This is a genomic window from Streptomyces sp. NPDC048248 (genome assembly GCF_043201875.1).
Lineage (GTDB): Bacteria > Actinomycetota > Actinomycetes > Streptomycetales > Streptomycetaceae > Streptomyces.
On the sequence record NZ_JBICZL010000026.1, the window covers coordinates 1 to 57495 of the forward strand.

Genomic DNA, 57495 nt, shown 5'->3' on the forward strand with positions numbered 1-57495 from the left:
CTGCGGACGTATCACCACCGTCGGCGGAACCACCCGACGAAACAACACCCACAACTCATCCGGAACCAACCGCTCAACCAGATCCGTCATGCACCACTCAACGAGCCAACGCGCCATAAGAAACGGCTTCTAAAGACGGGCGGCGAGGTCGGCGAGGTCGTCGGTGTACGCGTCGAACCGGTCCGAGTCCGGTTGGTGGGTCGCCGACGGGGCGTGTACGTAGCTGCACCGACCGTGGCGTGTGCTGCCCTGTGTGTGCCGGGGCGTTCACCTCGTCAGCAGGCCCAGCTCCCGCAGTCCGTAGTGACGGATGCCCTTGGTGCGCAGCCCGTCCGCGCCGCCGCGGAGCACCCAGTAGCCGCCGCGCCGGTAGGAGGATCCCGTGAAGGCGGAGCCGGCCAACAGGTCGTCGCAGCCGTCCTGTTCGGCGTCGAGGAGCCGCAGGGTGTCGCCGAACCCGGTCCTGGAGGCCGTGCCACGAAGGGCCTTGTCGTTGTGTGAGATGCGCTGCAGGGAGCGCATCCGGGCGCCGTCCTTCGTCGCCCTGTGCTCCGACACCAGGATCTTCTGCGTGGTGGCGTACTTCCCGGTCCCGATGGTGGACACGCTCTCGGCCCGCCCGTCCCCTGTGATGTCGCCCGTGACCAGCGGCCCGCCCAGACCGTCGGAACGCAGGCTCCGTACGCCGGGGCGGAATCCGTCCGGGCCGCCGCGCAGCATGGGCCGGCCGCTGACCTTGAGGCCGGGGCCGGTCAGCAGTGTGTCCGGGTAGCCGTCCGCGTCGAAGTCGGTGCCGGTCGTGATGTTCGCGCTGTACTTGCCCGGGGGCGACTCGGCTTCCACCATGCCGTCTTCGGCGGTGCCGCGGAACCAGCGGAGAGGGTGGTAGGTGCCGCCCTCGAAGTCGTCCTCGGGGTCGTCCGTCTCGACGGTGAGCAGCAGGTCGGTCCGGCCGTCGGCGTCGATGTCGGCGGACAGCAGCGAGGAGTAGTAGCCGAGGTCGGGGGCGGGGTCTCCTACGGTGAGGGTGCGGGTCGAGGCGGGGCGGCCGTCGGCGCCGAACGGCCCGTAGAGGATCTGGCCGATCGCACCCGGTGCCTTGCCCGGGACCGGGGCGAGCACATCGGCGCGGTCGTCCCCGTTGAAGTCACCGATCGCCGTGGGTGGGGACTGGGTGTGCGCCGGGCCCGACGGGTAGGGGACGACGACCGGTTCGGCGCCCAGGCCCTTCGGACCGCCACGGAAGAGCACCATCGATCTCGTGTACTTGTCGACATACTCGTTCTTGGGGATCAGCTGCGCGGCGAGCACGTCGGTGTAGCCGTCGGCGTCGAGATCGGCCGTGTAGGTGCGGGCGAAACCCTCCTTCCACTTCCCGCCGGAGCCCGGCGGGACCACGCCGTCGGTCAGCGGCCGACCGGTGGGACGCAGCCCGTCCTTGCCACCCATGAAGACCGCGAGCGGCCCGATCGCCCCCCGGCTCAGCACGACGGGCGGAGTGCCCTGGACGGTGGCCGGGTCGCCGGTCACCACATCCACAGCGTCGGGATAGCCGTCGTTGTCGAAGTCCGCCGGCCGGTCCCAACTCTGCGAGGGCTTGCGGGACTCGGCGCTCGCGGGACACCCGGCGCCGGAACTTCCGGAATCGCTGTCCGCTGCGCAGGAGGAAACGGTGAGCACGAGCGCGGCACCGATGGCGGCCGCTCTGATCGATCTCATCCGGCCGATTATGCGTCATGTCCCGGTCATCCGCCTGAGTTTCCATTGCGAGCAGGACGGTGCGGGAGTCACGGCCGCCCCTCGTGCTCGTCGCTTTGCCGAAGCGGCAACAGGACTCGCTCCGGGCCCACGCGCTCGCCGATGATCGGGGCATCGGTCGTCGCGTACGACAGGTCACGAGCCCTGGAGGATCCATGTCGCCGCAGTCCACGGACATCATTCACCGCACGGTCCCCGGGCCCGCAGGGCGGATCCACCTGGTCGAGAGCGGTACCGGTCCTCTGGTGCTGCTCGTGCACGGCTTTCCGGAGTCCTGGTACTCCTGGCGGCACCAGCTGTCGGCGTTGGCCGATGCCGGGTACCGCGCGGTCGCCATCGATGTTCGCGGCTACGGCCGTTCCTCGAAGCCCGGGGACGTCGCCGCGTACCGGATGCTCGACCTGGTCGAGGACAACGTCGCGGCGGTGGAGGCCCTGGGCGAGCGGGACGCAGTGATCGTCGGTCATGACTGGGGGGCCACCATCGCCGCCACTTCCGCCCTGATCAGGCCGGATGTCTTCCGCGCCGTGGGACTGATCGGCGTGCCCTACGCCCCGCCCGGCGGTCCGAGGCCCGGTCAGGTCTTCGCGCGGATGAGTGGGGAAGAGGAGTTCTACGTCTCGTACTTCCAGGAGCCCGGTCGCGCCGAGGCCGAGATCGAGCCCGACGTACGCGGCTGGCTCGCGGGCTTCTACGCCGCCCTGTCCGCCGACACCATGCTCCCCTCCGATGCGCCCGGCCCGCACTTCGTCAGCCGGGGCGGGACGCTGCGCGACCGGTTCCCGACCGGACCGCGGCCCGGCTGGCTCAGTGAGCACGATCTCGACGTCTACGCGGGGGAGTTCGAGCGGAGCGGCATGAGCGGGCCGCTCAACCGCTACCGCAACATGGACCGGGACTGGGAAGACCTCGGCGACTTCGAGGGCGCCCCGCTCACCCAGCCCTCCCTCTTCATCGGCGGCAGCCTGGACGCCTCCACGGCCTGGATGTCGGAGGCCATCGCGGCATACCCCACCACGCTCCCCGGTCTTGTCTCCTCCCACATCCTCGACTGTGGCCACTGGATCCAGCAGGAGCGCCCCGACGAGGTCAACCAGCTCCTGATCAACTGGCTTGCCTCCATGGCCACTTGAATGATCGGACCGCTCCGCCCGGTTCTCCCTCCCGCTGCGGGGCGCGGTCGCGCAGGGGGAGGAGGAGCGGGGCCGCCAGCATGAGGAGACCGGCGACCCCGATCGCGGTGCGGGGGCCGGTGACGCCGGCCAGCAGGCCCCACAGGGCGGTCAGGGCGGCGATGGTGGCGTTGCCGGTGACCGACCACGCGGAGAGGGTACGGGCGACCCGGTCCGTCGGGATGCGGTCGAGCCGATAGGTGGCGAACACCGGGTTGAACACGCCCATGCAGGTGATCAGCCCGAACTCGACGACGATGACGAGCACGAGCCCGGCAGCGCCGGGGCGGATGAAGGCCAACCCGGGCACCCAGCACGTACGCAGCGCACCAAAGGTGAGCAGCACCTTGTACTGCCCGAAACGCGCGACGAGCCGGGGAGCAAGGCGTGAGCCGAGCAGCCCCCCGAGGCAGGGCACGCCGAACGCCAGGCCGTACTGCCAGGGTGCGAACCCAAGGTGGTCGAGCATGAGGACGGCGAGCACCGGCGATGCGGCCATGATCAGGCTGTTGACCAGGAGCGTGTTGAAGAACAGCGGGCGAAGGGCGGGGTGGGCGAGGAGATAGCGCCACCCTTCGAGCAGGTCGCCCGCCCGGCGCCGTGGTGTCTCCGGGCGCGGGGGCTGCGGCTCCTTCCCGCCGATCGCGCCGATCCCCGCCGCGGACAGCAGGAAGCTGACCGCGTCGGCCAGCACGGTCGTCACCGGGCCGAACAGCCCGATCGCGGCACCGCCGAGCGGCGGGCCGAGCGCGGTGGCCGTCCAGGTGGTGGCCTCGAACCGTCCGTTCGCGACGAGCAGGTCCTCGCGTGGCACGAGCGCTTTGAGGTACGCGCCGCTCGCCGCCCGGAAGGTGATGTTGGCCGCGGCGACGACGACCGATACGGCCAGCAGCTGTGCGAATCCGAGCCGGCCGAGCACGAACGCGGCGGGGATGCTGAGCAGCGCGGTGAACCGGATCAGGTCCATCGCCATCATCACCGGCCGCTTGCGGCGGAACTCCACCCACGGGCCGAGCGGCACCGCGACCGCCGCCCCCACCGCCAGTCCCGCGGCCGCCATCACCGATACCTCGGTCGGCCCGGCATGCAGAACGACGAGGGCGATCAGGGGGAACGCGTCGAGCGCGAGCCAGGACCCGAACGTGCTGACCGCGAACGCCGCCCAGAGCCACTCGAACCGCCGCCCCAGCGATCTTCCACCCACCCCTGACCACCATGCCCGGCGCACCCGCGCCCTCGTCGTCCCACGTCACACTGACCCGCGAGATCAAAGCGCGCGACGCACCAGCGGGTCAAAAGCACCGCTCCCGCCGACGCCGGGCCCACCCGCCGCCCGGGCGTCAGCCGTCCTCGCGGTAGAGGTCGGAGAGAAGGGCGGCGACGGCGTGGGTGGCGGGGTGGGGGTCGTGTCGCCGCCATATGAGGTGGACGGGGACCGGGTCGGCGTCGCGCAGGGGGCGGTAGGTGATGCCGTCGCGGCGGTACTGGGCGGTGGTGGCCTGGGCCGTCATGCCGACGCAGCGGCCGGTGGCGATGGCGGCGAGCCAGTCGTCGATGTCGTGGGTGTACTCCACGGCCGGGCGGGCGTCCTCGGGCCACAGGTCCAGGGTGGTGGTGCCGGTGCGATGGTCCACGACCAGGGTGCGCGCGCGGATCTCCGCCAGGCGGATGGAGCGGCGCCTGGCCCACCGGTCGTCGGAGGCGAGCGCGAGGTAGCGGCGTTCGTGGCCGACGAGGGCGTGGGCGTAGCGGTGGGTGTCGACGGGGGTGCGGATGACGGCCAGGTCGCACAGGCCCTCGGCGAGACCTCCGGTGGGGGTGTTGTGACGGATCAGGTGCAGTGCGATGTCGGGGTAGCGGTCGTGCCAGCGGCGCTGGAACTCCGCGGTGTGGCGACCCATCGCCGACCAGGCGTGGCCGATGTGCAGCCGGGTGTGGCCGGTGGTGGCTTCACGGACCAGTTGATCGGCGTCGGTGAGCAGCTGTCGGGCGCGGGCGAGTACCTGTACGCCGGCGGTGGTGGGGGTGACGGTACGGCTGGTGCGATGCAGCAACCGCACGCCCAGGATCCGCTCCAGCGCGATCAGGGTGCGGGACACGGCCGCTTGGGAGGTGCCCAGCTCGATCGCGGCGTCGGTGAAGGTGCCCTCGTCGACGATCGCGACCAGGCAGCGCAGATGCCTCAGCTCCAGTCCGGTCCTGCCATCCATACGTCCATCGTATAGATGGCGCGTCGGATGCATTTTGGGCATGGATCGCTCCGGCGGAGTGTGGGTCCATGCCGACCGACGAGCGTGTACCGACGACGAAAGCCGCCTCGCAGCAGGCCGCCTCGCCCCGCTGGCCAGGGATGGCGCTGATGCTCGGCAGCGGCATGTCCAATCAGATCGGGGCCTCGGTTGCCGCCTTCGCCTTTCCGGTTCTGGGGCCGGTGGGCGTGGTCGCGGTACGCCAGTGGGTGGCCGCCGCGGTGCTGCTGGGCGCGGGCCGCCCCAAGCTGCGCGCGTTCACCGCGGCACAGTGGCGCCCGGTGCTGGGGCTTGCCGTGGTCTTCGCGACGATGAACCTGACGCTGTACACGGCGATCGACCGGATCGGGCTCGGCCTTGCGGTCACCCTGGAGTTTCTCGGCCCGCTGACCGTGGCGCTGGTGAGCTCCCGGCGCCGCGTCGATCTGCTGTGCGCGGTTGCTGCCGCGGTCGCCGTGGTGGTTCTCGTCCGACCCCGGCCCAGTACTGACTACCTGGGCATCGGCCTGGGGCTGACGGCCGCCGTCTGCTGGGGTTGCTACATCCTGCTGAACCGCACTGTGGGCGCGCGTCTGCCCGGCCTGGAGGGGTCGGCCGCCGCCGCTGCCGTCTCCGGACTGCTCTATTTGCCCGTCGGCGCCGTCGTCCTGTGGCTGCACCGGCCCACCTCCGGCGCCCTGCTGTGCGCGCTGGCCGCCGGCGTGCTGTCGTCCGCGGTGCCGTTCCTGGCCGATCTGCTCGCACTGCGCCGCGTCCCCGCCCACTTCTTCGGCACGTTCATGAGCGTCAATCCGGTGTTCGCCGCCCTGGCCGGCATGCTGGTCCTCGGCCAGCGCCTCGACCTCGCATCGTGGCTGGCCATCGCTGCGATCGTCACCGCGAACACCGTCGCCGTCGGCTTCGCCGCCCGTCATCCGAAGGAAGCGACGGCGGGGCGGGCAGGGCAGGAGCGAGCGGCGCAGACCGCGGATTTGACCCTTCCCGATCCGGTGAGCGACCCCGGAGCCGGGCCCCTCCGCACGGAAGCCGCCGAGCGGCCCACCCGACACCCGGCGGACTGCCTGACCTGACCCGACGTCAGGCTGCCTCCCTGGAGCGGCATCAGCAGCCGCCCCGGAGATGCCTCCGGCCTACGGCGGCGGCAGGGCTGGGTCACGTCACCCGTGAACGGCCGGCCGCCCCGGGATCCCCCTCACTACTTCGCGGCCGGCCGGTAGGTGCACACGTGGACGCCGGTGGGGCTGGTGGCCGTGGAGACGAGTTCGAGGGCGCGTCGTGCTCTGTCGTCGGGAAAGATCGTTTTTCCGCCGCCGAGGAGAACCGGCATGATCATGAGGCGGAGCTCGTCGACGAGTCCCTCGCGCAGGAGGGCGCGTACGAGGGTGGGGCTCCCCATGACCAGCAGGTCGCCCCCGGCGGTCCTGCGCAGCTGCCGGATGCGGGAGAGGGCGTTGTCGCCGGGGATGCGCGTGGTGTTCGCCCAGGTCAGTTCGTCATCGTGGAGGGTCCGGGAGACGACGTGCTTGGGGATGGCGTTCATTCTGTCGGCGAAGGGGTCACCGGCACGTTCGGGCCAGGCCGCGGCCATGGTCTGCCAGGTGCGGCGGCCGAACAGCAGCGCCTCCGCGTTGGACATGGCGTCGTCGAAGGCGCCGCCCACCACCTCCGGATCGAAGAAGGGGTGTGACCAGCCGCCGTGGGCGAAGCCGACGTCGGTGTCCTCGTCGGGCCCGCCCGGTGCCTGCACGATGCCATCGAGGCTCATGAACTCGCTGATCACGATGCGCATGGGAGTCGCTCCTGTTGTCAATTCGGGTGTACGGCAAAGGAGACTGCGGCGCCGTTGCGAAATCATCGCTCCTCGACGATCCGGTGGTTGCCATCTGCCCTGCTCGACGGCGCACTTGGTCAGCGTTCTCCGCTGCGGGCGTGGGAGGGCTGCACACCGAGGCATCGCACGGTCTGCCAAGCTCGGACGAGTACGGGGAGATGCATCTGCTGGGCAGCGTCGGAGGAGGTGACCTCCGGCCTCTGCGGAAAGGACTCATCTCGTGCGAATGCGGCGGAGGAGGGCACGTCCCTCGGGCCGGGGGCGTGCGCGCAGGGGGATCCGCTCCCCGGTGCGTGCCCTCCTCCGCGGCGTAACGTCATAGGTGTGGACTTGACTGCGGACGGTCTCGTGTCCCGTGGCGCGCGTGAACTCAGCCGGCGAGCGGATCAGCTGATCCATGACGTGGAACGGTCCTTGCGGCGTGACGTTCCCGAGGTGTGGGAAGACCCGGACATCGCCCGGATGACGGCGGAGAGCGTCGCCGAGCACGTACTCGCCGCCCTGGCCGGCCTGGAACACGGCATCGAGCCCAGCCGGATCGAGACATCGCCCGGCGACCTGGAGCGCGCGCGTCGACTCGCCCGGCACGGCACGCCGGTCAGCGTGATGCTGCGGGCCTTCCGGCTTGCGCAGGGGGTGATACTCGACCGGCTGCTCCAGGAGATGCCCCGGCTGACCGGCGATGCCGAACTGATCAGCGCCGCAGCGCGCAAGCTGATCGCGACGGCGACCGGGTACGTCGACCGCATGTCGGAGCACGGCGTGACGGCCTACCAGGAGGAGCGGGACCATCGCCTGCAAGGGCGGCTGTCGATCGTGAACGAGGCGAGCATGCGCATCGGCACCACCCTGGACATCTCGCGCACCACCCAGGAGCTCGCGGACGTCGCCACCGAGCGCTTCGCCGACCTTGTCACCGTCGATCTGTTCGACGCCGTGCTGCGAGGAGACGACCCTCCTGCTGAAGGGCCGTTCGTGCTGCGCCGGTTCGCTCAGCGGTCGGCGGGGGAGGACGCCGCTGAATCGCCGCCCCGTTCGGAGCGGGTCCACACTTTTCCGGCCGGTTCGCCACCGGACCGCGCTCTGGTCACCGGTCGGCCCTCACGGCATCACCTCGACGCCGGTGCGGCAGCGCCCCCTGATGTCCTCCGCACCGCCGGCGCCCAGCGCATCCACTCGACGCTGGTGGTGCCGCTGCGTGCCCGGGACCGCACCCTGGGCGTCGCGCACTTCCTCCGGCACCGTACTCCCGGCCCCTTCGACGACGAAGACCTGCTCCTCGCGCAGGAGATCGCCGCCCGAGCGGCGGTCGCCGTCGACCACGCCGGCCGCTACACACAGGCGCGCGCCACCGCCCTCACCCTTCAGCGCAGCCTCCTCCCGCGCCGCACTGCGCCGCAGTCCGCCGTGGAGGTCGCCGCCCGCTACCTGCCCGCAGGCGCCCGGGCGGGTGTGGGCGGCGACTGGTACGACGTCATCCCGCTGTCGGGAGCCCGGGTCGCCCTCGTGGTGGGTGACGTCGTCGGCCACGGCATCCACGCCGCCGCCACCATGGGCCGCCTGCGGACCGCCGTACGCACCCTGGCGGACATCGACCTGCCGCCCGACGAACTCCTCACGCACCTCGACGACGTCGTCATCCGCCTGTCCTCCGAAGTCCCGACCGGCCCGGACACCGCATCCGTCGGGGACATCGGCGCCACCTGCCTGTACGCGGTCTACGATCCCGTCACCGGCTGCTGCACCGTGGCGCGCGCCGGGCACGTGCTGCCTTCCGTGGTGGCCCCGGACGGCACCGTCGACCTCCTCGACCTGCCTGCCGGCGCGCCCTTGGGCCTGGGCGGCCTGCCCTTCGAAGCGGCCGAGATCGAACTGCCCGAAGGCAGCCTCCTCGTGCTCTACACAGACGGTCTGATCTCCGCCCGGGACCGCGACGTCGAGGCGGGCCTGACCCTGCTGCACCACGCCCTCGGGCAGTCCGCTCCCTCCTTGGACGCGGCCTGCGAGACCGTGCTGGAGACGCTGCTGCCCGCAGGCCGACCACGCGACGACGTCGCGCTCCTCCTGGCCCGCACCCGCATTCTCGGAGCCGGCCAGGTCGCCACCCGGGATCTGGACGCCGACCCGGCCGCCGTCGCCCGGACCCGGTCCTGGGCCTCCCGGCAGCTGACCACCTGGGGACTCGAAGAGCTCACCTTCACCACCGAGCTGGTGGTCAGTGAACTGGTCACCAATGCCCTCCGCTACGGCCGGCCCCCCATCCGCGTGCGCCTCATCCATGACCGGGCCCTCATGTGCGAGGTCTCCGACGGCGGCAGCACCTCCCCGCATCTGCGCCGGGCCCGCGTCTTCGACGAGGGAGGCCGCGGCCTGCTCCTGGTCGCCCAACTCGCGGAGCGGTGGGGAACGCGCCATGGCCGGGCGGGCAAGACGGTCTGGGCCGAGCTGTCCGAGTCGGCCGCGTTGCCGGTAGCGGGACTGCCGGTAGCGGGCTCCGCATAGCCCTCGGCGGGGCCCACGGTCCGGCCGGTACGGATGGCCTGCGTGTCAGAATGGCTGCGCCGTTCGTCCTGCTCGTCGTTCCCCGCACTGACGCACCGAGGTTCCCGTGACCAAGCCCGTGGCCCGCGCTCCCCAGCGACGCAATGCGCGGTCCAACCGGGCGCGCATCCTGGCCACGGCCCGCCACGAGCTCGGCCGCAACCCCGACCTCACCCTGGAAGAGCTCGCGCGCGCCTCGGGAGTGGTGCGACGCACCCTCTACGGTCATTTCCCCGGACGCACGGCGCTGCTGGAGGCCCTGGCCGAGGAAGCCTCCGATGCCCTGCGCAGCACCCTGGCCACCGCCACGAGGCCCGAGGAGCCGGCCGAGCGGGCGCTGGCGCATTTCACGTTCTCGATGTGGCACCTGGGGGACCGCTATCGCTTCCTCCTGTCGCTGGCCAGGCGGGACCTGGGATTGGACCGCGTTGCCGAGATCCTGAAGCCGGCTCGCGACGAGGGCACCGCCATCCTGCAGCGAGGGCAGCGCGACGGCGTCTTCCACACCCTTCTGCCGCCCGGTGTCCTGAGCGCCGGACTCGAAGCGATGACGGTCGCGCTGCTGGAGGAGGTCAACTCCGGGGCGCTGGAGGACGATGGGGCCCGCACGGCCGTCGCGACACTTGTCGCGGCCGGTGTGCCGGAGAGGCGGGCACGCGTCGTGGTCGACGAGGTCGCCTTGGCGGCGGCCGCGGAGCGCGCTGCCGAGGACTGAGTCCCCGGGCGGCCGCCCACACGCTGCGCCCCGGCTCAGAGTGCCTGGAAGCGGGGCGGCGCTATCGGATCTTCTGAAGCCGCACGGCAGGCATAATTACTCGCCGACGTGCAACTAATTACGCCCGCTCCTCTGCCGGTGGCGGTGACGTCTGCCCTTGGGGTGGCGACGTCGGCCCGGTGCCGTGCAGTCGGTGGACCGTTTCGGTGGCGACGCCGCTGTCGACGCCCATGGCGATCAGCGCGGCGGTGGCGGCGGCCGTGCCGTCGTCGGCCCAGGTGCCGGTGTTGACGCTGTCCAGGAGTGCCAGAAGGTGCGCTTCGAGGGCCCTGCCGAGGGGGCCCGGCTGAATGGCGGCATGGAAGGCGCCCTGTCGCCGGCCCGAGGCCAGAATCCGGGTGACCGTTTCGCGGGCGGGCGCCAGGGCTTCGCTCATCCGGTCGGCCCTCATGTCCCGGCAGGCGAGCCTGATGAGGATGCGGTAGCGGTCGCCGACCGGCCACAGGGTGACGATGAAGCGGGCCAGGGCGCTTGCAGGGTCGGCGGCCGGGGCGTGGGCGACGGCGACCGCGCGGCGTATCGCTTCGTCGGCATCCGCGGCGAGTCCCTCGACGAGCGCGTCCCGGCCGGCGAAGTGCGCGTAGACGGTGCGACGGGCCACGCCGGCGGCCTCGGCGATGGCGCCCAGGCCGCTGTCCGGGTTCCGGCCCAGCTCCCGTCGGGCCGCTTCCAGGATGCGGGTGCGGGTGGTGCGCGCCCGGTGGCTCCGGGAGGCGTGCGGGGCTGGTCGGCTGGTCACGTCAGCACCTCGGGCAGTGGTAGGGCGGTCCACTCGCGATATTTGCACACGCATGTGCAACAAACTAGTCTGCACATCGACGGGCAATTAACTCGTACCCCTAGGAGCACCCGATGCCGTTCCTCGCCAACACACCCGTCGAGAAGATGCCCGGGCCGTACGCACGGCGCTGGTCCGCCCTGCTGGTGCTGTGCCTGAGCCTGCTGATCGTCGTCATGGCGAACACCTCGCTGATCGTGGCGGCGCCGGCCATGACGACGGATCTCGGCCTGTCCAGCAGCGATCTGCAGTGGGTCATCGACGGCTACACCGTCCCGTACGCCGCGCTGATGCTGGTGCTGGGGTCGATCGGCGACAAGTACAGCCGCCGCGGCGCGCTCCTCGTGGGTCTGCTGATCTTCGCGGGCGGTTCGGTGATGGGCAGCCTGGTCGACGGGACCGAGCTGGTCATCGCGGCTCGCGCGATCATGGGGATCGGAGCCGCCGTCGTCATGCCGGCCACGCTCTCCCTGCTGGTCGCGATCTTCCCCGAGCGCGAGCGTGCCAAGGCCATCACCGCCTGGACCGCGACGTCAGGTCTCGCGATCGCCGTCGGCCCGCTGGTGGCCGGCTGGCTGCTGGAGGACAACGCCTGGGGCTCGACCTTCCTGATCAACGTCCCCGTCGCCCTCGTCGCCGTCGTCGGCGCACTGTTCCTGGTTCCGCCGTCGAAGGCGCACGGGATGGGGCGGATCGACTACGTGGGCGGCCTGCTCTCCATCATCTCGGTCGGCTCCCTGGTCTACGCGACCATCGAGGGCCCGCACTTCGGCTGGGGCGCCGGCCCGGTCACTGCCGCCGTCGTCGCCGGGGCGGGCCTACTGGCCTTCGTCGCCTGGGAGTTGCGCCACCCGCACCCCATGCTCGACGTGCGCAGGTTCCGGATCCGTCCCTTCAGCGGTTCGATGATGGCGGTGCTGTTCTTCTTCTTCGGCACGTTCGGCGCGATCTACTACTCCACGCAGTTCCTGCAGTTCGTCCTCGGCTACGACGCGCTGGAGACCGGTGCCCGCCTGCTGCCGCTGGCCGGGGCGGTCTTCCTCGGCGCCGCGGTGACCGGGCAGCTGACCCCGAAGCTGGGCATGAAGGCGATGGTCGTGACCGGCATGGTGATCGGGACCGCGGGCGTCTTCCTGCTCACGATGGTCGACAAGGGCTCGTCGTACACCGACTTCCTGACGCCGATGCTGCTGCTCGGGTTCGCGATCGGCCTGAGTGTCTCCCCTGCCACCGACACCATCATGGGTTCCTTCCCGGAGTCCGAGCTGGGCGTCGGCGGCGGCGCCAACGACACCGCGCTGGAGCTGGGCGGCTCGTTGGGGATCGCGGTGCTGGGCTCGCTGCTGGGTACGGCCTACCGGGACGAGCTGACCGATATGGTGGGCGACCGGCTGCCGGCCGCGGCCATGCGGGCGGCCGAGGACTCGGTGGGCGGTGGCCTTGCCGTCGCCGAGCGGATCGCGAGGAATCCGGCCGGCGGCGCGCAGCAGTCCCAGGTCCTGATCGACGCCGTCCACGAGTCGTTCGCCCAGGGTGTCGCCCGAACGAGCCTGGTCGGCGGAATCATCATGGCCGCCGGCACGGTGATCGTCCTCGTGGTCCTGCCGGGCCGCCGGGCTGTCGGCAAGCGCAGGGTGGAGGGGGCGACGGAGGTCCGGGAGGCCGACCATGCGGACGCCGTGTAGGTTCCCGCGTCAGCCGAGGTCGGGCAGCGGACGCCGGGCGACCTCGCGGGCCTCGTCCGGCGGAACGCCCAGCATGCGCATGACCATCTCGGCCAGGTTCGCCGCCGCCTCGTCGCCGTCCAGATCCGGGCGGGCGAACCGCAGTTCCACGAGGGAGAGCAGGGTCCCGCCGAGCGCCGACAGGGCCACGGTCGTGTCGATCGGGGAGAAGCGGCCGGAGGCGACGCCGACTTCCAGGTCGCGCAGCGCCCGGGGGGCGAGGCCGCGGTCGGCGTGGAGATGGCCGAGTCCGCGGTGGCGGAGCACCTGCATGAGTTCCGGGTGGGAGTCGGCCATCCGGGCGCTGAGCCGGAAGCCCGCCGCCACGAGTTCCGCAGGGTCGTCGATCCCGCGCAGCCGCTCGTCGAAGGTCTGGCCGAACTCCTCCAACGCGTCCACCACCGCCGCGTCGAACAGGTCCGTCTTCGATTCGAAGTGGTTGTAGAAGGAGCCGAAACCCACGTCGGCGCGCTCGGCGATAGCCTGGATGCTCGCGCTGGTGTCCCCGGTCTCGGCGAGGATCTGCCGGGCGGCGCGGACGAGCGCCTGGCGGGTCTCGGCGCGGCGGCGCTCGAATCGGTTCGCGGGCGGGGCTGACGTAGGCATACGCGAAGTCTAGCCGCGGATTCGATGCCGACCGCAGTTCTGATGAATCCATCATTCCTTGTCCCTGAGCTCTTGACGAGGCTTCTGTCAAACTTGATGATTTCATCATTACGACACTGTCGCTCGGAGGGCACGATGTCCGAAACCCATGTCGACGGCTCCGCCGTCGCCACGCCCCACCAGGATCTGCACAGCGAGCGGGGCGCCGTGCGCGGTGAGCACCCGGGCCGGTCCCGGAACCCCGTCATCAAGGTGGCGGACCTGGCCTGGCTGGAGTTCGAGAAGCCCGACCTGGACCGTGCCGAGGTCTTCGCCCGTGACTTCGGGTTCGCGGTCGCGGCCCGCGGCGCACGCGAACTGTGGCTGCGCGGCACCTTCGCCGGCTCGCCCTGCATGGTGATCCGGCAGGGCCGCACGTCCCGGTTCGCAGGCCCCGCCTTCCGTGCGGCCGAGCGCACCGACCTGGACCGACTTGCCCGCGCCACCGGCACGGCCGTACGGGACGCCGACGTCCCCGGAGGCGGCAAGGAGGTCCTGCTGCTCGACCCCTCGGGCTTCCCCGTCCGTGTCGTGCACTGCGCCGCACCGCTGCCCGCTCTGCCCGAACAGCAGCCCCTGATCCTGAACTTCGGCACTGACCCGCGCCGTACGAACGCCCCTCAGCGCTCGCCGCGCGAGCCCTCCCGAATCCAGCGTCTGGGTCATGTGGTCCTGGAGACAAGGGTGTTCGGCCATGCCCTCGACTGGTACCTGGACACCCTCGGCATGATCGTGTCCGACTTCCTCTTCCTGGACGGGCAACGCGACCGTGGTCCGACCACGGCCTTCATCCGCTGCGACCAGGGCAGCCGGGCCGTGGACCACCACACCCTCGCGATGCACCTGGGGCCCGGCACCGGATACGTGCACTCCGCCTACCAGGTCACCGACCTGGACGCGATCGCGGCCGGCGGCGAGTATCTGGGCGAACGCGGCTACCGGCGCAGCTGGGGCATCGGCCGCCACATCCAGGGCAGCCAGCTCTTCGACTACTGGCGCGACCCGGACCGCTTCATGCTGGAGCACTTCGCCGACGGAGACCTGTTCTCCCGGGACGTCGAACCCGGCTGGGCACCCATGTCCGCGAGCGGTCTCGCGCAGTGGGGCCCGCCGGTGACCCGTGACTTCCTCGGCGCCGGTCCGTCCCCCGCCAAGCTCCGCGAGGTCCTCACGGCCCTGCGCGGCGACAACGAACTCGACCCCGCACGCCTGCTGGGCCTGATGAAAGCGATGACCTCATGAGCACCGACGTCCTGCGCACCGCCGACGGCTGGTGGGCCGTCCTCGGGGACCGAGCCGTCCCCGTCGACACCAAGGCCACCACCACAGCCGATCTGCTCGCCGACCGCGCCGCGGTGGAGAAGGCTGCGGCCTCCGGCGAAGCGGGCACCCCCGTCGCCGGCCTGAAGGCCCTCTCACCGGTGACCACCCCGTGTCGCGTCGTCGCCCAGATGGTCAACTACCGTAGCCACGCACGGGATTCGGGATTCACCGGCGAGATACCGCCCGCCTTCTTCCGCAAGGCGTCCGGCTCGGTGAGCGGACCGACCGACACCGTTGTCCGTCCCTCCCATGTGAAACTCCTGGACTACGAGATCGAACTCGGCCTGGTCATCGGGGCGCCGCTGCCGGTGGGCACCGAGGTGGCGGAGCGGGACCTGCCGGCCTACGTCGCCGGGCTCGTCGTCACCAACGACGTCAGCGCCCGCGACGTACAGCTGACCAAGACCCAGTTCTACGAGAGCAAGTCGTACCCGACCTTCACGCCCACCGGCCCGTATCTGACCCTGCTGGAGCCGGCGGACTTCGACCATCTCCTCGACCTGCGACTGAAGTTGTCGGTCAACGGCGAGCTGCGTCAGGACCGCACCCTCGCCGACATGATCGTTCGCCCCGCACAGGCACTGACCCTGCTGGCGCGCTTCCAGCCCCTCGACCCCGGTGACCTGCTGCTGACCGGCACCCCTGGCGGCACGGCCCTCAAGGCGCCGCCCAAGCCGGTGGAGAAGATCGGCGCGCTGCTGCCGCCCGCCGTGAAGTGGAAGTCGTTCTTCAGGAGCCAGGCCAGGAACCCGCGCTACCTGGGCGCGGGTGACCTGATCACCGCCACGATCGCCACGCCGGACGGGCGGATCGACCTCGGCGAGCAGCGCACCCCCGTGGCCGACGCGAAGTGGTCATCGAGGTGAGCCACGTGACCGCCGAACAGGCAGGACCAGGGCAGGTGCCGCCCGGCTCGGCGCGGCACGTACCCGTCGTGATCGTCGGAGCCGGGCCGGTGGGCGTGGCCGCGGCACTGCTGCTCGCCAGGCGGGGAGTCGCCTGCGTTGTCCTCGAACGCCACCGGGACCTCTACCCCCTCCCGCGTGCCGTCGCCATGGACGACGAGGTCCGCCGCATTCTCCAGGCCGCCGGAATCCACAAGGAGTTTGCCCGCGTCGCCCGTCCCGCCAGGGGCCTGCGCCTGCTGGACGGCCGGCACCGGGCGATCGCCGAGTTCCCGCGGTCCCCGCAAGGCCACCACGGCTTCCCCCGGACCAGCATGTTCGACCAGCCCGAGCTGGAGCGGCTGCTGCGCGACGCCCTGGCCCGGCGCCCGGAGTGCGAGCTGCGGAGCGGGTCGGAAGTCACCGGCATCGCCCCGACCCCCGACGGCCCGGTCCGCGTGACGTTCCGCGGGGACCACGGCGAGGAACATCTGTGGGCGGAGGCCGTCCTCGGCTGCGACGGCGCCAACAGCCTTGTCCGCGGAGCGATCGGCGCCGTCTGGGAGGACCTGCGCTTCGAGGAACGCTGGACCGTCGTCGATGTCCGTACCCGAGCCGATGTCCGCTCCTGGGAGGGCGTCGACCAGGTCTGCGACCCGCACCGGCCGGCGACCTTCATGCGGGTCGGCGAGGACCGCTACCGCTGGGAATTCCGGCTGCGGGAGGCGGAGGAGCTCGACTTCGAGCGGCTGCGCGAGCTGGTCGCCCCCTGGGTGGACGTCTCTTCCGCCGATGACTTCCATGTGGTCCGCCAGGCGCAGTACACCTTCCGGGCCCGTATCGCCGACCGCTGGCGCCAGGGTCGCGTCTTCCTGCTCGGCGATGCCGCCCACCTCACACCGCCATTCGTGGGACAGGGGCTGTGCGCGGGCCTGCGTGACGCCCACAACCTGACCTGGAAGCTGGCCCACGTCTTCCAACAGGGCGCTGATGGAAGGCTGTTGGAGACATATGAACGCGAACGCAAGCCTCACGCCCGTCACATGATCCGCCTTGCCGTCGCGACCGGATGGGCCATGACCGGCGGCCAGGACCGTCTGGCCGCGCTGCGCCGGACGGCAGTGGGGGCACTCTGCCGCACGGCCGGGGTGGCAGGGGTGGCGGGTGCGGCGGACCGCTGCTTCAGCCGGCCCCTGCCCCCGGGCCCGCTCGTACGCCGTAGCCGCCTCGCCGGAACTTTCTGCCCACAGCCATGGGTGAGCGTCGAAGGTGCCAGGACGCGTCTGGACGACGTCCTCGGCGACTCCTTCGCCCTCCTGACCGCGGTGCCGCTCGCTCCCTCCCTGTGCGCGCTCGCCGAGGCGCTCGGCGCGCGGATCGTCGACGCGCGAAAGACCGGCGATGACGGCACCCTCGCGATGTGGCTCCGCGGCGGCCGTGCCGACGCGGCCCTGCTGCGACCCGACCGCGTGGTCCTCGACGTGCTCCCACAGGGCGGGGACGCCTTCACGGACGCCGCCGGCTGGGCGCCCTTGCTGTGCACCGCCCGCCGCCCTGCCCCACCTCCCTCGGGGGTGCGGGAGGCGCCGATCAGGTGACATCCTCCGCCACGCCCGGCCCGGATGCGGTGCGTGAACGGGCCGGTGGGGGAGCGCGGCGTTTCTTCGGGTTGCGACGCAGTCCGAGCACCCCATACAAACCCTTGCATGACACTGAACTGGAAACTGGTTGTCGACACCGGGGATGCGCCCGTGCTCGCGGACTTCTGGGCCGCGGCACTGGGCTATGAAGTGGAGAACCCCACCGCCCTCATCGAGCAGCTGCTGGCCGCCGGCCACGTCGGGGAGGAAGCGGTCACCGAGCACCGCGGCCACAAGATCTTCCGGGGCTACGCCGCGATCCGCCACCCCGAGGACCCCTTCGACGAGACCAGCGGCATCGGCCGCGGGCGGCGGCTGCTCTTCCAGGACGTCCCCGAAGGCAAGGTCGGCAAGAACCGCCTGCACATCGACATCCATGGCGAGCCCGGTGGTCTCGACGAGCTGGTGGCGCGGCTGGAGGAGCTGGGCGCGACCCGCGTCGGTGAGGTGAACCAGGGGCCCGCCGGGCACTGGTGGGTCATGCGCGACCCGGAAGGCAACGAGTTCTGCGCCGCGTAGACCCCGCTTAGCGGGGCATGGGGGCTCGCCCCTCTCGTGGCACGACGTCGTTTCCGAGGCCCCGGCCTCCAGGGGAACCGTCGTTGACCGGCGGCACGACGTACGGCCCGAGAGCCGCCGGGGTGACGTGGACGAGTCTTCACCTCGTCGCGGCGATCTCCAGGCTCTCCGGCAGGCGCCAACCTTGACCACCAGGTCGGCGCCGATGTCGCCCGGCCCGACGACGGCGACCTTGGTGCGCGGCTGATTCGAGCGGCTCACCAGTGACATCCTCCGGCGTCCTCTGTGGGATCAGAGCCGGAAGCCGCGGGGGGAGTGAGCGGCTCCCGCCTTCGCCGCAGGCGCGACGGTGGCCGCCCTCTCGGTGGCGGTGCCGCACATGCGCTGCAGCCCCGCCCAGCCGGGCCCGGGCGGTGCGGGCGGCGGCCTGGGGCTGTCCCGGACGCTGCGTGGGCGCCTGGCACGGCGGCGCGCGATGAGGCTCGTCGACCGGGCGGCTGCCGCGGCGAATGACCGGCCGGATGGCCCGGCGGGCCGCCACCAGGAGATTTCATCCGGTCTTAACCCTTGACATGGCACCCCGTCGGATTCGACGATCCCGGGGTGAACCTGTCAGACAGCCAGACAGCTGGCGATGTGCCCCGGCGGATCAGCGCGATGGAAGCGGTACTGAACCATCTGCGCGGCGCCATCGAACGGGGCGAGTACGCGGTCGGGGACAAGCTCCCCTCGGAGGCCGAGCTCTGCCGGCGGTTGGAGGTGAGCCGCCCCGTCCTCCGGGAGGCGCTGCGCGCACTCCAGACCATGGGGCTCACGGTCTCGCGCACCGGCAAGGGCACCTTCGTCATCTCCGACGGCGCGGTGGCGGACCCGACCTTCGGCGACTACGTGGCGAGCGACCTCCTGGAGGTGCGCCGCCACGTGGAGATTCCGGTGGCCGGTTACGCGGCGCTGCGCCGTACGGCCGAGGATCTCGATCACCTGACCCATCTGCTGGAGCGGATGGAGCGGGAGACCGACACCACCGCGTGGGTGGCGATGGACAGCCTCTTCCACCTCGCCATCGCCCAGGCGGCCCGCAACCCGGTCTTCCGCAGGGTCATCGAAGAGATCCGCGATGCGCTGGCGCGCCAGTCGGCCTTCCTCAACGAGCTCGGCGGACGCCGCGAACAGTCCAACCGGGAACACCGGGCGATCGTCGAAGCACTGGTCGATCGCTCCGAGCACGACGCGGTGGCAGCCATGGAGCACCACCTCGCACGCGTCGAATCGACGCTGACCACCATCGTGCGGCCGCAACAACACCGTACGGACCCCTCCACCGAAGACGAGGATCACGCGTGAGCGAGCAGTCCCTCCAGCAGGCGGAACGGCACCGGCAACAAGGAACACCACAGGAGCACGAAGGAACCGGTGCCGCGCAGCAGCCGGGCAGGCACGTGGACGCCGGTGACGCCGGCTACCAGAAGTCCCTCAAGTCCCGGCACGTCAACATGATCGCGATCGGCGGGGCCATCGGGACCGGCCTCTTCCTCGGCGCGGGGGGCCGGCTCGCCGACGCGGGGCCCTCGCTGGCCGTGGCGTATGCGCTGTGCGGTCTGTTCGCCTTTCTCGTGGTGCGTGCTCTGGGGGAGCTGGTACTGCACCGGCCGTCCTCGGGGGCGTTCGTCTCCTACGCCCGGGAATTCCTCGGTGAGAAGGGCGCGTTCGTCGCGGGCTGGATGTACTTCCTGAACTGGGCGACCACCGGAATCGCCGACATCACGGCGGTGGCGACCTACACCCACTACTGGGGGATGTTCTCCGATGTCCCCCAGTGGGTGATCGCGCTGATAGCCCTCGCGGTCGTGCTGACGGTGAATTTGATATCCGTGAAGATCTTCGGGGAGCTGGAGTTCTGGTTCGCGATCGTCAAGGTCGGTGCGCTGGTCGTCTTCATGCTGATCGGCATCTTCCTGCTCGTCACCCAGCACCCGGTGGCCGGCCACTCTCCCGGCCCGTCGATGATCACCGATCACGGTGGCATCTTCCCGACCGGGACGCTGGCGATGCTGCTGGTTATCCAGGGTGTGGTGTTCGCCTACGCCTCGGTCGAGCTGGTGGGCGTCACCGCAGGTGAGACGGCGGAACCGGAGAAGATCATGCCGAGGGCGATCAACTCCATCATGTGGCGCGTGGGCATCTTCTACGTCGGCTCGGTGGTCCTGCTGGCGATGCTGCTGCCCTGGAGCGCGTATTCGGCCGGCGAGAGTCCCTTCGTCACGGTGCTGGCCAATGTCGGGGTGCCGGCCGCCGGCGGAGTGATGAATCTCGTCGTACTCACCGCCGCGATGTCCAGCCTCAACTCCGGCCTCTACTCCACCGGCCGCATTCTGCGCTCGATGGCGATGTCGGGGTCCGCGCCACGGTTCACCGGAGTGATGAGCCGCAGCCAGGTCCCCTACGGCGGCATTCTGCTCACCTCGGGCGTCTGCGTACTCGGCGTGGGCCTGAACTATGTCGTGCCGAGCGAGGCATTCGAGATCGTGCTGAATTTCGCGGCGATCGGAATTCTCAGCACCTGGGCGATGGTCATGATCTGTCATCTGCTCTTCTGGCGGAAGACCAGGGACGGACAGCTCGTCCGCCCTGGCTACCGACTCCCGGGCTCGCCGTGGACCGAGATCATCACGCTGGTCTTCCTGGCGGGCGTCCTGGTGCTGATGTGGGCCGACGGCGGCGCCGGCCGCACGACCGTGATGTCGCTCCCCCTGATCGCGGCCGCGCTGGTCGGTGGCTGGTTCCTGGTACGGGGCCGGGTCGGCACCCTCCAGGACGCCGCCGCGGCACGGGAGAGCGGCAGCCACCCGGCCGCCGTACCCACCCCGCGGCGCCCCGAAGACACCAACAGCACCGACAGCAGCAACAGCACCGACAGCACCGAAAGTACCGAGAACTGATCATGTCCCAGCCCACCACCCTGCCGTCGCACCGCACCGCGGGGGAGCCGCCCGTCGTCCGCGAACCGGCTCACGTACCCCTCGCCCATGTCGTGCGTGCAGGTCTCGTCGAGGGCATCCACCACGGTTCGGTCGTGGTGCTGGCAGCCGACGGGAGCGTGCAGTTCCAGGCGGGCGACATCGAGGCCGCGTTCTACCCGCGCTCGGCGCTCAAGCCCCTCCAGGCGGTCGGCCTGCTGCGCGCGGGACTGCCGTCGCTGGACGATCCGGCGCTGGCCCTCGTCGCGGCCAGCCACTCCGGTGAGGAACGGCATCTGGCCGCAGCACGGCGCATCCTGGCCACCGGCCAACTGGCCGAGGGCGCGCTGCGCAACGTCCCCGACCTGCCCTACGGCCCCGCCGTACGGGAGGAGTGGATCCGGCGCGGTCTGGGGCCCACCCGCCTCGCACAGAACTGCTCGGGCAAGCACGCCGCCATGTTGCTGACGGCCCGCACCCGGGGGTGGGATCTGGACGACTACCTCGACCACGGGCACCCGTTGCAGCGGGAACTGGCCGCGACGGTGGAGGACCTCACCGGCCAGGGCATCGCCCACGTCACGGTCGACGGCTGCGGCGCGCCGCTGTTCTCCGTCTCCCTGCACGGGTTGACCCGGTCCGCAGCCCGGCTGGCGACGGCGGCCCCCGGCACCGACGAGGGCCGCCTCGCCCAGGCCATGCGAGAGCACCCGCAGATGGTCTCCGGCAGCGGACGGGATGTCGCCCGGCTGGTGCGGGCGGTGCCCGGTCTGCTGGCCAAGGACGGCTTCGAGGGCGTGCAGATCGCGGCGCTGCCGGACGGGCGGGCGGTCGGCGTGAAGATCGCCGACGGTGGCGATCGCGCCCGGATGCCGGTGACGGCGGCCGCGCTGGCGCTCTGCGGTGTCGACCCCGAGGTCCTCGCCCCGTTCGCAGCCACACCCGTCCTGGGCGGCGGCGTACAGGTCGGAACGCTCCACGCAGCGGGTGCCCTTGCGCGGCAAGCTTCCTGACGTGACGTCATACGTCATGTGAGAGGCACCCGCTCACCCCACGCACGCGCCGCACCGGCTCCGCCTCGGACCTCCCCGCGGCCGCCCCTGGCCTCTCCGGCCCCGACCTCCCAACACCTCCGGTACACCTCACAAAGGAACCCTGCACCATGACTGCCGCCGGCCACCGCCGCGAACACGATCTGCTCGGAGACCGGGAGATACCCGCCGACGCCTACTGGGGCATCCACACCCAGCGCGCCGTCGAGAACTTCCCCATCACCGGCACGCCGATCGCCGCCTACCCGCACCTGATCAACGCGCTCGCCGCCGTCAAGGAAGCCGCGGCACGCGCCAATGAGGACCTTTCCCTGCTCGACTCCGAGCGGGCCGACGCCATCGCGGCCGCCTGCCGGGAGATCAGGGCCGGCGGCCACCTGCACGACCAGTTCATCGTCGACGTCATCCAGGGCGGCGCCGGAACCTCGACGAACATGAACGCCAACGAGGTGATCGCCAACCGCGCGCTGGAGATCCTGGGTCACACCAAGGGCGACTACCACCACCTGCACCCCAACGAACACGTCAACCTCGGTCAGTCGACGAACGACGTCTACCCCACAGCCGTCAAACTCGCCACGATCATCGCCGTACGCGAACTGCTCGACGCGATGACCACCCTGCGCGAAGCCTTCGCGGCCAAGGCCGTGGAGTTCCGCGACGTCCTCAAGATGGGGCGCACCCAGCTCCAGGACGCGGTGCCGATGACCCTCGGTCAGGAGTTCTCGACCTACGCGGTGATGCTGGAGGAGGACCAGAGCCGACTGGCGGAGGCCGCCCTCCTCGTCCACGAGATCAATCTCGGTGCCACCGCCATCGGCACCGGTCTCAACGCCCCCCGGGGCTACGCCGAAGCGGCGCGCACACACCTGGCCGCGCTCACCGGCCTGCCCCTGGTCACCGCCGCCAACCTCGTCGAAGCCACCCAGGACTGCGGGGCCTTCGTCCACCTGTCCGGTGTCCTCAAGCGCATTGCCGTCAAGCTGTCCAAGAGCTGCAACGACCTGCGGCTGCTGTCCTCCGGCCCCCGCGCGGGACTCGCCGAGATCAACCTGCCCCCGGTGCAGGCCGGTTCGAGCATCATGCCCGGCAAGGTCAACCCGGTGATCCCCGAGGTCGTCAACCAGGTCGCCTTCGAAGTGATCGGCAACGACGTCACCATCACCATGGCCGCCGAAGCGGGCCAGCTCCAGCTCAACGCCTTCGAGCCGATCATCCTGCACTCCCTCTCGGAGAGCATCACCCACCTCGGGGCCGCCTGCCGCACCCTCGCCGAGCGCTGCGTCGCGGGCATCACCGCCAACACCGACACTCTCCGTGCGAGCGTCGAGAACTCCATCGGCCTGGTCACCGCCCTCAACCCGCACATCGGCTACACCGCCGCCACCGCGATCGCCAAGGAAGCCCTCGCCACCGGACGCGGCGTCGCCGAACTGGTCCTGGAACACGGCCTGCTCCCTGCCGACCGGCTCGCGGACCTGCTGCGCCCGGAGGAGATCGCCGGCACGGGCGGCGACCTGACCACGGCCTGAGCTCGCCGGGCCACACCGACGCCGGGCCCGGCCCGCCAAGAACGGACGGCCGGGCAGCAGGCACCCCCCGGCTTCCGCCTTCCCTCCCCGGCCGGGCAGGGAAGGCGGAAGGGGCCGGATGCCGCTCGTATCCGCGGCGGGACCGAGTGAGATGCCTTCGCCTACGAGAAGCGGTATCTGCGCGCGCTCGCCGGAGTACGGGCCGTCCTCGGCCGTCGCTGAGAGGTCTTCTTCACGCACAAGTGCAAGACCCAGTCGTGGATGCGCGATCACTACGCCTACGTGAAGCCTCCGTGCTCTTGCCCGGCCGGCACACGGAATGGTTTTCCGACGTGCCCGGTTGAGCGGGCATTGTTCACTGGTCCCAGGCGTCGTCGAAAGTGCCGTATTGCGGCTATTGAGCCTCCTTGGCTGCGGGATCAGCTGCTGAGGAGGTCACTTCGTCCTTGTGGAATTCAGGCCGGGCGTGGGATGTAGGCCAGGCCGTGGGCGCCGGGCTCGTCGAGTTTGGCGATGTCCAGTCGGGCCAGCTCCTGCAGCGTCTCCAGGTCGACGATGTTGACAGTGGACGAGGCGACGCAGGCCACGTAGCCGAGACGGCCGTCGGGCGAGGAGGCGATCGTCAACGGGCCGCACCCCACCTTGAGTTCGCCCAGCCGCTTGTGGGTGTCGGCGGAGAACACCGTGAGGCGACCAGGCGCGTGGCGTCCGAGCTGGGACACCGGGTCGGATTCCATGCGCAACTCGCCCGCGAGCAGCCGGCCCGTCGACGTCAGGTGCACCGGCAGGATGGTGTTCTCCGTGGGCAGGATGTCGACGACGGATGCCGCCCGGGCGTCGATGACCCGGATACCGGTGGCCGGCGATTCCTCGGCGGTGGCGGAGAAGGCGGCGTAGGGTCCGGCGACGTAGACGCGCGTACCGTCGGCGGAGACGGCGAGTCCCTCGCTGCCCGGCACCTCGACCTTCGCGGTGAGGGTTCCCCGTTCGAGGTCGACGACCGATACGAACGGCGCCTCCTTGTTGGTGGCGTACCCCGTCCTGCCGGCCGGGTCGATGGCGAACCAGTGCGGGCCGGGCGCGTCCGTGTCGATCCTGCCGAGAGGCCGACGGGTCTCGGTGTCGATCACCACGACGCCGCCTGGCCGGTCCGCCGAGCCCTCCACGCTGACGTAGAGGCGACGACGTGAGCTGTCCAACGCCAGTCCGTGCGGCCCGTGTTCGGGCGCGAGATCGATCACCTCGACGACGCGGCGTGTGTCCGGGTCGATGACGGTCAGCTCGGTACGTCGGCCGCCGTTCGCGTGGTAGTAGCCCGAGCGATATGCCGTGGTGCACCACAACAGGCGCTGCGTCGGGTCGAAGCACAACTCGTGCGGCTCGGCGAGGATTTCCACCGTACCGACGTGCCGATCGGATGCGGCGTCGAAGAACGAGACCGTGGGCCCGCTCTGACTGACCACGGCCAGGACATCGCCCTCTCGACCGATACGGGGGGACTGCTGCATGGAAGGCTCCTCAGGCGAGGCGAAGGGGCGTCACGCGTTTTCGCGGACACCTCCACTCTGGGCACGAGAGGATTTCGCGACAATGCAAAGATTGGCATCCAATAGTTGACTCAGGCGTAAAAATGCAGCTCAGGAGCGCTTATGGATCTCAACCTGCTGCGGGCTCTGGATGCTCTGCTCCAGGAGAACAGCGTGACCCGCGCCGCGGAGCGCCTCGGTACGTCCCCCGCGGCAGCCAGCCGGACCCTGGCCCGACTCCGCCGCGCCGTCGGTGACCCCCTGCTGGTCCGCGCGGGTCAGGGAATGGTCCCGACTCCGCGAGCCATGGAACTCCGGGGCGAGGTGAGCGCGTTGCTGCGCGACTGCGACAACGTCCTGCGACCCGGGGCCGGTTTCGACGCGGTCCATCTCCAGCGCACCTTCACCGTGCAGGCCACCGACCTGCTTCTGGTAGGGCTCGCCGGGACCCTGACCGACCGGATCCGCGCGGAGGCCCCGCAGGTGAACGTGGACTTCCTGCCGGAGGCGGTGGAGGGCGGCCCGGCACTGCGGCAGGGCTGGGTCGACGTCGAACTGGGCGTCCTCGGGCACCTGGACCCGGAGATCCGAACCCAACAGCTCACCCGGATGACGCCGGTCGCCGTCGCTCGCAGCGGTCACCCCCTCTTCGAGGCGCGGATCGACGCCCGCCGTTTCGCAGCGGCCGACCATATCGGCATCTCCCGGCTCGGGAAGCGCCTCGGGCCCATCGACGGCGCGCTCGCGGAACTCGGCCTACGTCGCCGGACCGCGGTCGTGGTGCCCAGCCATACGAGCGCGATGCTGCTCGCCAGGACCACTGACCTCGTGGCGCTCACCATGGCCGACTGGCTTGACGAGACCATCTCCGCATTGGGGCTGCGCACCTTCCCCGTCCCCCTGGACCTGCCCCCGCTCGACGTCGGAATGGCCTGGCACCCCCGCAACTCCGCTGATCCGGGGCACCGCTGGTTCCGCGACCACTTGGCCGCCGCGGTCCTGGCCCCTTCAGCGACGGGAGATGCCCCTTCTCCCGGGAGCACAGCGTCCTAGCCACCTCTTCCTCAGGCCGACGAGTCAGCCCGCTGCGGTCGCGACCGCGAGACCGAGGCCGACCAGCACGACACCCGTTGTCCGGCCCAGCGCACGGTGGATCCCCGGCTTCGCGAGGACGCGCCCGGCCTTGGACAGCAGGAGCACGTAGCTGCCCAGCCAGGCGAGGGTGAGCGTGGTGTGGAGGAGAGCGAGGAGCGTCATGGCGCCGGCTGCGGGTAGTTGAGGCGGGGCGAGTGTGGGGAGCAGCCCGGTGTAGAAGACGGCGATCTTGGGGTTGAGGACGTTGCTGACCAGGCCGGTTCGCCACGGGCTGCCGGCAGTGGGGCGGTTCTCGGTATCGGCTGGGGCAGGGGCCGCCGGGCGGTGCTGCCACAGCGCCTGTGCGCCCAGGAACACCAGATAGCAGGCGCCCAGGAGCTTGACCACCAGGTAGGCAGCGGGTGAGGAGGCGAGCACGGCCGAGAGCCCGGCGACGGTCAGCGCGCCCCAGATCAGCAGCCCGGTCGCTATTCCGCCCACGGTCCGCAGCCCGTCCCGGGTGCCGGCCACGAGGGTGCGCCGGGTCACCACCGCCATGTCCGGCCCGGGCGTGACGGTCAGCAGGCCCAGAACGCCGACCGCAGCTATGAGGTGTGTCAGCATCCTGCCGTCCCCCTGGTGCGCCGAGCGGTCTGCACGGGGGCGATGAATGCGCGGTGGTTCACAGCAGGGGCCTTTCAGATGTCGCGAGTTCAGTGAGCGGTGGCGGAGGGCAGGTCGGCAGCCGAGCTCTCGGCGTTCGGAGGGAGGGTTACCTGAGCACGGGGCGAGCACCGGCGTGTGCGGCGTCCTTCGGCGCGTGGGGCCGGTGAAAGCCGCACGCACACCCGAGCAGGACCGCGTTCGGCCCGGCAGCGGCCTCAGCTGTTGGATGCCTGACTCCTTTCCCGCCGGCGGCAGTCAGGTCAGAGGGGCGGGGGAGCGGCCGGGCCGGCAGGAGTGGGATTCCCGTCCCTCGGCGGGCGCGGGTGTACACCGCCGGATACGAAAGCCCGGTCGCACGGGCCGCGGCAGCGTGCGCGGGGCGGGAGCGGTTGCCATCACCCGACCAGGATCGGACGCGTTCCTGTCATCGGTCCAGCGAATGGTTTCGACCTATACTCATCGAAAGAACCGACCATTGCTATGGAGTGGTCGCCGCCATGCGATCGAGGAAGGCGGTCCGCCCATGTTCGACCTGCACCGACTGCGTCTTCTGCGCGAACTGAAGCACCGCGGCACGCTCGCGGCCGTCGCCGACGCCCTGTCCTACGCCCCCTCCTCCGTCTCCCAGCAGCTCTCCCAGCTGGAAGCCGAAGTGGGTGTCCGGCTGCTGGAACCGGTCGGGCGGCGCGTGCGGCTGACCGAGCAGGCCGAGATCCTCGTAGCCCACACCGAAGCGGTCCTCGAACGCCTGGAGCGCGCGGAGGCGGACATCGCCACCTCGCTGACCGACCTGACCGGCACCCTGCGCATCGCCTCGTTCCAAACGGCCGCCCTGGCCCTGGTGCCGACCACACTGGACCTGCTCCGCGACCGTCATCCGCAACTGCGCGTCCACGTCACGCAGATGGAACCGGAACGGTCCCTCCCCGCCCTCCAGGCCCGCGACTTCGACCTGGTCTCGCCGAGGAATACCCCGGCAATCCCAACCCGCGGCCCGCCGAACTCGAAGAGGAGGACCTGCTCGACGACGCCCTGCACCTCGCACTGCCGGAAACACTCGGCGGACCGGACGCCGAGAGCCCGATGACGGCCCTGCGCTCACTCGCGGGCCACCCCTGGGTGCTGGAACCCGAGGGCACCACGGCCCGGCATTGGGCCATGACCCTCTGCCGCAACGCCGGCTTCGAACCCGACGTACGGTTCGAGACCACCGACCTTCTGCTGCACGTCCGCCTGGTCGAGCAGAATCACGCCGCCGCCTTCCTGCCCGACCTCGTCTGGAGCGGACGGCACCCGACCGTCGCGCTCCGGCAGCTTCCCCGCGGCCGGCGCACACGCCGCGTCTTCACCGCCGTACGCCGCGGCCGCAGCTCGCACCCCGCCGTCCAGGCGTGCCGGGACGCCTTCGTCCGGGCCGCCGCGCTCCACGCCAACCCGGCGTAGCGGAGCCTGGCTTCGCGTCGTATCGGTCGTCGGCTGGGTGCTCGTGGCTTCGCCGGTCGGCGCAGTTGACCTTGGGCAGGTGCTCCTCCTTTCCGAGAGAGGGGCCGGCCGGTGAGCCTGTGTGAAGAGCGCTGCGAAGATCCGCTCGCATCGCGCGGTCATCTCGTCGGCGGTCTGCTCGGGGTGATGCCGCCACCAGGCCACCGCTGCGCTCACGGTCCCGTACCAGAGGTGCGTGACGAGGTCGGCATCGAGCGGATCGGTGGTCCGGGAGGAGCCCAGGAAGTCGGCCACGCCGGCCGCGCCCATCCGATTGAGTTCCCGACGGTGGACGGCGGCCGCGGCGTGGAGCTCGCTGCCGGCCGGCAGCGTCGAGTCGTGGACGAGCTCCCAGTCCTGCAAGCGCGATTCGAGGGCCCGGAAGATGGCGCCGAGGGTGCGTTCGGCGCGGGTGATGTCGGAGGGTCCCGCTTGCGCGGAGGCGACCGCAGCGACCAGGCCGGAACCCGCGCGGTCGAGGCAGGTCAGGTAGAGGCCGTCCTTGGATCCGAAGTACTCGTAGATCAGCGGTTTGGTGATCCCTGCCTGCGCCGCGACGGCCGCGATCGAACCGCGCGCCCAGCCCTTCTCGCCGAACTCCACCGCCGCCGCGTCCAAGATCAGTCGTTCCCGGTCCTTGCGTGGCATGCCTTTGGTGCCCACACCCCGCGTCCCGTCCTGCTGCTTGCCCATGGCCGCACCCTATGCCACGCTGACCAACCGGTAACTTACCCATTGTTCAGATCGGTGGTGTGGGGCGTGCTGCACAAGACGCGTTCGTGGTGGGGATGGGGAAATACCGAGGACGCCGTGGTCGGTGCCGAGCGTGAGGCGCTCAGCCGACGGGTCTCGCAATTGCTTCCGGACGCGGACCTGACGCCGCACTCAGCTCCACCGGTGGAGTCGTTCGAAGTGGCGGCGAGCAGGGTCAAGCCGCCGCCGGCTCTGGCGTCGATCGTCTCCGAGGACGCGCGCGACCGGCTGGCGCACAGCCATGGGCAGGCGTTCCGCGACGTCGTCCGCGCGCTGCTGGGAAAGCTGCCGCACGTCCCCGATCTCGTCGTACGCCCGACCTCGGAGGCCGAGGTCATCCACGTGCTGGACTGGTGCAGCGACGCTCGGATCGCCGTCATCCCCTTCGGGGGAGGCTCCTCCGTGGTGGGAGGCGTGGAGCCTCGTGTCGACGGCGAGTACTCCGGGGTGGTCAGCCTGGACCTCACCTCGATGGACCGGGTCCTGGAGGTCGACCACACCAGCCGGGCCGCGCTCGTCCAGGCCGGGGTTCTCGGCCCGCATCTGGAGGAGCAGCTCAGGCCGCGGGGGTACACGCTCCGGTTCTTCCCTCAGTCCTTCGAGTTCTCCAGCCTCGGCGGCTGGCTGGCCACTCGCGCGGGGGGCCATTTCGCGACGCTCCTCACGCACATCGACGACCTCACCGAGTCGCTCCGTGTGGTCACCCCCTCCGGTGTCGTCCAGTCCCGCCGGCTCCCGGCCTCGGGTGCGGGCCCTTCCCCCGACCGGTTGTTCCTCGGTTCCGAGGGGTCGCTCGGCGTCATCACGCAGGCATGGGTCCGGCTCCAGGACCGGCCCCGCCGGCGGGCAGCGGCATCGGTCGGCTTCGCGGACCACGACGCCGGCGTGAGAGCCGTGCGCGCACTGTCCCAATCCGGACTCCACCCCTCCAACTGCCGTCTCCTGGACCCCATGGAGGCATTTCTCAACGCGGATTCCCCGACGGCCGTCCTGCTGCTCGGGTTCGAATCCGCGGACCACGCCGTCACCCCCTGGATGGAACGCGCGCTGGAACTCTGCCGTGATCACGGTGGCACCCTGGCCGAGCCGCCGCGATACACCGACACCGATAGCGACGGCAGGGCCGCACGCGGCGGAACGGCAGATTCCTGGCGCTCATCCTTCCTTCGCATGCCGTATCAGCGGGACGCCCTTGCCGCGCAAGGCATGATCGTGGAGACCTTCGAGACCGCCTGTACGTGGGACAGGTTCGACGCTCTTCGCGCAGCCGTCGACGAGGCAGCTCAGGACGCCATGCGCCAGGTCGGTGCCACCGGCGTGGTGACCTGCCGGTTCACCCATGTCTACCCCGACGGCCCCGCACCCTATTTCGGCATCTACGCCGCTGGTGCCTGGGGCAGGACGGTGGAGCAGTGGGACGAGATCAAGGCGGCGGTCTCCGAGGCGCTCATCGCCTGCGGAGCCACCATCACCCACCATCACGCGGTGGGCCGCGATCACCGGCCTTGGTACGACCAGCAGCGTCCCGATCTCTTCGCCGCTGCCCTGCAGGCCGGCAAGGCGGCACTCGATCCTGCGGGAATCCTCAACCCCGGCGCTGTGATCGATCCCCTGCGGCCGGTCGCCTGATCCGGCGTCAGCGGCCCGCACCGGCGGGCCGACCGCTCTCGGCGACGTGCAGCTCGGTGTGGCGGCGGAAGGCCTCCGTCGCCGGGTGGGCAGGGCGCGCGGGCCAGGCCAGATGGACGGTGACCGGGTCGGCGTCGCGCACCGGCAGGTAGCGCACGCCCGGATGCGGGTGCTGGTGCACGGTCCCCTCCGCGGTCACGCCGACCGCCGCGCCGGTCGCGATGGTCGTCAGCCACTCGTCCACGCCCGGGACGGTCATCGTGTGCGGCCGCCACCCCGCAGGCCACAGCTCGGCGCTGGTCGTCGCGGCCGTCGCGCACAGCGCCACCGTCTGCGTACCCAGTTCGGCAAGGGCGACGTCCGCGCGTTCCGCGAGCGGATGGTTCACCGGCACGGCGGCCATACGGCGCTCGTGGGTCAGCGCGCGGTGCACCACCTGACAGTCCTCCGGTCCCGGGCGCAGTCGGAGGAACGCGAGATCGGCCTCCCCGCGGCGGAGCAGCGCTGCCGGATCGTCGGCCCGGCGGATGTGCACCGGCACCTCCGGGTGCCGCTCGCGCCAGGCGCGCAGCAGCGGCACCGTGTGACTTCCCAACGCGGCCCAGGCGAACGCGAGTCGCAGGGGCCGCGGCGTGCCCTGCCCGGCCGCGTCGGCGAGGGCGTCGTCGAACTGGCCGAGAATGCGGTGCGCGTCCTCACACAGCCGCTCGCCGCGCTCGGTCAGGTGCAGACTGCGCGTCGTACGCTCCACCAGGCGCACGCCGAGGCGCTGTTCGAGCTGGGCGAGCGTCCGCGAGAGGGCGGGCTGGGTGATGCGCAGCGCTCGAGCGGCGGCCGTCAGCGTGCCCTCGTCGCCGATCGCCGCCAGAGCCCGCAGGTGCCGCAACTCCACATTCATAACTGGCAAGCATAAGCGGTGCGCAGAAGGCATTTCCCCGGGCAGGGGAGCGCCGCCTAGCGTGGCCGCCATGACGAACCGGCAGCAGAACATCCTCCTGATCGGCGCGGGCGGCACCCTCGGGCGCGCCGTCCACCGGACCCTCGCCTCCCGCGGCCACGAGGTCCGCACCGTCGGTCGCACCTCGGGCGACCTGCGCCACGACATCAGCGACCCGGCGCAGATCACCGCACTCTACGAGGCGGCAGGACCGGTGGACGCCGTGGTCAGCGCGGCCGGCTCGGTGCCGTACAAGCCGCTGGCCGAACTCGGCCCGGACGACTGGCAGGCCGCCTTCACCGGCAAGGTTCTCTCCCAGGTCGAACTGGTCCGTCAGGGCCTCGCCCAGGTCGCCGAGCGCGGCTCCTTCACCCTGATCACCGGCGTTCTCGCGCACCAGCCCATCGTCACCGGCGCCGCCGCCTCCCTGGCCAACGGCGCCGTGGAGTCCTTCGTCCGCGCCGCCGCCATCGAACTCGCACCGCAGCGGGTGAACGCCGTGTCCCCGAACGTCTTCACCGAGTCCCTGGACACCTACGGCGACTTCTTCCCCGGCATGGGCTCCGTGCCACTGGAACGCGTCGCCGAGGCGTACGTGCGGTCGGTGGAGGGGGCGCAGACGGGGCAGATCTACCGGCTGTAGCGGTTGGGCGGGCGAGAGGCCGTACGGCTGCTAGTCGGCGCGACCGGTCGCCGCCACCGTTACGCCCAGGCCGATCATCGCGAAGCCACCCGCTCCGCCGACCATCGAAAGGCGACGGTCCGAGCGGGCGAACCAGGAGCGGGCCGCGGAGGCTCCCAGGCCCCACAGGGTGTCCGTGATCATGCCGATCGCGACCGGGACGAGGCCCAACGTCATCATCTGGAGGGGGACATGGCCCGCAGAGTGGTCCACGAATTGCGGCAGCACCGCGGCGAAGAAGACGAGGCCCTTCGGGTTGGTGACGCCGACGAAGACCCCGTCCAGGATCGTGCGCAGATCGCCACGCTGCTCACCCGCCGGGGCCTCCATGTCCGCCGCGCGCATCTCCTTGCGGTGCCGGAACGCCTGCACGCCCAGGTAGACGAGATACGCCGCTCCGGCCATCTTCACGCCCATGAAGACCGCCGCCGAGCTCTCCACCAGCGCGCCCAGGCCCCATGCCACAGCGATCACCAGGGCGTACGAACCAACCAGGTTGCCGAGGACCGTCGCGAGCGCCGTGCGGCGGCCGTGTGCAAGGGCTCTACCGATCACGAACAGCACGCTCGGCCCCGGAATCACGATCACCAGTAGGGATATCGCCGCGAAGGCGACAATGCGCTCCGTGGACACCATGCGTCCGGCACCTCCTGAACTGCGTTCCAGGCGGCCATACAAGCAGACGGCGGTCGCTCCGCTCCAGGCTCATCCCTGTCCGCCGTCGCGGGGCATGGGCGGCGGGCGCGGTCCGCACAGTCGGGCCCGCTCTCGGTGGTCCTGGTCAGGCCGTGCGGAGCGCCGGGTCGCTGGTGCCGGGTTCGCCTGTCTCGACGTGTCCGGCGAGCCGGCGCAGATAGGCGCTGTCGCTGTCGGAGTGGACGCGGAGGTCGTACCAGCGCTTGCTGTGGCCGAGGGAGACCCAGCGGGTCTGCCGGCCGCCCGCCTCGATGGTGATGTTGCTGCTCTTGCCGCCGTAGGCGTTGGTGATGGTGAGGCGGCAGGCCGCTTCGGCGTGGTTGGTGATGTCGAGTTTGATGCGGCCGGTGGTCTCGTCGTGGTGGCCGGTGACTTCGGGGCTCGCGGTCGCGGCGGTGCCCTTGTAGATACGCAGGTAACCGTTGGGTCCGTGCGTGGTCAGCTCGTAGGTCCCATCGGAGGGGCCGGTGCTCCAGGTGTCGGAGATCTTCTTGCCGGCTTCAGCGGTGTAGGTCCAGGGCCCGTCGTCGCGGTTGCCGGAGGTGACGAGGAAGCAGGCTCCGGTTTCCTCACCCGGGGTGAAGGTGAGCTTGATGTTGCCGCTGGAGGGCTTGACGGCCGCGGTGACGAGGGGCACGTAGGGGAGGGGCCGGGTGGGCCTGGTGCCTTTTTCCTGCTTGGGCACGGCCGGGGCGGCCGGCGGTGAGTGGGTGTAGCTGTCGTGCCGCTCGCTGTCCGGCGGCTGATAGGCGTCGGTGCTGGGCAGGGGTGCGTGCTTGGTGTGCTTGAGGCTGAAGTCGAAGGCGGAGGTGAGGTCGCCGCAGATGGCGCGGCGCCAGGGCGAGATGTGCGGTTCGTGGACTCCGAAGCGGCGTTCCATGAACCGGATGATGGAGGTGTGGTCGAAGAGCTCGGAGCAGACGTAGCCGCCGGTCGACCAAGGGGAGACGACGAGTGTGGGGACGCGCATGCCGAGCCCGTACGGGCCCGCGCTGTAGCTGCTGTCACCGGGGAAGATGTCGAGCTCGGTGTCGACGGTGGAGGCTCCCCAGGAGGAGTCGGCCGGCGGGTAGGGCGGGGGTACGTGGTCGAAGTAGCCGTCGTTCTCGTCGTAGGTGATGAACAGGGCGGTCCTGCTCCAGACCTCGGGGTTGGACGTCAGTGCGTCCAGGACCTGCGAGATGTACCAGGCACCGTAATTCGCCGGCCAGTTGGGGTGCTCGCAGAATGCTTCCGGGGCGGCGATCCAGGATATTTTCGGCAGGGTTCCGGCCTTGACGTCCGACCGGAGGTCATCGAGAAGATGGCCGCTCTTCTTGATGTTCGTTCCCTTGCGCGCCCTTTCGTGGAGCGGGTCACCCGGTTCGGCCTCGCGGAACTTGTTGAAGAACATCAGCGAGTTGTCGGCGTAGTTTCCGCGGTAGGCGTCTTCGAGGGCGCCCCAGAGTCCGTCCTCGGTGAGGCCGTCGCCGATGTCCTGGTAGATCTTCCACGACACCCCGGCCTTCTCCAGGCGCTCGGGATAGGTGGTCCAGTCGTAGCCGGCTTCCTCGTTGCCGAGGACCGGTCCGCCGCCCTTGCCGTCGTTCCCGACGTGGCCGCTGTAGAGGTAGTAGCGGTTGGGGTCGGTGGCTCCCATGAAGGAGCAGTGGTAGGAGTCGCAGACCGTGAAGGCATCGGCCAAGGCGTAGTGGAAGGGGATGTCTTCCCTGGTCAGGTGGGCCATGGTGCCGGACGATTTGGCCGCGATCCAGTCGTCGTACTTTCCCTTGTTCCACGCCTGATGACCGGTTTCCCAATCGTGGTCGAGCCCGGCGATGAACTGCATTCCCAGATCGTCGGCGTCGGGGTGGTAGGGCAGGACTTCCTCGCCGCCGCCGGACTGGTGCCAGACGGATTTTCCGCTCTCCAGTGTCAGCGGCCGCGGATCTCCGAACCCCCGGACGCCCTTGAGGGTGCCGTAGTAGTGGTCGAAGGAGCGGTTCTCCTGCATGAGCACAACGATGTGCTCGACGTCGTCGATCGACCCTGACCGGCCGGAAGCGGGGATGCCGGCGGCGCGCATGATGCTGGCGGACAGAGCCGCGAAGCCGGCGGTGCCGCCCGCTACCTGGAGGAAGCGCCGACGATTGAATTCAGGCATGGAGCTGTACCTCTGAAAGGTGTGGGGGAGAGGGTCGGTCACCGTAATCCGGCTCGCCCTTGAGACGTCAAATAATGCGTAGGAAGGGTGAAGAGCCGGGGGTATTTCAGCTTCAGAAGCAACGTGGCGTGCCTTCGGGGCATCGCCTTCCCGGGGGATTCCGGCTGCTGCCGTGTGCCGCATGAAGTCCCGTGATGGCCGCGGGCAGCGCCCCGGGCTGCGGGGGCGACGGCCGGGCGGGTTCGCCACCGTGAGGGTCGAAGAGTCCCCGCCCTCGGCGATCATGCCGCTACGCCCCGTACCTTCTCCTCATGGACTTCAACATCACGGCGGAAGAGGAGACCCTCGTCTTCCGAATCGCCGAGCGGGTCGGGACCGGCGATTCCCCAACAGATGACGACCTGTCGGAGGAGCTTGGTGACGAGGTGCGACCGCAGCTCCGGAGTCTCCTTGAAAAGGGCTGGCTTGTGGTCGATCGCGAACGCTCCCTGAGTCTTTCCAGGATTGCGCAGGTGGCCATCTCCAGTCGGCGGGAGACCGGCGGTTCAGGGGCATGACGTAGCCCCGCCTCGTGACGGGAACTCATCCGGACGGCCTCGCCCCGAGCATGGAGCGAGGCCGCTGTCTTCCATCGGGAGGAGGATGGGCTCTCCGCCCCTCGGGCGCGAGGGATGGCATGACGGGGCGGTCGGAGCCCTCATCGGCCACCACTGACAAAGCGAAGGAAATGGCGATAAGATTCGCGGCAGCATCGCGTGTCGGTCACCGGCTGGGTGAGGCATGGAGGTGTCGGGATATGCCCCTGGAGGCATTCCTTGTCAGTCGAGTTGAACCACACGATCATCCACGCCCGGGACAACCGGGAGTCCGCCGAATTCTTCGCGGGTCTGCTGGGTCTTGAGATCACCGCGGAGTGGGGCCCGTTCATCGCGGTCGATCTGAGCAACGGCGTCACGCTGGACTTCGCCACGATCCCCGCGGAAAGCATCACCCCGCAGCACTACGCCTTCCTGGTCTCCGAGGAGGAGTTCGATGCGGCGTACGCACAGATCACGAAGCGCGGTATCGAGCACTACGCCGACCCCCAACGGCAACATCCCGATGTGATCAACCACAACGACGGCGGCCGCGGGGTGTACTTCATGGATCCGGCAGGCCACTTCATGGAACTCATCACCGTGCCGTACGGCGGCCGGCCGTCCTGAGCACCCGCCGGACACGGCGTAGGGCCGATCGTTTGGATCTTGCCGGGCCTGATCCAAACGACAGGCCCTGACCTCGCGCTTCCACGAGGCGGGCTGTCCGACTGGTGGTCAAAAAGATAGAAAGTGCCTCTGACCAGCGAAAATGAGGATTGCTGAGGTCCTTGTTCCCGCCACCGCCAGAGGCGCTTTCCCGATGAGGACCGTCTCGGGGACAGATTCCGGGCGCCGGTGGACAGGTCACGGTCGACCTCGGCGGCGCCCTGGTACTCGGCTGCGTTCTCGCCGGAAGCACCCGATAGGGCCCGGCTCGATAGCATGCAATGCATGGCCATCAAATTTGAGAACGTCGGCATCGCAGTTCGCGACCTCGAAGCAACGATCTCCTTTTTCACCGACCTCGGCCTCACGGTCGTCGGCCGTGACACGGTCAGTGGTGAGTGGACCGACACCGCCGTCGACCTTGATGGCAATCACGCCAAGATTGCGATGCTCCAGACGCCGGACGGTCACGGTCGCCTTGAGCTCTTCGAGTACATCCACCCCGAAGCGATCGAGTCGGAGCCCACTCGTCCCAACGAGATCGGCATGCATCGCGTCGCCTTCTCGGTCGACGACATCGACAAAGCCCTTGAGACAGCCGCAAAGCACGGATGCCGTCCGCTTCGCGGTGTGGCGACCTATGAGGACGTCTACAAGCTCACGTACCTCCGCGGTCCCAGCGGCATCCTTGTGATGCTCGCCGAGGAGCTCAAGAAGAACTGACGGCCGACGGGTCAACGAGCCTCGCGCTTACACAAGGCGGGCTTTCCGACTGGTGGTCAGGAAAGCAGAAAGTGCCTCCGATCAGCGAGAAGAGGATTACTGAGGTCCTTGTTCCCGCCACCGTTGGAGGCGCTTTCATTGAAGAAGTGCATGGGGTCTTACCCGCGTGTCCGCGTCAAGACGTCGCCGACGCGTCCTAGCGCTCTCTGAGCCCCGCGATCGCCACCGCGTGCTCCTCGGGGTACGTGCTGGCGCCCGGCAGCGCGAGCGCGGTCCGGAACTGCTCTCGTGCCGTGGCTGCGCTGCCGGCCGCGGAGTAGGTGACTCCCAGCCTGCAGCGGATGTGCATCTCCAGCCTGACGCAGTTCGGGTCGTTGAGCGGTGACAGCTTCTCCTGCTGGGCGAGGGCCTCGTGATGGAGGGCCACGGCGGCGCTCAGGTTGCCCTCACCCTCTTCCGCAGTGCCCAGGCGGGTCAGGACGAGCGTGTGCAGGAGGATGTCCCCGGCCTGCTCCAGCAGGCCGGCTGCCCGGCGGAGCAGACTCTTGGCCTCACCGTAGTGGCCGAGGGCGAGCCGGACGTCGGCGACGCAGGTCAAGGCCCTGCTGAGCATGCGAGGTCTGCCGTTCTTCTCGGCGTGTGCGCAGGCCTCGGCGAGGTGGCCAAGCGCTTCCTCGTTCCGCCCCTGCGAGTGGTGCAGCATGCCCAGTGCGGCGAGCACCATCGCCGTGAGCCAGTTGTCGTTGAGCCGCTGAGCCGACTCCAGCGCCGCGGTGAGATGGAGAACGGCTCGTTCGTCCCCGCCGGAACTGAGGTCGGCCATGGCCATCCCGGTCCGCGCCCGTGCCTCTTCGCGCTGGTCCGCGCGATGGCGGCTGAGTTGCAGAGCCTCGCTGAACCAGCTGCGCGCTTGGCGGTACCTGCCCTGGTAGATGTTGGTCAGGCCCATGCAGTTCCGCAGTGCGCAGGCCATCCGCAGGTCGGCGGCCGAGTCCGCGTGCGCGAGCGCGATCTCCATGGTGGCCCGGAGTTCGTGGTAGCGGCCGCGGCGTTCGAAGTAGTCGCTCAGCGCCTCCGCGATCCAGCAGGCGTGGTCGGCCTCGCCGAGCCCCGCGGCGTGTCCGACGACGTCGACGAGTTCGTCGCTTCCGGCGTCCAGCCACCTGTCCGCGTCCTGCCAGTCGGCGAAGGGCGCCCCGGCGGGCGTGGGCCCGGTGGGGAATCCTTCCGGGCCCCAGTCGCTGCTGATCCGGCCCGCGGCCAGATAGAGGCGGAGCGCGGAGGTGCGGGCCGCGGCGGCCTCGGTGGGCGCGGCTTCCGCGAGCCGCCGGGCGTGCGCGCGGACCAGGTCGTGGAACCGGTAGCGGCCGGGACGAGGCTGCTGCAGCAGACTCGTGTCGACCAGGCTTTCCAGGATCTGTTCGGCGTCGCGGAACGAGCTGTCGAGCATGGCGGCCGCGGTCAGTGCGTCGAACTCGACCGTCGGAGCCAGGCTCATCGTGCGGAACCCGCGTTGCTGTTTCGGCGGGAGCTGGTCGTAGGAGAGGCGGAAGGCGGCCTCCACGCTGCGATCCCCGGCCCTCAGTTCGTCGAGGCGGTGCTCGTCGCCCGCCATGCGGTCCACCAGATACGCCAACGTCCATGCGGAACGGGTCTGCAGCCGCGTGCCGGCGATGCGCAGCGCAAGCGGCAGCCCGTCGCACAGCCGGACCAGCTCATGCGTCGCTTCAGGCTCCCGGTCCGCGCGGTCCTCGCCGACGATATCCCTGAGCAGGGACACCGCGTTGCCGGTCTCCAGGGGCTCCAGGGTGACCCGTCGATCTGCGTCCAGCCCGGTCAGCCGACGTCGGCCGGCCACGATCACCTTGCTGCCCGGCCCGGCGGGCAGCAGCGGCCGCAGCTGCTGTGTGCTCAGGGCGTCGTCCAGCACCAGAAGCAGCCGCAGCGAGCTGGTCGCGGCCCGCCAGGCCGCAGTGAGTTCGTCGAGGTCGTCGGGCACCTCGCTGTCGGCCGTGCCGATCGAGCGCAACAGCCGCCGCAGCACTCGCTGCGGCGAGAGCCGCTGCCGCCCAGTGCTGTGTGCGCGCAGGTCCACGAAGAGGCAGCCGTCGGGGTAGTGGGAGCGAAGTGCATGGGCCGCGCGGACGACGAGCGCGGTCTTGCCGACGCCTGCGGTGCCGTCCACCGCCACGATCGACACGAATGCGGGTGGCGACAGCTCGGTCAGCACTGCCAGTTCACGCTCCCGCCCGACGACTTGGCCGGTGCTGCCCGGCAGTTCATCGACTGCCCGGCGCGGGCGGGGACCGGGCGGCGGAGCCGTGGCACGCGCCACCGCCGGACCCAGGAGCTGCTCGTCATCCCGTCGCAGCACGGCCTGGTGCACCCGTCGCAGCTCCATGCCGGGGTCGACCCCGAGCTCGTCGCGCAGCCGCTCGCACATGTCCTGATAGGCGGTCAGCGCCGCCACCTGACGCCCGCTGCCGTACAGAGCACGCATCCGCAGCGCTGTCGCCGACTCGTCGTACGGATCGGATGCGGACAACGCGGCCAGGTCGTCCAGGGCGTCGGCGGACCGGCCGAGCAGAACAAGGCATTCCAGCCGCTCCTGCCGAAGGGTGCGCAGCTGCTGGGACAGCCGTTGCCGCTCGGTCTGCATGAGCGGGCCGGGAAGCCCGGCCAGCGGCTCGCCGCGGACCAGGGCGAGCGCCTCCGTGAACCGGTCCATCGCGGTGGTGAGGTCACCGGATGCCCTCGCGCCCTGTGCCTCACCGACGCGCTCGGTCAGCTCGGCCACATCGAGCCGGGCCCCGTCCATGAGGAACCGGTACCCCTCCCGGCCGCCACGTATCGCCGACCGCGATGGTCCGGAGCCCGCCACGTCGAGCGCCTTGCGCAGCTGGTAGACGTAGCTCGGCAGCACACGACGGCCGGACTTCGGCGGATGTGTACCCCACACATCGTCGAGCAGCTGCTCATGGCTGACCAGCGTGCCCGGACGCAGCACCAGCGCGGCCAGTACCGCCTGCCGCCGTATCGGCCCCAGATCCACAGGCATACCGTCCCGCCAGGCCCGCACCGGTCCGAGCACCGTGATGCGAAGCCCCTGTAATGCACCCGCGTCCATCCCGAAGCCCCCCGCTCCCGCGCACCATCGAGATTTCACCCGTATTTCAGCGTGTCCCGCAATGGTTGGCAAGTCGCCATCGGGCACCGCTGGGAAGCATGGGAGCAGGGGAACCGAGATGGCAGGTAGCGGGGGGCGGGCGAGCGTCCCACGCTCCGACGACGTATGTACCCGAGCGTTCCGCGGCCTACGAGCCTTCGTACCACTCCCCCCACCAGGAGGTCATGTTGAGCGAGCACCACTCCACCCGCCGAAGCATCCTGAAAGCCGTCGGTGGCATCTCCGCGGCGATGACTCTGGGAGGCGCCGGCGTCCTGGCGTCGGCGCCGGCGGCCCACGCCGCCGGTGCGGCCGGCGACGGCTCCGGGCTGCGCATCGTGGAGCACAACGGCGACGATCCCCGTATGTGGTACTACCGCTTCGCGACCGACGCGATCGGCTGGCAGCCCGCGGTCAACGTCCTGCTCCCCGACGACTACCACACCAGCGGACGCACCTACCCGGTCCTCTATCTGTTCCACGGCGGCGGTACCGACCAGGACTTCATGTCCTGGGACCGGCTGCCCGAGGGAGGAATCCGCGCCTGGACCGCCGGCAAGCCGATCATCGTGGTGATGCCCGACGGCGGTCACGCGGGCTGGTACTCCAACCCGGTCAGCTCCAACACGGGGCCCCGGAACTGGGAGACCTTCCACATGTCTCAGCTGCTCCCGTGGGTCGAGGAGAACTTTCGGACGTACGCGGAGTTCGACGGCCGCGCCGTCGCCGGCTTCTCGATGGGCGGCTTCGGCGCCCTGAAGTACGCGGCCAAGTACCACGGCCACTTCGCCTCGGTGAGCGCCCACTCCGGCCCGCCCAGCCTGCGCCGCGACCTCGGCGCGGTCGTGCACTGGGCCAATGTCTCCTCCGGTGCCCTGGACCTGGGCGGCGGCACGATCTACGGCGTGCCGTGGGACGAGGCCAGGGTAAGCGCCGACAACCCGGCGGAAAACGTCGAGCGCTACCGCAACAAGCGGGTCTTCCTCGTGGCCGGTACCAGTCCCAACCCGGTCGACCCGTTCGACCTGCTCAACGAGACCGAGGTGCTCGCCGGCCAGCGAGAGTTCCGCGGCCTCCTCGACAACGCCGGCATCCGGCACGAATGGCACGAGGAGCCCGGCGGGCACTTCGTCCGACCCGAGCGGTTCCGCGGCGACCTCGAAGGCATCCTCGCCCGGCTGCGTAAGGCGTAGGGCAGCCGCCTCCGGCCGTACGGCACCTGCACCCCGGTCCATCCGTCCTCATGTGGGGCAGTGGCCCGGGGTGCAGCCTCGTCGTCTCTGCGGCCGGGCTGCTCAGCCGTCACGATCGATATAGTTCGAACCGGACCACCCCACAAGGCACATGGGCCGCTCGCCGCGACGCCTGGGGCACCGGGAGCTCGGAGACGGATGAGCATGCTGAAGATCGTGGCGGATGACCTCTCCGGCCCGGAGATCGCCCGGTTCCTCGCCGAACACGTGGAACAGATGCGCTCCCTCACGCCGTTGGAGAGCAAGCATGCCCTCGACCTCGACGGTCTTCGAGCACCGGGGATCACCTTCTGGTCGGTCCTGGAGGGTGACAGCCTGGTGGGCTGCGGCGCGATCAAGAGATTGGACGCGGGCCACGCCGAGCTGAAGTCGATGCGTACCAGGCCCAAGCGGCAGAGAAGCGGAGTCGCCTCCCAGTTGATGGAACACATCATCGGCGAAGCCATACGCATGGGGTTCACCCGGCTGAGCCTGGAGACCGGCTCCGCCGAGTTCTTCCTGCCCGCCAGAAAGCTGTACGAGAAGTTCGGCTTCCGGGCCTGCGAACCCTTCGCGGACTACCGGCCCGACCCGAACAGCACCTTCATGTCCAGGGCCCTCTGAAGGCTCGTGCAGGCCGGGCTCGGCGTCAGAGCATCACGTGCTTGGCCTGGGTGTAGTCCAGCAGGCCCGCCAGGGACAGATCGCTGCCGTAGCCGGAGTGTTTGACTCCGCCGTGCGGCATCTCCGACACCGTCGTGCCGTGGGTGTTCACCCATACGATCCCGGTGTGCAGCGCCCGGGTGGCCCGCATCGCCACATCGTGGCGCATGGTCCACACGCTGGCCGCCAGGCCGAACCGGACGCCGTTGGCCAGCTGCAGCGCCTCGTCCTCGTCGCTGAAGGACTGCACGGTGACGACCGGACCGAAGATCTCCTCCTGTACGAGCTCGTCGCTCTGGCGCAGTCCGACGACCACGGTGGGGGAGTGGAACCAGCCGGGCCGCTCGGGCGCCGTCCCTCCCGCGACCACCTCGGCGTGGTTCGGAAGGCGAGCCAACAGACGTGTCACGGAGGCGAGTTGAGTCGCGCTGTTGACCGGGCCGTAGTCGGCGGGTTCCTCCGGCCCCGCGGTGCGCAGCGATTGTGTGCAGGCGGAGAACGCGGCCACGAACGCGTCGTGCACGCGCCGGTGCACCAGGAACCGGGTGGGGGCGGTGCAGTCCTGGCCGGCGTTGTAGTACGCGACGGCCGCGAGCTCTGCCGCGGTGGCCTCGACGTCCACGTCGTCGTGGACGATGACGGGGGCGTTGCCGCCGAGCTCCAGGTGCACGCGCTTGAGATCCGCCGCGGCCGCGGCGGCGATCTCCTGTCCGGCCCGCACGCTGCCGGTGACGGCGACGAGGCGAGGCACGGGATGCGCGGTCAGGGACCTGCCGGTGTCGCGGTCGCCGCAGATCACGTTGAGCACGCCGGGCGGCAGGTGTTCCGCCGCTACCCGGGCCAGTACCGCGGACGACGACGGAGTGGTGTCCGCGGGCTTGAGGACGCTGGTGTTGCCTGCCGCGAGGGCAGGTGCGACCTTCCAAGCCGCCATCATCAGCGGATAGTTCCAGGGCGTGATCTGTGCGCAGACACCGACCGGTTCACGGCGGAGCAGCGAGGTACGGCCCTCGGTGTACTCGGCAGCCACCGCGCCCGGCAGGTTGCGCGCCGCCCCCGCGAAGAAGCGGAAGGTGTCGATGACCGCGGGCAGTTCGTCGTTGCGGAATTGGTGCGGCTGCTTGCCGGTGTCCCCGACCTCGGCCGCCACCAGGGCATCGGCGTGCTCCTCCAGGGCGTCGGCGATCCGCAGCAGGGCCTGCTGCCGCTCCGCGGGGGTGGTGAGCGACCAGCGGGCAAGGGCAGTCTCCGCCGCCCGGCAAGCGGCGTCCGTGTCGGAAGCCGCGGAGCGGGGAGCGCTGCGGTGCACCGCGCCGGTGGCGGGGTTGACGAGATCCATCGTGGCGCCGGAGGCGGCCGGGCGGTCCTCTCCCGCGATGTGGTTGAGGACCGGGGGGAGGGCGCTGATCTCAGCCATGGCGCAGCACCGCCTGTGCCGCTGCCCGGCCGGTGCGTACCGCGCCTTCCATGTAGCCGGCCACCCACTGGTCGGATCCGCACACGTAGAAGGGCGGTTCATGGGTGCCGTGCAGGGGCCCGACACCCATGACGTCGCCGGGGCTCCATTGCGTGACGTAGCCCTGCGTCCACGGGTCGGTGCCCCACATCCGCAGAGCGGACATGAACGGCTGGTGAGCCTCGTCGCCGTAGAGGCGGGCGATGTCGCAGAGCAGCTCGTGGTCGCGCAGTTCGGCGGGCATGCCCAGCAGCACCCCGTAGCGCTCGGGAGGTATCAGGGCGGAGAGGATGCCTTCGCTCTGCGGCCAGGTGCTGCCGAGCACGCCTTCGCACTCGGACAGACCGTTGAGGCCCAGGCCGCGCCAGAAGGGCTTGTCGTAGGCCACCGCGAACTTGGCGGCGACGGCCTGCCGCTGGCGGTGCAGCGAGGCGAGGCGGGCCTCGGAGACGCCGGTGACGGCGACCGAGCGGAGCGGGCCGACCGGCAGGGCGCTGACCACGGCCTCCGCGGTCAGCGTCGCCCCGTCGGCCAGGCGGACCCGGCAGCCCCCCGGGCGCACCGTCACTTCGTCGACGGGCGCTTCGAGACGGATGCGCCGGCCCAGTTGCTCGGCCATGCGCAGGGCCACGGTCGCCGATCCCTCGGCGACGCGCAGTCCCTCCCAGTCCTCGTACGCATAGGCGTCGTCACCGGGGACGGCGGCGTGCTTGCGGAGCGCGGCCAGCAGGGAGGTGCGTTCGCAGGAGCCGCTGGCCAGGGCGAGTTGGCCGATTTCCCAGAGCCGTACGACGGCCGGGCTCGCGCCTTCGGAGCGCAGCCAGGCACCGACCGACAGGCGGTCGAGGGCGTCCGCGTGCGGGTGGGACCAGGGGTCGTGCGGGTCGACGGTCCGCGCCAGCGCCACGAACGCGGCTGCGGCCCGGCGATGGCCGTCCTCGTCGCCGGGGCCGAACCAGTGCGGCGGGTCCCCGGCCGACACCCCTTCCGCCGTCGCCCTGGCAATCCGGCCGGGTTCGGCGACGTAGCTGGGGATGAGGGTGAGGCCGAGTTCCGCCGCCAGTGCGAGGTACGCGGTGTGGGCCTGGCCGACCACTTCCCCGCCGAGCTGCACCAGCCGGCCGTCGGGCAGCACGGTCTGCTCGACCCGTCCTCCTACCCGGTCGCGGGCTTCGAGTACGAGGACGTCGGCGCCGGCCGCGTTCAGGTCCCGTGCCGCGGCGAGACCGGCGAGGCCGGCGCCCAGCACGATGACATCGTGATTCATCAGAGGGTTCCTTCGCTGTGGAGGGGCGGCTGCGGGTGGGCGCCGGTCAGTCCAGGACCAGACAGTGCTCGGGCTTCCAGCCGATCTCCACGCTTTCGCCGCCGCTCCAGCGGTCCTCCATGCGGGAGCGGTAGGTGTTCTGCTCCAGGACGGACACCGTGACGCCGGGGGCGAGTTCGATGAGATAGGTGGTGGTCGGGCCGGAGTAGACGGTCTCCCGCACCACGCCGTTCACCAGGGCCATGCCCGGTTCGAAGTCGGAGAGCCAGATCTTCTCGGGCCGGATCGACAGGCTGACGCTGCTGCCGTCGGGGACGCCGGCGCGGACACCGACCGGCAGCGCGGGGCCGCAGTCGAGGACCACCTCGCCGGCGCGATAGGTACCGGGCACGAGGTTGGAGGTGCCCATGAAGGACGCCACGAACTGGTTGGCGGGACGTTCGTAGACGTCCTCCGGGGGGCCGCACTGCTCGACGCGGCCCTGGTTCATCACCGCCACCCGGTCCGACATGGTCAGCGCCTCGTCCTGATCGTGCGTGACGAAGACGAAGGTGATGCCGACCTCGCGCTGGATCTGCTTGAGCTCGACCTGCATACGCCGCCGCAGCTTGAGGTCGAGCGCGGCCAGCGGCTCGTCGAGCAGCAGGACCTGGGGGCGGTTGACGAGGGCGCGCGCCAGGGCGACCCGTTGCCGCTGCCCGCCCGAGAGCGTGCCGGGCTTGCGCCCTGCGAGGTCGCCGAGTTGCACCCGCTCCAGCATGGTGGCGACCCGCTCGCGGATCTCGGCCCGGGGGACGCCCTTGCGCTTCAGGCCGAAGGCCACGTTGTCGGCCACCGACAGGTGGTCGAAGAGAGCGTAGCTCTGGAAGACGGTGTTGACGTTGCGCTTGTCGGGCGGCAGCGCGGTCACGTCCTCGCCGCCCAGCAGGACGACGCCCGCGGTGGGGTCGGTGAAGCCGCCGATCATCCGCAGCGAGGTGGTCTTGCCGCAGCCGGACGGGCCCAGCAGGGAGAAGAACTCGCCGGGTGCGATGTCCAGGGAGAGGTCCTTGACCGCGAAGGAGCCGCCGTAGTTCTTGCTGACGTTGTCGAGCCGGACGGCGGGGGGCGCGTCGGCGGAGGGGGATTCGGAGGAGGTCATGGCGTCACTTCCCGGAGAGCAGGTCGAGGCCACCGCGGCGGCCGAACAGACGCGGGATGGCCAGCGCGAGAGCGATCAGGCCGATGGAGCCGGCCAGCATCAGGGTGCCGACGGCGTTGATGGTGGGCTGTACGCCGAACCGGATCGCGGAGTAGATGCGGACGGACAGCGGCTGGGGGTCGACGCCGGTGGTGAAGTAGGCCAGCACGAAGTCGTCGAAGACGAGGGCGAAGACGAGCACCGCGGCGGCGAGGATGGTGGGCAGCAGGGCGGGCAGCGTCACCAGGCGCAGGGCCTGCCAGCGGGTGGCCCCCAGGTCCATCGCGGCCTCCTCGACCTCCGGGTTGAGGGCGGCGATCCGCGAGCGCAGGATCACCGTCACGTAGGAGATGGAGAAGGTGATCTCCGCGAGCATCACTGTGCCCGAGGAGAGGGTGATGTCCATGCCCTTGAAGAGGAGCATCGCGGCGACGCCGGTGACGATCTCCGGGGTGATCAGCGGGACCAGCATGATCAGGCCGGCCATGGAACCGAGCCGGGTACGGCTGCGCACCAGGCCCAGGGCCAGCGCGACCCCGAGGATCACCGAACCCGCCATGGCCACGAGGGAGACCCGCAGGCTCATCCCGAGTGACTCGATCAGCACGTTGTCGTGGAAGAAGGCGGTGTACCAGCGGAAGCTGAAGCCCTTGAATACGGTCAGGGACTTCTGGGCGTTGAAGGAGAAGAGGACGACCACCCCGACGGGGAGGTAGAGGAGGAAGAAGAAGGCGGCGGTGACCGCGAGTGCCAGCCGGGGCCTGCGGTCGGTGCCGCGGCGGTGCCGCCGGTGCGGGGAGCGCAGCGTCATCGGGTGGCCTCCGCCTCGTCCTTGCGGGTGCGTCGCAGGTAGCCGAGCATCCCGACGAAGAGCACCGCCATCATGAGCATGGTGAGGGCGGAGCCCAGGGGCCAGTTCTGGCCTTGGAAGAACTTGTCCTGGATCAGGTTGCCGATCATGATCTGGTCCGGGCCGCCCATCAGCTGGGCGCTCACGAAGTCCCCCATGGCGGGCAGGAAGACCAGGACGGCGCCCGCGGCCGCGCCCTGCCGGGTCGCGGGAAGTGTGACGAAGAAGAACGTCCGCAAGGGGCCTCCGTAGAGGTCGCGACCCGCCTCGATCAGCGAGAGGTCCATTCGTTCCAGTGCCGCGTACAGCGGGATGATCATGAAGACGATGAAGCCGTAGACGAGTCCGGCGATGACACCGACACCGCTCTGCAGAATCCTGGTGCTCTCATCGGCCAGCCCGACGGCACGCAGTGCCTTCAGCACGGGTCCGCCGTCGGACAGCACCACCGACCAGCCGTACATCCGCACCAGGTAGTTGGCGAAGAACGGCACGACGATCGCGGCGATCAGCAGGTTCTTGAACCGGCCGCCGTGCAGGGCGATGGAGTAGGCGACGGGGTAGGCCACGACCAGGCAGACGGCACAGGCGATCAGCGAGAAGCCCAGGGAGCGCAGCAGCACGATGCGATAGGCGGGGTCGGCCATCGCCGCGATGTTGTCGAAGTTGAGCCCGAAGCGCGGGTTGCCGAGGGGGTCGGTGGTGCCCAGGGCCAGGGTGGCCACCAGGATCAGGGAGGCGATCAGGAAACCGGTCATCCACAAGGTGCCGGGGAGCATCAGCCAGGTCCACAGCCGGGTGCCGGAGGCCGAGGGCCCGCGTGGCGGCCGGGGAGGCCGGGAGGGGGAGCGCTGTGCCATGTCAGCCCGCTTTCACGTGGGTCCAGGCGGTATCGCGGGCCTGTTCGCCCTTCGAGGAGGCATTGCGGAAGAAGAGGTCGGCCTTGAGGTCGTCGGGGGCGACCAGGCACTGCGGGAACGGCTTCACCAGGGCGGCGTAGACGTCCTCACTGCCACCGACCGGCATGGGGTAGCCGATGTACTGGATGTTCCTGCGCACGTTCTCGGGTCTGAGCATGTAGTCGATGAAGAGCATCGCCGTCCCGGGGTGGCGGGCGTTGGTGGGTATCGCGTAGCAGTCCGAATTGATCGGCGCGCCCTCCCGCGCCACCTCGAAGCCGAGGACGGACGGGTCCTTGGCCTGGCCGAGCATCGCGGCCATGTCACCGCTCCAGGCCTGCGTCATCACCGCGTTGCCGTTCAGCAGGTTGTTGTAGCTGTCGCTGGAGAAGCCGCGCAGCCGGGGGCGGAGGCTCTGCAGCGTCCTGGTGATACGGCCGAGATCGCGTTCGTCGGAGGTGTCGACGTCGAGGCCGAGCTTGAGAGCGGCCATGCCGAGGACCTCGTCGCGGTCGTCGAGGACGAAGACACGCCCTTTGGCCCGGTCGTTCCACAGGTCGCCCCAGGATCCGGTGAGGTCGTCGCCGATCTTGTCCTTGCGCCAGCCGATGCCGGTCTTGTACATGGTGAACGGGACGGTGTACGCGGAGCGCCGGTCGTACCAGGGGTCCGCGAAGTAGTCGTACGTGTCGAAGACGGCATCGGCGTGGCGCAGCCGTGAGTGGTCGATACGGCGCAGCCGACCGCCGTCGGCGAGCCGCTGCGCCCACTTCGCGGTCGGGAAGATGATGTCGTAGCGGTTGCCGGCGTTGAGTTTGGCGGTCATGCCTTCCATCGAGTCGAAGTTCGACTGGATGACCTTGACGCCGTACTCCTTCTCGAAGCCGTCGAAGACGGCCGGGGCGACGAAGTCGGCCCAGTTGAAATACACCAGGTCGCCGTCGGCCTTGACGTCGATCGGCTCGTCCGGGTCTCCGAACGCGTTCCGGCTTTCCGGCAGGAAGCCGCAGCCTGCGACGCCGAGGCCGAGGGCCGCGGCGGCGCCTGCGCGCAGAAAGCCGCGTCGGGACGGTGGTGGGTGTGCCTCGGGGGACATCGGTGTCCTCTCCGTAGGGGATCAGCGCTGCTTCAGGGGGTGGTCGCGGGGGGCGCGGAAGGCCCTGTCCTTCGCGCGGAACCAGACGGCCGCGGCGCGGAGCGGTGCGCGCCGTGGATGCTCGGGCAGTCGCCTCACCGGGGCGGTTCAGCGCACCGCGTCGCCCAGGTCGGCGCGTACCCGGTCGGCGAACCAGCCGACGGCGGCCTCCCTGCGGGACAGGGGGCCCGGCGCGAAGCCCGGCGTACCGAGGCCCTTCTGCACACGGGCCACCAGTTCGGCGTCTTCGTCATTGGTGATCCAGCCGATGTGGATGTTGAGGCGACGGGCGAGCCGGGTCCGTGGGCCGGTCCCGCGGCGGGTGTAGAAGGCGCCGGGGACGGCCACCCGGTCGACGGCCGTCGGGATGGCGGTCCAGGCAAGCACATGGTCGGGGTAGAAGTCGATGAGTGTGTTGGGGTAGATCACCGCGTACCGCCAGATCCGCCGGTCGGCCTCGGTCAGCCCCGGCATGGGGGACGCGACGCGCTGGTAGAGCCGCTCGGCCCAGTTCGATGAGGGCTTGTCGCGCAGCGGCGAGGCGAAGAGCACGTAGGACTCGGCGATCTCGCTGGTGTAGCCCTGGTAGTCGAGCAGCCGCATCAGCCCGGGGTGGGCGACCGGGACGTGGTAGCCCTCCAGGTAGTTGTCGACCGCGACCTTCCAGTTGGCCTCCTGGACCTCGGCGCCGGCCAGGTCGTGGATCCGGCTTCGGCCGACCGGCACCAGATCGGTCCCTGCGTAGTGGCCGACGGCCTCCGCCAGCCCGGCGCACTGCTCGGCGAGCGGCACGGCGTCCGGATCGAGGTTGCAGAAGACGAACCCGAGGAACGACTCGACCCGGACCGGGAAGAGGCCGAGCGCCGGCTTGTCCAGGCAGGGGATCTGCCGTGCCTCCGGCGCGCCGACCAGGCGCCCGTCGAGCTTGTAGGTCCAGCCGTGGTACGGGCACCGGATGGCCTTGCCGGCCGGCTCGGGGGCCGTGACCAGGCGGGTTCCGCGGTGCCTGCACACATTGAGATGGGCGGCCAGGCCGCCGTCCTCGGTGCGTACGACCAGGACCTCACGGTCGGCGACGGTGGCGGCGAGCCGCGCCCCGGCACCGGGGAGATCGGATTCGTGGCAGACCAGCTGCCAGGACTTGGCGAAGATGTGCCGGGTCTCCGCGGTGGCGGTGTCCGGGTCGGTGTAGTAGCGGCCGGGCAGCGCCTGGCCGGGGGTGTCCTGATGGGGCGGTGCGGTGGTGGCTTCGGGGTGCATCGGGTGGCTCCTCCATGCCGCACGGGGCGAGGGGAACGAGGCGGCCCGGATGAGGTGGACGGACCGTCGCCGACGTATCGGATCCCGTGCTGACTAATTGGTCAGTCAGATTGCTGGCGGGTTTCGGGGAAGTCAAGACTTGTGTCCTGACTAATTGATTAGTTAGTTTAGTGCTCTCGCTGCTCCTGGCGCTCCGCCACGGTGAAACGCCGGCAGCGAGCGGGCGCGGTGCGTCCCGGTCCCCCGGCCGACACCCCGCAACGGCACACCCCTTCCGGCACCGAGCCACGGGCAATGCCCCTCACCCCGACTCCCGATCCGCGCCGTGCCGGCCACCCCACTCCTTCCCGGAGGCACGCATGAGCGGTCGTCGGAGCCTGGTCTGGCTCGGGCTCACCCCCGAACCCGAACGGGAACTGCCCGCCACCGTCGCGGCGCTGCGCACCGCTGTACGGCGCGCGGTCGACGCACCGGCGGCGGCGACGCGAGCCGAGCGGCGACGCGTCGAGCGGCTGGTCATGCACGGCACCCAGCGGGGCTGGCTCCGCTACCTCGCCGAGGTGACCGACCTGGTCACGGCGGTCGCCGGCGGCACCCGCCCCGGCGACCGGCAGGCCGCCCTGCTCGCCGCTGAAGTCGTGCTCGACCACCACCGCATGCTGATCGGCCTCCCGGGACCGGGATACGGCCGTACGGCAGCGGACCGCACAGCCCTCGAAAGCGCGGTACGCGCCCTGCGCGCCGCCCCACCGGACGGAGACCGAGGATGACCGGGATCGCCTCCCTGATACGGCAGGGCACCCCCTCCGCGCTCGGCGTCACACCGGGCATGACGGAAGACGCCGAGGCGTACGCGGCCACCGGCGGCTACGCGGACACCGTCGGCCCGGCCGAACTCCTCGACCGGATCGCCGGCGCCGGACTGCGGGGTCGGGGCGGCGCCTGCTTCCCGACCGCAGCCAAGCTCCGCGCCGTCCGCGACGCCGGCCGCCGGCCCGTCGTCGTCGCGAACGGCGAGGAGGGCGAGCCCGGTTCGGTCAAGGACCGCTGGCTGCTCCGGGCCCGGCCCCACCTGGTCCTCGACGGGCTGGCACGGGCCGCGCGGATCACCGGCGCCGAACGCGGCTACGTCTACCTCTCCGACGACGCGGCGGCCGAACGCGTCCGCCGCGCACTCGCCGAGCGGGCACCGCACCTGCCGGTGGAGATCGTCCAGACCCCGCACACGTACGTCGCGGGGGAGGAGACCGCGGTGGTACGCCGGATCGACGGCGGCCCGGCCCTCCCCACCGCCAAGCCGCCCCGGCCGTACGAGCAGGGCGTCGGCGGCGCTCCCACCCTCGTCGCCAACGTGGAGACCCTGGCCCGTATCGCCCTCCTCGCCGCACGACCGGACCACGGGTACCGCACGGCGCGCACCACGCTGCTCACGCTCGCCGGAGGCGATGCGGACCCGCTGCTCGCGGAGGTGCCCTACGGGAGCACTCTGCGGTCGCTGGCTCGGGCCCAGGGCACCCCCGAGCCCGCCGGGGCCCTGCTGGGCGGGCTGTTCGGCGGGCTGATCGGACCCGGCTCCCTCGACCTCGTACTCGACCCCGATGCCCTCACCGCGGCGGGCACGGCACTGGGCTGCGGTGCGATCCGCTTCCTCGGCCCCGACGAGTGCCCGGTCTCCCTCGCCTCCGCCGCCCTCAGCCATCTCGCGGCCGAGAGCGCCCGGCAGTGCGGCGTCTGCGTGGCGGGCACCGGCGCGATCCGCGATGCCGTGGCCGCCCTCACCACAGGCACCGCGACCCCCGACATCACCGAGCGGCTGGAGCGCTGGTCCACCTCGCTGCCCGGCCGTGGCGCCTGCGGTCTGCTCGACGCCGCGGCAGGCACCGCAGGCAGCTTGCTGCGGTCCTTTCCGCAGCTCGTCCACTCCCATCTCGGCGTCCCCTGTCCGGCCTGCGCCGCATCCGCCGGATCCGGCGACCGGCTCACCGTGGCCGTCCCCCGGGTGGCCCGCCCTGCCGTGCCCCACCAGCGAACCTCCGCCCCCTGCCCGCGCTGAAAGGAAGACCGTGAAACTTCTCCTCGACTCCACCCGCTGCCAGGGCTACGGCCTCTGCCAGGAACCCGCCCCGGACCTCATCGACCTCGACGAGTGGGGCTACGCCACCGTCGTCGCCGAGCCCGCGCCCGGCGCCGCCGAGGACGCCGCCCGCGCCGCCGCGGAGTCCTGCCCCAACTCCGCGCTCAAGTTGGAGAGGTAACCATGGGACGTGATCTGTCGGCCCTGTTCGACCCCAAGTCGGTCGCGGTGGTCGGTGCCAGTGACGACCCGGCGAAGTACGGCCACGCGGTCGCCGCCCAGGCGCTGCGGGCACCCGACCGCCGCCCCGTCCACCTGGTGAACCGCCGTGGCGGCACGGTCCTCGGGCGCACCACCGCCCCCTCGCTCGCCGCGATCGGCGAACCCGTCGACCTCGTGGTGATCTCCGTGCCGGGCCCCGGCTTCGAGGCCGCCGTCGACGACGCACTGGCCTGCGGGGCACGCGCCCTCGTCGGTATCACCGCCGGCTTCGCCGAGACCGGCCCGCTGGGGCTGGCCCGACAAGAGGCGATCGCCGCACGCGTACGCGCCGCCGGAGCGGTGCTCGTCGGACCGAACTGCCTGGGTATCGCCGACAACACCACGGAGCTGTATCTCGCCTCGGACCGCTTCGCGCCCGGTGGCATCGCGCTGCTGAGCCAGAGCGGCAATCTCGCCCTGGAACTCCAACTTCGGTGCGCCCCGCACGGCCTGGGCTTCTCCCGCTTCGTCTCGCTGGGCAACCAGGCCGACGTCACCCTCGTCGACCTCGTCGAGGACGCCGCACAGCACGACGACACCCGGGCCATCGCCGTCTACGCGGAGGACTTCGGCGACGGTCGCGCCTTCGCCGAGGCCGCGGCCTCGGCGGGCAAGCCGGTGGTCCTGCTCACCGCGGGGCGGGGCACCGCATCCGCCCGCAGCGCCCGGTCGCACACCGGTGCCCTGACCACCTCCGCCGATGTCGTCGCCGCGGCCTGCCGGGACGCTGGGGTCCATCTGGTCGCCACTCCCCACGAGATGACCGTCGTCCTCGCCGCGCTGAACGCGGGACGGCGCGCTACCGGGCGCCGCACCGCGGTGTGCACCGATGGCGGCGGTCACGGAGCGATCGCCGCGGACGCCGTCGAGGCGGCCGGACTGGAGGTACAGGAACTCGGCGGCGCCGCACAGGAACAGCTCAGCAGGCTGCTGTGGGAGCAGTCCGCGGTCGGCAACCCGGTCGATCTGGCCGGGATGGGGGAGCAGAACCCGCACTCCTACGGCGACACCGTGACCACCCTGCTCGGCATGGACGAGGTCGACTCCGTGCTCCTGACCGGCTACTTCGGTGGTTACTCCGCGGCGACCGGTGGCCTGGGCGGCCCGGCGGCCGACAGCGGCACCACCGGTGGCGGGAGCGCCCTGGCCGCCGGTGAGCTGGAGACGGCGCACCAGATGGCCGGGCAGGCGGCGAGGGCGGACAAGCCCCTCGTGGTGCAGTCGATGTTCCCCGACGCTCCCAGCTGCCGGACCCTCGTCGAGGCGGGCATACCCGTCTTCGCGTCGACCGAGGACGCGGCCAGGGCGCTGGCGGCCATGACCGTGCCCGAGGCCGTCGGCCCGCCCGGCGTGCGCCTGCTGCCACCGGCGGCGCCGCCGGTCGTCGAAGTCGGATACCACGGAGTGCGCGGGCTGCTGAGCGCCGCCGGAGTGGCCTTCCCGGAGGCCAGGGAGATCACCGACGAGGCTCAACTGCTCGCCGCCGCCGACGCGTTCCCCGGCCCGTACGTCCTCAAGGCCCTGCATCTCCTGCACAAGTCCGACGCCGGCGGGGTGGCCTTGGGACTGCCGGACCGGACCTCCCTGGTCACGGCCTATCGGGAGATGCACGCCCGGCTCGGAGCGTCCTCCTACTCGGTGGAGGCGATGGCCGATACGAAGGACGGCGTCGAACTGATCGTGGGAGTCAACCACGATCCCCGGTTCGGTCCGGTTGCCATGGTCGGCCTCGGCGGGGTGCTCACCGAGGCACTGCACGATGTCGCGTTCGCCCTGGCGCCCGTCCCGGCCGAGCGCGCCGAACAACTCCTGGCCGGACTGCGAACCTCCGCCCTTCTCCTGGGAGTCCGGGGACGGCCCGCCGTCGACATCGCGGCCGCGGCGGCCGCCGTCGAACGCATCACCACCTTCGCCGCCGCCCACCCCGAGATCACGGAGATCGAGGTCAATCCGCTGCTCGTCCGCCCGGACGGCGCCCTCGCCCTCGACGCCCGCGCACTACTGGCCTGACACCCCGCCCCCGCCCGCCGTCCCGGAGGACACCATGGACTTCCGCTACACCCCCCGACAGGCCGATCTCAAGGCCCGCGCCGCCGCCTACACCGAGCTGCTGTATCCGTACGAGAACCAGTCCGAGGAGGCCGGGGGACCGCTGCCCGCCGAAACCGTCCGCGAGCTGACCCGGGCCGCGATCGACGCGGGGGTCTACGCCATCAACATGCCCGAGAAGTGGGGCGGCCCCGGCCTCTCCCTGCTCGATCAGGTCATCGTCGAGGAGGAGTTCGGCAAGGTCACCAACTGCCTGTGGGACATTCCCTGGCGGCCGGCCAACGTACTGGCCTACGGCACCGAGGCCCAGCGGGAGAAGTATCTGCTCCCCGTCATCCGCGGTGAGCGCTTCGACGCCTTCGCGGTGACCGAGCCCGGCGCCGGCTCGGACCCTGGATCGGGCACCAGCACCGCCACCCGCACCGAGGGCGGCTGGCTGCTCAACGGCGAGAAGTGGTTCGTGACCTGCGGCGACATCGCCGACTTCCTGCTGGTGCAGGCCGACGCGGGCCCCGAGCGGGCCGCCACCCTCTTCTTCGTCGACAAGGAGGCGCCGGGCGTACGGATGACCCGGGTGCCGCGCTTCATGCACTCCGCCGTGAACGGGCACCCGGAGTTCACCTTCACCGACGTCTTCGTACCCGACGACGACGTCCTCGGCGGCGTGGGCAACGGCTACGACCTGACCAAGGAATGGTTCACCGACGAGCGGCTGATGATCGCGGCCCGTACGACGGGCGCCGCCGAGCGGGCCCTGCAACTGGCCCGCGACTGGGCGGTGGAGCGCAAGCAGTTCGGGTCCGCGATCGCCGACTTCCAGCTGGTGCAGGGGATGCTGGCGGACTGCGCGGTGGACATCGCGGTCAACCGTGCCTACACCCACCAGGTCGCCTGGGAGGCCGATCAGCCTGGCGTCGACCCCAAGGCCCTGCACGCGAAGGCATCGACGGCGAAGCTCGCGGCGAGCGAGGCGGCGGGCCGGGTCATCGACCGCTGCGTGCAGATCTTCGGCGGTCGCGGCTACGACCGTTCCTACCCCGTCGAGCGGCTCTACCGCGAGCTGCGGGTGGACCGGATCTGGGAGGGCACCTCCGAGATCCAGCGCCTGATCATCGCCAACGAGCTCATCAAGCGCGGCACCCGCGCCCTCAACCTGCCGCTGTCCTGACCCGCCGCCCGACCAACCGGACCACGGTTCGCCACCACCTTTGAAGGACTGACATGGACTTCCGTCTCACCCCCCGCCAGGCGGGCCTCAAGCGCACCGCGCGCGAGCTCACCGAAACCCTCACCGCGTACGAAGTCGACTGCGAGGAGAACAACGGCCTTCCGCCTCAGGCGCACGCAGAGATCCGCGATGCCGTGCTCGCCAGCGGTCTGCAGGCCGTCAACATGCCCCAGGAGTGGGGCGGGGCCGGTCTCACCATCATGGAACAGGCCATCGTCCAGGAGGAGTTGGGCCAGCTCACCGGCGCCCTGTGGGACACCGTGTGGCGCCCCGCCAACGCCCTGCGCTTCTGCACGCCCGCACAGCGCGAGCGCTACCTCGAACCGGTCATCCGCGGCGAGCGCCGCGACTGCTACGCGGTGACCGAGCCCGGCGCCGGTTCCGACCCGCAGAACCTGGCGACCACGGCGACCAGGACCGCCGACGGCTGGCTGCTCAACGGCGAGAAGTGGTTCGTCACCGTCGGCGACCACGCCGACTTCATGATCGTCCTCGCCGCGGCGGGCCAGGACCGGGAACCGACGCTCTTCCTCGTCGACAAGGACACCCCGGGCATCGAGATGACCCGGGTGCCGCGGTTCATGCACACCTTCGTCTACGAGCACCCCGAATTCACCTTCACGGACGTCGCGGTGCCCGAGGACGCGGTGCTCGGCGGGATCGGCAAGGGCTACGACATCACCCGGTCCTGGTTCACCGAGGAGCGGCTGATGATCGCGGCCCGTACGACGGGCGCCGCGGAGCGGGCCCTGAGGCTGGCTCGTGACTGGGCGGTGGAGCGCAGGCAGTTCGGCTCGCCGATCGCGGACTTCCAGCTGGTGCAGGGGATGCTGGCGGACTGCGCGGTGGACATCGCGGTCAACCGTGCCTACACCCACCAGGTCGCCTGGGAGGTGACCGAGGGCACCGTCGACCGCAAGACCCTGCACGCCAAGGCGGCCATCGCCAAGCTCGCGGCGAGCGAGGCGGCGGGCCGGGTCATCGACCGCTGTGTGCAGATCTTCGGCGGCCGGGGCTACGACCGGTCCTACCCCGTCGAGCGGCTCTACCGGGAGCTGCGGGTGGACCGGATCTGGGAGGGCACCTCCGAGATCCAGCGCCTGATCATCGCCGGTGAACTGGTCAAGCGGGGCACGGGCGTACTGCAGATGCCCGTCGCCGACTGACCCCTGCCCGGCGTGTCCCGGTCCTCCGGCCGGGACACGCCGGACCCTCCCCGCAGCGCACCACCCGGCGTCACGGGGCGGCGGCCGAGACTCCTCGGCCGCCCGGCACACCGACCAAGGAGGACCGATGCCCACCAGCGCTGTCGAACGGATCGGGGTCGTGGGCTGCGGCTTGATGGGGTCCGGCATCGCAGAGGTGTGTGCCCGGGCCGGCCGGGACGTGATCGTCGTCGAGACCGGCCGCGGCGCCGCGGACGCCGGCCTGCGCCGGCTCACCGGGTCCCTCGACCGCGCCACGGCCGCGGGAAAACTTTCCGCCCCGGATCGCGACGCGGCGCTCGCCAGGGTCACCGTCACCACTGACCTGGAGGCCCTGGCCGACCGCGACCTGGTCATCGAGGCCGTCGCGGAGGACGAGGCGGCGAAGGTCGCCGTGTTCGGACGACTGGATGCGACGGTACGGCGCCCGGACGCGATCCTGGCGACCAACACCTCGTCCCTGCCGGTCATCCGCCTCGCCGCCGCCACCGCTCGGCCCCAGCAGGTGATCGGCCTGCACTTCTTCAATCCCGTGCCGGTGCTGCCGCTCGTCGAGCTGGTGCCCTCCCTGCTGACCGGCGAGGACACCACCCGCAGGGCCCGGTCCTTCGCCGCCGACGTGCTCGGCAAGGAGG

47 protein-coding genes and 2 pseudogenes (1 of these 49 only partly in view) are annotated in these 57495 nt (G+C 70.7%); 29 read left to right on the plus strand and 20 right to left on the minus strand.

Annotated elements, in window-relative coordinates; translation table 11 throughout:
- Positions 1-267 precede the first annotated feature (267 nt).
- Positions 268-1719 carry a hypothetical protein gene (locus tag ACGFZW_RS35035; protein WP_393897363.1) on the minus strand — a complete coding sequence of 484 codons (1452 nt, stop codon included), beginning with the start codon at positions 1717-1719 and terminating at the stop codon, positions 268-270.
- A gap of 194 nt (positions 1720-1913) precedes the next feature.
- On the opposite strand from ACGFZW_RS35035, the gene ACGFZW_RS35040 reads away from it, so the two are divergent.
- On the plus strand, positions 1914-2891 hold the full coding sequence (locus ACGFZW_RS35040) for an alpha/beta fold hydrolase (RefSeq protein WP_393897364.1): 978 nt from the start codon (positions 1914-1916) through the stop codon (positions 2889-2891).
- Here the strand turns inward: ACGFZW_RS35040 and ACGFZW_RS35045 are convergent.
- Complete coding sequence (locus ACGFZW_RS35045; RefSeq protein WP_393897365.1) at positions 2863-4134, minus strand: MFS transporter; 1272 nt, start codon at positions 4132-4134, stop codon at positions 2863-2865. The two genes, ACGFZW_RS35040 and ACGFZW_RS35045, sit on opposite strands and share 29 nt — an antisense overlap.
- Positions 4135-4270: 136 nt before the next feature.
- On the minus strand, positions 4271-5140 hold the full coding sequence (locus ACGFZW_RS35050; RefSeq protein ID WP_393897366.1) for a LysR family transcriptional regulator: 870 nt from the start codon (positions 5138-5140) through the stop codon (positions 4271-4273).
- A 140-nt stretch (positions 5141-5280) separates the two neighbouring features.
- Here ACGFZW_RS35050 and ACGFZW_RS35055 point away from each other — a divergent pair, with 140 nt between their 5' ends.
- Positions 5281-6249, plus strand: coding sequence for a DMT family transporter (locus ACGFZW_RS35055; protein WP_393897426.1), 969 nt, complete (start codon positions 5281-5283; stop codon positions 6247-6249).
- Between the two features lie 125 nt (positions 6250-6374).
- On the opposite strand, the gene ACGFZW_RS35060 is transcribed toward ACGFZW_RS35055, so the two are convergent.
- Positions 6375-6968: a dihydrofolate reductase family protein gene (locus tag ACGFZW_RS35060; RefSeq protein WP_393897367.1), complete on the minus strand. Its 594-nt coding sequence runs from the start codon at positions 6966-6968 to the stop codon at positions 6375-6377.
- Between the two features lie 366 nt (positions 6969-7334).
- Between ACGFZW_RS35060 and ACGFZW_RS35065 the strand changes: the two genes are divergently transcribed.
- Both ACGFZW_RS35065 and ACGFZW_RS35070 read left to right on the plus strand, forming a co-directional pair.
- Positions 7335-9512: a SpoIIE family protein phosphatase gene (locus tag ACGFZW_RS35065; protein ID WP_393897368.1), complete on the plus strand. Its 2178-nt coding sequence runs from the start codon at positions 7335-7337 to the stop codon at positions 9510-9512.
- Between the two features lie 106 nt (positions 9513-9618).
- Positions 9619-10266 carry a TetR/AcrR family transcriptional regulator gene (locus ACGFZW_RS35070; protein WP_393897369.1) on the plus strand — a complete coding sequence of 216 codons (648 nt, stop codon included), beginning with the start codon at positions 9619-9621 and terminating at the stop codon, positions 10264-10266.
- A gap of 118 nt (positions 10267-10384) precedes the next feature.
- Here the strand turns inward: ACGFZW_RS35070 and ACGFZW_RS35075 are convergent, their stop codons facing one another.
- The gene (locus tag ACGFZW_RS35075) at positions 10385-11065 is read right to left on the minus strand and encodes a TetR/AcrR family transcriptional regulator (RefSeq protein WP_393897370.1); all 681 of its coding nucleotides are present in this window, start codon (positions 11063-11065) and stop codon (positions 10385-10387) included.
- A 113-nt stretch (positions 11066-11178) separates the two neighbouring features.
- Between ACGFZW_RS35075 and ACGFZW_RS35080 the strand changes: the two genes are divergently transcribed.
- A complete protein-coding gene (locus ACGFZW_RS35080) occupies positions 11179-12789 on the plus strand; it encodes an MFS transporter (RefSeq protein WP_393897371.1) in 1611 nt (536 codons plus the stop codon).
- Between the two features lie 9 nt (positions 12790-12798).
- Here the strand turns inward: ACGFZW_RS35080 and ACGFZW_RS35085 are convergent, their stop codons facing one another.
- Positions 12799-13434: a TetR/AcrR family transcriptional regulator gene (locus tag ACGFZW_RS35085; RefSeq protein ID WP_393897372.1), complete on the minus strand. Its 636-nt coding sequence runs from the start codon at positions 13432-13434 to the stop codon at positions 12799-12801.
- A 135-nt stretch (positions 13435-13569) separates the two neighbouring features.
- Between ACGFZW_RS35085 and ACGFZW_RS35090 the strand changes: the two genes are divergently transcribed.
- The 8 genes from ACGFZW_RS35090 (at position 13570) to aspA (ending at position 23380) form a co-directional block, all read left to right on the plus strand.
- Entirely contained in the window at positions 13570-14715 is a 1146-nt protein-coding gene (locus ACGFZW_RS35090) for a VOC family protein (RefSeq protein ID WP_393897373.1), read from the plus strand.
- Positions 14712-15662 (plus strand): fumarylacetoacetate hydrolase family protein, encoded by a 951-nt coding sequence (locus ACGFZW_RS35095; RefSeq protein WP_393897374.1) that lies wholly within the window; start codon positions 14712-14714, stop codon positions 15660-15662. The genes ACGFZW_RS35090 and ACGFZW_RS35095 overlap by 4 nt, the downstream gene beginning before the upstream one ends.
- 5 nt (positions 15663-15667) lie before the next feature.
- The gene (locus ACGFZW_RS35100; RefSeq protein WP_393897375.1) at positions 15668-17278 is read left to right on the plus strand and encodes a bifunctional 3-(3-hydroxy-phenyl)propionate/3-hydroxycinnamic acid hydroxylase; all 1611 of its coding nucleotides are present in this window, start codon (positions 15668-15670) and stop codon (positions 17276-17278) included.
- A 108-nt stretch (positions 17279-17386) separates the two neighbouring features.
- On the plus strand, positions 17387-17839 hold the full coding sequence (locus tag ACGFZW_RS35105) for a VOC family protein (RefSeq protein WP_393897376.1): 453 nt from the start codon (positions 17387-17389) through the stop codon (positions 17837-17839).
- A gap of 603 nt (positions 17840-18442) precedes the next feature.
- Entirely contained in the window at positions 18443-19183 is a 741-nt protein-coding gene (locus tag ACGFZW_RS35110; RefSeq protein ID WP_393897377.1) for a FadR/GntR family transcriptional regulator, read from the plus strand.
- On the plus strand, positions 19180-20778 hold the full coding sequence (locus tag ACGFZW_RS35115; RefSeq protein ID WP_393897378.1) for an amino acid permease: 1599 nt from the start codon (positions 19180-19182) through the stop codon (positions 20776-20778). The genes ACGFZW_RS35110 and ACGFZW_RS35115 overlap by 4 nt, the downstream gene beginning before the upstream one ends.
- A 2-nt stretch (positions 20779-20780) precedes the next feature.
- The gene (locus ACGFZW_RS35120; RefSeq protein ID WP_393897379.1) at positions 20781-21809 is read left to right on the plus strand and encodes an asparaginase; all 1029 of its coding nucleotides are present in this window, start codon (positions 20781-20783) and stop codon (positions 21807-21809) included.
- A gap of 149 nt (positions 21810-21958) precedes the next feature.
- A complete protein-coding gene (gene aspA / locus ACGFZW_RS35125; RefSeq protein ID WP_393897380.1) occupies positions 21959-23380 on the plus strand; it encodes an aspartate ammonia-lyase in 1422 nt (473 codons plus the stop codon).
- 455 nt (positions 23381-23835) lie between these two features.
- On the opposite strand, the gene ACGFZW_RS35130 is transcribed toward aspA, so the two are convergent.
- Complete coding sequence (locus ACGFZW_RS35130) at positions 23836-24888, minus strand: YncE family protein (protein ID WP_393897381.1); 1053 nt, start codon at positions 24886-24888, stop codon at positions 23836-23838.
- Between the two features lie 141 nt (positions 24889-25029).
- Between ACGFZW_RS35130 and ACGFZW_RS35135 the strand changes: the two genes are divergently transcribed.
- A complete protein-coding gene (locus tag ACGFZW_RS35135) occupies positions 25030-25959 on the plus strand; it encodes a LysR family transcriptional regulator (protein ID WP_393897382.1) in 930 nt (309 codons plus the stop codon).
- A 24-nt stretch (positions 25960-25983) separates the two neighbouring features.
- Here ACGFZW_RS35135 and ACGFZW_RS35140 read toward each other — a convergent pair whose 3' ends face one another.
- Positions 25984-26604 carry a LysE family translocator gene (locus tag ACGFZW_RS35140; RefSeq protein WP_393897383.1) on the minus strand — a complete coding sequence of 207 codons (621 nt, stop codon included), beginning with the start codon at positions 26602-26604 and terminating at the stop codon, positions 25984-25986.
- 565 nt (positions 26605-27169) lie between these two features.
- Between ACGFZW_RS35140 and ACGFZW_RS35145 the strand changes: the two are divergent.
- Positions 27170-28089: pseudogene (locus tag ACGFZW_RS35145) on the plus strand (LysR substrate-binding domain-containing protein).
- A gap of 537 nt (positions 28090-28626) precedes the next feature.
- Here ACGFZW_RS35145 and ACGFZW_RS35150 read toward each other — a convergent pair.
- A pseudogene (locus ACGFZW_RS35150) lies at positions 28627-28821 on the minus strand (helix-turn-helix domain-containing protein); the annotation flags it as partial.
- Between the two features lie 66 nt (positions 28822-28887).
- Between ACGFZW_RS35150 and ACGFZW_RS35155 the strand changes: the two are divergent.
- The gene (locus ACGFZW_RS35155) at positions 28888-30510 is read left to right on the plus strand and encodes an FAD-binding oxidoreductase (protein WP_393897384.1); all 1623 of its coding nucleotides are present in this window, start codon (positions 28888-28890) and stop codon (positions 30508-30510) included.
- Positions 30511-30517: 7 nt separating this feature from the next.
- Here ACGFZW_RS35155 and ACGFZW_RS35160 read toward each other — a convergent pair whose 3' ends face one another.
- Positions 30518-31408, minus strand: a complete 891-nt coding sequence (locus tag ACGFZW_RS35160) for a LysR family transcriptional regulator (RefSeq protein WP_393897385.1) — start codon at positions 31406-31408, stop codon at positions 30518-30520.
- 70 nt (positions 31409-31478) lie between these two features.
- On the opposite strand from ACGFZW_RS35160, the gene ACGFZW_RS35165 reads away from it, so the two are divergent.
- Positions 31479-32090: a short chain dehydrogenase gene (locus tag ACGFZW_RS35165; RefSeq protein WP_393897386.1), complete on the plus strand. Its 612-nt coding sequence runs from the start codon at positions 31479-31481 to the stop codon at positions 32088-32090.
- Between the two features lie 30 nt (positions 32091-32120).
- Here the strand turns inward: ACGFZW_RS35165 and ACGFZW_RS35170 are convergent, their stop codons facing one another.
- Together ACGFZW_RS35170 and ACGFZW_RS35175 are read right to left on the minus strand one after the other, a co-directional pair.
- Positions 32121-32765: a LysE family translocator gene (locus ACGFZW_RS35170; protein WP_393897387.1), complete on the minus strand. Its 645-nt coding sequence runs from the start codon at positions 32763-32765 to the stop codon at positions 32121-32123.
- Positions 32766-32910: 145 nt separating this feature from the next.
- Positions 32911-34968 (minus strand): phosphocholine-specific phospholipase C, encoded by a 2058-nt coding sequence (locus tag ACGFZW_RS35175; RefSeq protein WP_393897388.1) that lies wholly within the window; start codon positions 34966-34968, stop codon positions 32911-32913.
- A gap of 311 nt (positions 34969-35279) precedes the next feature.
- Between ACGFZW_RS35175 and ACGFZW_RS35180 the strand changes: the two genes are divergently transcribed.
- The 3 genes from ACGFZW_RS35180 to ACGFZW_RS35190 all read left to right on the plus strand — a co-directional run bounded on the left by ACGFZW_RS35180 (position 35280) and on the right by ACGFZW_RS35190 (position 36935).
- Positions 35280-35525: a hypothetical protein gene (locus ACGFZW_RS35180; protein WP_393897389.1), complete on the plus strand. Its 246-nt coding sequence runs from the start codon at positions 35280-35282 to the stop codon at positions 35523-35525.
- A 258-nt stretch (positions 35526-35783) separates the two neighbouring features.
- Entirely contained in the window at positions 35784-36173 is a 390-nt protein-coding gene (locus ACGFZW_RS35185) for a VOC family protein (protein WP_393897390.1), read from the plus strand.
- Between the two features lie 324 nt (positions 36174-36497).
- The gene (locus tag ACGFZW_RS35190; protein WP_393897391.1) at positions 36498-36935 is read left to right on the plus strand and encodes a VOC family protein; all 438 of its coding nucleotides are present in this window, start codon (positions 36498-36500) and stop codon (positions 36933-36935) included.
- A 196-nt stretch (positions 36936-37131) separates the two neighbouring features.
- Here the strand turns inward: ACGFZW_RS35190 and ACGFZW_RS35195 are convergent, their stop codons facing one another.
- Positions 37132-39993, minus strand: a complete 2862-nt coding sequence (locus ACGFZW_RS35195; protein ID WP_393897392.1) for a BTAD domain-containing putative transcriptional regulator — start codon at positions 39991-39993, stop codon at positions 37132-37134.
- Between the two features lie 293 nt (positions 39994-40286).
- Between ACGFZW_RS35195 and ACGFZW_RS35200 the strand changes: the two genes are divergently transcribed.
- Together ACGFZW_RS35200 and ACGFZW_RS35205 are read left to right on the plus strand one after the other, a co-directional pair.
- Positions 40287-41294 (plus strand): alpha/beta hydrolase, encoded by a 1008-nt coding sequence (locus tag ACGFZW_RS35200; protein WP_393897393.1) that lies wholly within the window; start codon positions 40287-40289, stop codon positions 41292-41294.
- A 207-nt stretch (positions 41295-41501) separates the two neighbouring features.
- The gene (locus ACGFZW_RS35205) at positions 41502-41957 is read left to right on the plus strand and encodes a GNAT family N-acetyltransferase (RefSeq protein WP_393897427.1); all 456 of its coding nucleotides are present in this window, start codon (positions 41502-41504) and stop codon (positions 41955-41957) included.
- Between the two features lie 25 nt (positions 41958-41982).
- On the opposite strand, the gene ACGFZW_RS35210 is transcribed toward ACGFZW_RS35205, so the two are convergent.
- From ACGFZW_RS35210 to ACGFZW_RS35240, 7 genes are all read right to left on the minus strand, one after another.
- A complete protein-coding gene (locus ACGFZW_RS35210) occupies positions 41983-43413 on the minus strand; it encodes an aminobutyraldehyde dehydrogenase (RefSeq protein WP_393897394.1) in 1431 nt (476 codons plus the stop codon).
- On the minus strand, positions 43406-44719 hold the full coding sequence (locus ACGFZW_RS35215) for a flavin monoamine oxidase family protein (RefSeq protein ID WP_393897395.1): 1314 nt from the start codon (positions 44717-44719) through the stop codon (positions 43406-43408). The genes ACGFZW_RS35210 and ACGFZW_RS35215 overlap by 8 nt, the downstream gene beginning before the upstream one ends.
- Before the next feature lie 46 nt (positions 44720-44765).
- Positions 44766-45860: an ABC transporter ATP-binding protein gene (locus ACGFZW_RS35220; protein WP_393897396.1), complete on the minus strand. Its 1095-nt coding sequence runs from the start codon at positions 45858-45860 to the stop codon at positions 44766-44768.
- A gap of 4 nt (positions 45861-45864) precedes the next feature.
- Entirely contained in the window at positions 45865-46710 is an 846-nt protein-coding gene (locus ACGFZW_RS35225; RefSeq protein ID WP_393897397.1) for an ABC transporter permease, read from the minus strand.
- Complete coding sequence (locus ACGFZW_RS35230; RefSeq protein WP_393897398.1) at positions 46707-47609, minus strand: ABC transporter permease; 903 nt, start codon at positions 47607-47609, stop codon at positions 46707-46709. The genes ACGFZW_RS35225 and ACGFZW_RS35230 overlap by 4 nt, the downstream gene beginning before the upstream one ends.
- A 1-nt stretch (position 47610) precedes the next feature.
- Positions 47611-48744 (minus strand): spermidine/putrescine ABC transporter substrate-binding protein, encoded by a 1134-nt coding sequence (locus ACGFZW_RS35235; RefSeq protein WP_393897399.1) that lies wholly within the window; start codon positions 48742-48744, stop codon positions 47611-47613.
- A 147-nt stretch (positions 48745-48891) separates the two neighbouring features.
- Positions 48892-50043: an aromatic ring-hydroxylating dioxygenase subunit alpha gene (locus ACGFZW_RS35240; protein ID WP_393897400.1), complete on the minus strand. Its 1152-nt coding sequence runs from the start codon at positions 50041-50043 to the stop codon at positions 48892-48894.
- 359 nt (positions 50044-50402) lie between these two features.
- On the opposite strand from ACGFZW_RS35240, the gene ACGFZW_RS35245 reads away from it, so the two are divergent.
- From ACGFZW_RS35245 to ACGFZW_RS35275, 7 genes are all read left to right on the plus strand, one after another.
- Positions 50403-50813: a hypothetical protein gene (locus ACGFZW_RS35245; protein ID WP_393897401.1), complete on the plus strand. Its 411-nt coding sequence runs from the start codon at positions 50403-50405 to the stop codon at positions 50811-50813.
- The gene (locus ACGFZW_RS35250; RefSeq protein WP_393897402.1) at positions 50810-52096 is read left to right on the plus strand and encodes an NADH-ubiquinone oxidoreductase-F iron-sulfur binding region domain-containing protein; all 1287 of its coding nucleotides are present in this window, start codon (positions 50810-50812) and stop codon (positions 52094-52096) included. The genes ACGFZW_RS35245 and ACGFZW_RS35250 overlap by 4 nt, the downstream gene beginning before the upstream one ends.
- A gap of 10 nt (positions 52097-52106) precedes the next feature.
- Positions 52107-52298, plus strand: a complete 192-nt coding sequence (locus tag ACGFZW_RS35255; RefSeq protein ID WP_393897403.1) for a ferredoxin — start codon at positions 52107-52109, stop codon at positions 52296-52298.
- A 2-nt stretch (positions 52299-52300) separates the two neighbouring features.
- Positions 52301-54388, plus strand: a complete 2088-nt coding sequence (locus ACGFZW_RS35260) for an acetate--CoA ligase family protein (protein WP_393897404.1) — start codon at positions 52301-52303, stop codon at positions 54386-54388.
- Positions 54389-54422: 34 nt separating this feature from the next.
- Positions 54423-55595 carry an acyl-CoA dehydrogenase family protein gene (locus ACGFZW_RS35265; protein WP_393897405.1) on the plus strand — a complete coding sequence of 391 codons (1173 nt, stop codon included), beginning with the start codon at positions 54423-54425 and terminating at the stop codon, positions 55593-55595.
- 53 nt (positions 55596-55648) lie between these two features.
- Entirely contained in the window at positions 55649-56821 is a 1173-nt protein-coding gene (locus ACGFZW_RS35270) for an acyl-CoA dehydrogenase family protein (protein WP_393897406.1), read from the plus strand.
- Between the two features lie 127 nt (positions 56822-56948).
- On the plus strand, positions 56949-57495 hold the 5' portion of the coding sequence (locus tag ACGFZW_RS35275; protein WP_393897407.1) for a 3-hydroxybutyryl-CoA dehydrogenase. 320 nt of this gene lie beyond the right edge of the window; 547 of the gene's 867 nt are visible here — the first part of the coding sequence; the start codon lies at positions 56949-56951; the stop codon falls past the right edge of the window.

Coding starts and splice junctions, on each gene's coding strand:
- ACGFZW_RS35200 (WP_393897393.1), top strand. CDS start 40,287: ATGTTGAGCGAGCACCACTCCACCCGCCGAAGCATCCTGAAAGCCGTC.
- ACGFZW_RS35080 (WP_393897371.1), top strand. CDS start 11,179: ATGCCGTTCCTCGCCAACACACCCGTCGAGAAGATGCCCGGGCCGTAC.
- ACGFZW_RS35240 (WP_393897400.1), bottom strand. CDS start 50,043: ATGCACCCCGAAGCCACCACCGCACCGCCCCATCAGGACACCCCCGGC.
- ACGFZW_RS35060 (WP_393897367.1), bottom strand. CDS start 6,968: ATGCGCATCGTGATCAGCGAGTTCATGAGCCTCGATGGCATCGTGCAG.
- ACGFZW_RS35130 (WP_393897381.1), bottom strand. CDS start 24,888: ATGCAGCAGTCCCCCCGTATCGGTCGAGAGGGCGATGTCCTGGCCGTG.
- ACGFZW_RS35175 (WP_393897388.1), bottom strand. CDS start 34,968: ATGCCTGAATTCAATCGTCGGCGCTTCCTCCAGGTAGCGGGCGGCACC.
- ACGFZW_RS35270 (WP_393897406.1), top strand. CDS start 55,649: ATGGACTTCCGTCTCACCCCCCGCCAGGCGGGCCTCAAGCGCACCGCG.
- ACGFZW_RS35140 (WP_393897383.1), bottom strand. CDS start 26,604: ATGCTGACACACCTCATAGCTGCGGTCGGCGTTCTGGGCCTGCTGACC.
- ACGFZW_RS35160 (WP_393897385.1), bottom strand. CDS start 31,408: ATGAATGTGGAGTTGCGGCACCTGCGGGCTCTGGCGGCGATCGGCGAC.
- ACGFZW_RS35220 (WP_393897396.1), bottom strand. CDS start 45,860: ATGACCTCCTCCGAATCCCCCTCCGCCGACGCGCCCCCCGCCGTCCGG.
- aspA (WP_393897380.1), top strand. CDS start 21,959: ATGACTGCCGCCGGCCACCGCCGCGAACACGATCTGCTCGGAGACCGG.
- ACGFZW_RS35235 (WP_393897399.1), bottom strand. CDS start 48,744: ATGTCCCCCGAGGCACACCCACCACCGTCCCGACGCGGCTTTCTGCGC.
- ACGFZW_RS35135 (WP_393897382.1), top strand. CDS start 25,030: ATGGATCTCAACCTGCTGCGGGCTCTGGATGCTCTGCTCCAGGAGAAC.
- ACGFZW_RS35035 (WP_393897363.1), bottom strand. CDS start 1,719: ATGAGATCGATCAGAGCGGCCGCCATCGGTGCCGCGCTCGTGCTCACC.
- ACGFZW_RS35190 (WP_393897391.1), top strand. CDS start 36,498: ATGGCCATCAAATTTGAGAACGTCGGCATCGCAGTTCGCGACCTCGAA.
- ACGFZW_RS35195 (WP_393897392.1), bottom strand. CDS start 39,993: ATGCCTGTGGATCTGGGGCCGATACGGCGGCAGGCGGTACTGGCCGCG.
- ACGFZW_RS35095 (WP_393897374.1), top strand. CDS start 14,712: ATGAGCACCGACGTCCTGCGCACCGCCGACGGCTGGTGGGCCGTCCTC.
- ACGFZW_RS35050 (WP_393897366.1), bottom strand. CDS start 5,140: ATGGATGGCAGGACCGGACTGGAGCTGAGGCATCTGCGCTGCCTGGTC.
- ACGFZW_RS35085 (WP_393897372.1), bottom strand. CDS start 13,434: ATGCCTACGTCAGCCCCGCCCGCGAACCGATTCGAGCGCCGCCGCGCC.
- ACGFZW_RS35250 (WP_393897402.1), top strand. CDS start 50,810: ATGACCGGGATCGCCTCCCTGATACGGCAGGGCACCCCCTCCGCGCTC.
- ACGFZW_RS35040 (WP_393897364.1), top strand. CDS start 1,914: ATGTCGCCGCAGTCCACGGACATCATTCACCGCACGGTCCCCGGGCCC.
- ACGFZW_RS35210 (WP_393897394.1), bottom strand. CDS start 43,413: ATGGCTGAGATCAGCGCCCTCCCCCCGGTCCTCAACCACATCGCGGGA.
- ACGFZW_RS35260 (WP_393897404.1), top strand. CDS start 52,301: ATGGGACGTGATCTGTCGGCCCTGTTCGACCCCAAGTCGGTCGCGGTG.
- ACGFZW_RS35180 (WP_393897389.1), top strand. CDS start 35,280: ATGGACTTCAACATCACGGCGGAAGAGGAGACCCTCGTCTTCCGAATC.
- ACGFZW_RS35055 (WP_393897426.1), top strand. CDS start 5,281: ATGGCGCTGATGCTCGGCAGCGGCATGTCCAATCAGATCGGGGCCTCG.
- ACGFZW_RS35170 (WP_393897387.1), bottom strand. CDS start 32,765: ATGGTGTCCACGGAGCGCATTGTCGCCTTCGCGGCGATATCCCTACTG.
- ACGFZW_RS35225 (WP_393897397.1), bottom strand. CDS start 46,710: ATGACGCTGCGCTCCCCGCACCGGCGGCACCGCCGCGGCACCGACCGC.
- ACGFZW_RS35120 (WP_393897379.1), top strand. CDS start 20,781: ATGTCCCAGCCCACCACCCTGCCGTCGCACCGCACCGCGGGGGAGCCG.
- ACGFZW_RS35165 (WP_393897386.1), top strand. CDS start 31,479: ATGACGAACCGGCAGCAGAACATCCTCCTGATCGGCGCGGGCGGCACC.
- ACGFZW_RS35215 (WP_393897395.1), bottom strand. CDS start 44,719: ATGAATCACGATGTCATCGTGCTGGGCGCCGGCCTCGCCGGTCTCGCC.
- ACGFZW_RS35230 (WP_393897398.1), bottom strand. CDS start 47,609: ATGGCACAGCGCTCCCCCTCCCGGCCTCCCCGGCCGCCACGCGGGCCC.
- ACGFZW_RS35090 (WP_393897373.1), top strand. CDS start 13,570: ATGTCCGAAACCCATGTCGACGGCTCCGCCGTCGCCACGCCCCACCAG.
- ACGFZW_RS35245 (WP_393897401.1), top strand. CDS start 50,403: ATGAGCGGTCGTCGGAGCCTGGTCTGGCTCGGGCTCACCCCCGAACCC.
- ACGFZW_RS35265 (WP_393897405.1), top strand. CDS start 54,423: ATGGACTTCCGCTACACCCCCCGACAGGCCGATCTCAAGGCCCGCGCC.
- ACGFZW_RS35105 (WP_393897376.1), top strand. CDS start 17,387: ATGACACTGAACTGGAAACTGGTTGTCGACACCGGGGATGCGCCCGTG.